Source organism: Sinanaerobacter sp. ZZT-01 (genome assembly GCF_035621135.1).
Taxonomy (GTDB): domain Bacteria; phylum Bacillota; class Clostridia; order Peptostreptococcales; family Anaerovoracaceae; genus IOR16.
The window spans coordinates 1,555,806-1,613,476 of record NZ_CP141728.1 but is presented as its reverse complement, the minus strand read 5'-3'; the positions used below and the strand labels follow the sequence as shown (position 1 = coordinate 1,613,476).

Below are 57,671 nucleotides of genomic sequence, written 5' to 3'. Positions count from 1 at the left end.
TCCTCTTCTATATTGCGATCGACAGAAGTGCTCTTCTTATTCTTACCTTCATTAAAAATATTGGTTAAATCAACACCCATCATGTAACTGAATCCAAGCAAGAGAATCCCTATTCCAACCAATACCGCAGCTATAATCATTAAAATCCGAAATGTTTTATTTCTATTCATTTTATATCCCTCCTTTTAATCTCCTATTTAATAATCGGCTTAAGGCTTTTGCCAAAGTGCCAAACACAGCTCTTGCGGCAAGCACTACCAAAATTCCAAAAAACAATGCACCTCCGATCAAGATACATCCAAATCCAACAGCCCCTATGCCAGCCAATGGCTGTACAATTATCCCTGTAACACCAATCCCAAAACAAGCGACTCCTGCAATAAAGGCAGCTACCGTACTAACCAGCAGAGCAAATATCACTGCCGCAATCGTTATGACAACCCCAAAGATACACAAAACGACTGCAATCGCCAGCGGTAAAGCAATTGGTGCGGCAAAAATAGATAACACAACCAGCCAGATTGCAGAAACGCCTTTTCTAACGGTGGGCATTGCATCGCTTCCAATTGTTTTTACAGCAGCATCTGCTATAATTTGAGATGCAATTTTTTGTGGAGAACCGAGCCTTTGTAATACCTCCTGTTCCTTTTCTTCCCCCGCTTCGTCAAAATATTCATTATAGTAAGCAATCGCACTCTCCCTCTCCTCTTTTGGTGCTTTGGACAAGGCAATGTGTAACTGTCTCAAAAATTCAGCTCTATTCATTCTGCAATCCTCCAAACATAACTTGCTCCACACGGCTCCTATATTCAATCCAGCCCTTTCGATATTCTTCAACCTTCTGCCTGCCTTCTTCTGTAATCGAATAATATCTTCGGTTTCTTCCTTGAAATGGCTGATCATATGTTGTCAAATACCCACTTTTCTGCAAACGTCTCAGAACTGGATATAAGGTTGATTCTGATATATCCGTTGCTTCCCGCATTCTTTGTGTTAATACATATCCATATGTATCTTCTTCTGATAAAACAGCCAGTACACAAGCATCTAGAAAAGCAGAAGCTACTTGAAATTCCATTTTTTACTCCTTTCATTTAAATGCTATTATTTTTTAATATTATATGCTGTATAATATTACATGTCAATAAATTATTTCTAAATAATTTATTAAATGATGTATCATTTTACTGCAACTAATAAGTCACGCTTACAGATTCGCCTAATATAATGATATAGGCAACGCTGCTGATTGAAACCGTATTACATATTTAAAGGAGGACTGTTCATGCCACATAATGTAAAAAATGAAATGAAAGTTCAAAATAACTTAACCGGTACCGAGCAACCTGAGATAAAAAAAACAGAAACAAGAGCGATTATTGATGAAGAAGGTATCATGCCACTGCTCGAAAATTATATTGAGGAAAATCCTAAAATTGGATACCTTATTTTTCAAGTATATCAAGATTCTCCTCTCGAAGGTGTTCTTCCTGTACCAAATGCAATGATTACTCTCTGTAAAGACATGGGCGACGGATATCATATTACAAAAACAATTCAAACAAATGAAGATGGAAAAACAGATCCCATCGCTATGCGCACAGTAAGTGCTGATCTTTCACAAAATCCTGAAAATCTTCAAGTTTATGCTACTTATGATGCCTATATTGAATCACCTAATTTTTTGCCCGCCAGCGTAGAGGATATTCCGGTCTTCGATGGGATCACCACTATTCAGCCAGTTAGTCTGATACCATATTACGGATTTAGTATTGCCCCTCCTAATGAAGGAGACATCGAAACCATATAAAATAGAGCAGAAAGGAGTATTACATGGCCATCATTAGTCGTCCAGATCAACCATTCATACCAGAACAAATCACCGTACACCTTGGCGAACCAGACACTTCTGCCGAAAATATCACCCTTTCCTTTCCCGATTACATCAAAAACGTCGCTTCTAGTGAGATTTATCCAACTTGGCCTGAAAGTGCAATCCGTGCCAATATCTACGCCCAGATTACGTTTGCACTGAATCGTATCTATACGGAATGGTACCGCAGCCGCGGATACGATTTCGATATTACGAATTCCACAAGATATGATCAAGCCTTTACCCCAAATCGAGATGTTTTTGAAAATATCTCCGTAATCGTCGATGAAGTCTTTAACAGCTATATCAGCAGAGAAGGACGTATTGATCCACTTTTTACTGCTTACTGCGATGGAAGACAAACAACGTGTGAAGGTTTATCTCAATGGGGAACGGTTCCGCTTGCACAAAGTGGCTATACTCCGTATCAAATATTGCAATATTACTACGGCAATGACATAAACATAGTAAGAGATGTTCCAATCAATGCCAATTTCGAATCCTACCCACTTTATCCGTTACGCTTAGGCAGCTTTGGCCAGGATGTCAGCATCATACAAAATGAATTGAATCGTATCAGCCAAAACTACCCTTCCATTCCCAAAATAAGAAATGATCAAGCCGGGATCTTTGGTGCAGAAACGGAAGCTGCTGTGAAACAATTTCAGCGAATTTTTAATTTGACAGCAGATGGAATTGTTGGAAGCTCCACTTGGTACAAAATTAAATATGTCTACAATGCTGTAAAAGGTCTGGGTGAACTTGTTTCAGAAGGCATTTCACTGGAAGATATCTCAAGCCCATTCGGTGAATCATCGCAGGAAGGCGATTCCGGTATTTGGATAAAATTACTGCAATATTATATCCGTGTGCTCGGCTGTTATTATCCCGATATTCCCACCATAGAAATCACGGGCATTTTTGATCCAGAAACCACAGCGGCAGTCATTGCTATACAGAAAAAATTCAATCTAATCGTTGATGGTGTTGTTGGAATTCAAACTTGGGGACTTCTTGAAAGTCAATATAAAAAAATCATCCCGAATATTCCGGAAGGCTGCATTGAAAATGTAACGATCTATCCCGGTTACATGCTATCAAAGGGGATGGGAGATAAAAATGTTACTCTAATACAAACTTACTTACAAAAAATTTCTGAATTTGATCCCGCAATTCCAAGAATTGACGTTACCGGTTATTTTGATGATGCCACAGAAGCTGCCGTACGTGCCTTTCAGCAAGAATATTTAGGAGAAAACACTGGATTGATCGGTCCTATAACTTGGAGCCAAATTGCAGTTGTTTATGAAAATTTATCATAGGAGGTATGCACATGGCCATAATCAGCCGGCCGAATGAACCCTTTATTCCAGAACAAATCACCGTGCATCTTGGGGAACCAGATGCCCCCGCTGAAAATATTACAGTATCCTTTCCTGATTATATCAAGAACGTAGCATCCAGTGAGATCTATCCAACCTGGCCCGAAAGCGCAATCCGTGCCAATATTTACGCTCAAATTACGTTTGCATTAAATCGCATTTATACAGAGTGGTACCGCAGCCGTGGATATGATTTTGATATAACAAATTCTACAAAATACGATCAGTCTTTTGTTCCAAATCGAGAGGTTTTTGAAAATATTACGCAAATTGTCGACGAAATATTTAACAGCTACATAGCTAGGCAAGGAAATATTGAACCCATTTTCTCCGCCTATTGCGATGGCAGGGAAACCACCTGTGAAGGGTTATCGCAGTGGGGAACAGTCCCACTTGCCCAACAAGGTATGACTCCCTACGAAATTCTACAAAACTATTATGGTGATGATATCAATATCATACGAGATGTTCCCGTAAATGCAAATTTTGAATCTTACCCGCTCTATCCACTGCGTTTAGGGAGCTTTGGCCAAGATGTCAGCATCATTCAAAATGAACTGAACCGCATCAGCCAAAACTATCCATCTATCCCCAAAATTGTCAATGATCAGCCGGGTGTTTTCGGTGCAGAAACGGAAGCTGCTGTAAAACAGTTCCAGCGAATCTTTAATCTGACCGTAGATGGAATTGTTGGAAGTTCCACTTGGTACAAAATAAAGTATATCTACAATGCGGTAAAAGGCCTAGGGGAACTTGTTTCAGAAGGAGTCTTTCCAGAAGAAATTGAAAGTCCGTTCCAAGTAGCTTGGCAGGAGGGTGACAGCGGTATATGGGTTGAGCTGATTCAATATTACATACGTGCTCTGGGCTGCTATTATCCTGATATTCCCGTGATTAATATCAACGGCATTTTTGATGCGGAAACCGCACAAGCCGTCATGGCACTTCAAAAACATTTTAATATATTTGTCGACGGAGTCGTCGGTATCGAAACCTGGTCAATTCTTGACAAGGAATACCGAAATATACAAAACAATTTACCCGCTGATTGTTTCGAAAATACAACTGTTTATCCTGGGTATATTCTTTCCAAAGGTATGGGTGATAAAAACGTTACCCTTATGCAAACTTATTTACAGAGAATATCGGAAGCTTATCCGGAAATACCAAGAGTAGAGGTCACTGGTATCTTCGATGATCAGACAGATGCTGCAGTAAGAGCTTTCCAAGAAAAATTTGTAGGAACCGTAACTGGATTAATCGGCCCTCCTAGCTGGAATGAAATATCCCGTATTTATGAATCCCTAACCGCAGGCGCCCCAGCTCCAGTAGCACCAGCAGTTCCAGAAGCTCCTGCAACACCGGAAGCTCCTGCAACACCGGAAGCTCCTGCAACACCGGAAGCTCCTGCGGGATGACAATTGAGTGAAGTATGATTTATTATAAAATAGGAATTCTATACTCTGCATGTCCCATTTTATCAGGCGAAAATATCAATTCTGCAGTTAAATTTCCACATTATAAAAAAGCACCCAATTTGAATCCATGTCTCGATTCTTGAGTGCTTTCTCTTTTCTTTTACAACTGATCTAAGCTTTGTTGAATATCTTCCAATATATCCTCTATGTTTTCAAGTCCTACAGAGAAACGAATCAATCCCGGATTTACACCGGCAGCAACCAGCTGCTCTTCCGTAAGCTGTCTGTGTGTTGCACTTGCCGGGTGCAATACACATGTACGAATATCTGCAACATGCACTTCGTTCGAAGCTAACTTTAATCCGTTCATAAATTTAACAGCAGCATCCTTCCCTCCTTTAATATCAATCGAAATGACGCCACAGGCACCTTTCGGAAGATATTTTTTCGCTCGTTCATAATATTGATCTCCCGGTAATGCTGCGTATCGAACCATTTCAATCTTATCTGAGTTCTTAAAAAATTCCGCAACTTTTATACCATTTTCGCAATATTGCTTCATCCGAATCGGCAGCGTTTCCAGTCCTAAGTTCAGAAGGAATGCAGAATGTGCTGCAGGGTATGCCCCAAAATCTCGCATAAGCTGCATCCGTGCTTTAATAATATAAGCCATTTTCCCGAAATCTCTCGTATATACCACACCATGATACGATTCGTCCGGCTGAGTGAATTCAGAAAATTTATCCGATGAGGTCCAATCGAAATTTCCACTGTCAACAATTACGCCGCCAATTTGTAGTGCATGTCCATCCATATATTTGGAGGTGGAATGGATCACAATATCCGCACCAAACGAAATTGGTTTGCATAGAATCGGTGTAGCAAATGTATTATCAATGATTAACGGTACTTGATTTTCATGAGCAATTTTAGCGAATTTCTCTATATCTAAAACCGCAAGTGCCGGATTCGCCAGAGTTTCTCCAAAGACTGCCTTTGTATTCGGTTTAAACGCTCTTTGTATTGTCTCATGATCCGCTTCCGGATCGACAAAGATGCATTCAATGCCCAGCTTTTTTAAAGTTACAGCAAAGAGATTTACTGTGCCTCCGTAAATGGTCGTTGTACTGATAAAGCTATCTCCGCTGCTGCATAAATTTAAAATAGAAAGCAGGGAAGCGGCTTGCCCGGAAGATGTACATAATGCGCCGACTCCACCCTCCAATTCTGCAATTTTTTTCTCTACTGCTTCCACTGTAGGGTTAGAAAAACGGGAATACATATGTGCGGTCGGCATATCAAACAAAGCACCTATCTCCTCAGTGCTGTCAAATACATAGGTTGTGCTCTGCACAATCGGCATTACTCTTGGTCCGCCGTTTTCCGGTTTATAACCAGAATGCAGGCATTTTGTTTCGTCTCTCATAGTCAACGCTCCCCTCATAGTCAAAATATTTTAGAGTCATTCTATCATAATGCCCTTTTTTTTTCCATGAAATCTCTATATTTTTTTGCACAAGTCTGTGCTAATTCAAATAAGTGGTCTGCTTTGGTATGTACACCTTTACTCAAACCACGATGATCCCACGTTTCCATATCGAGATTGTCTTCTGCATAAAAAAATTGCATTACCTTTACCTTCCGAAATTGAGAAATAGCTAAAAGAGAGGCACACTCCATGTCTACAGCAATACAGCCCTGCTGCTTCCTACGTGCCGTCTTTTCTAAAGTTTCACGGTAAATCGCATCCGTCGTCCAAACTTTTCCGCAAATATAGGGTTCATTATACTGCTCAAAAATACTTTTTAGTAGTTCCACGCAATCTTCATCTGCTTCAACAGCATCAGACGGCGGAAGATAATGGTAACTTACGCCTTCGTCTCTCATTGCTGAAGTTGGAATAATGATGTGCCATTTGCCCAAATTGCGATCCAGCACGCCGCAAGAACCAAATACTACAAAACTTTCCGTACCTCTTGCAATCATTTCTTCCATTTGCACTGCACAGGCCGGAGCACCGACTCGAGACATATAAACAGCCATTTCTACACCATCATAGAAAACACGATAAACTGGCGTTCCCCCATCCTCGGTATCTAGCATACATAAAAATTCTTTTTCCACTTTTCCTAAAACAGTTTTTAGTAAGTGATTTGAAAAGCATGTAACTGCAATTTTAGGAAACCCCTCTAAAGAAGGTGCTACCATTTCTGGTTCTATGATCGCATTACGGTTTCTATCGAATTCTTCTAACAATATTGCCATTTCTTCTCTCCTTTTCACTTAATATCTTTAGTATAGTTGATTTCGCTTTTAGATTCTACCTTTATAAAGAGAGTTTGCTTTTCATGTTTTGTAAAAATTACAATATTCATAATTTAACTTTGTTATTTTTATAAATAGCAACCACGTATAATAAAAACATAGGATTCTACTCGCAAAGGGATCAAAAATAGATAGTAAGATAAGATAACAAAAAATCACAGCCAGCTGTGATTTTTTGTTTTTTGAATTTAGTATTCATATATTCAAATGATTTTTACAGATAAAATACAATCTCTTTAGTTGTATTTATTCCAATAAAACAATATAATGTTAGTAAAAGTAACAAAGCTAAGGAAGGAGATCTTACATGTCCCTAACAGTTTCGGATGCCTATAAATTGAAAAGTTTGCAAAATGTTACTATTCTTACCGGGCAAAGTGGATTTCAAAATGTAATTAACCGTATGTCTATTCTTGATTATGAATTTATTTCCTATAAGATGCAGGGGGAATTTATAAAAAATGATTTTGTTCTTTCAAGCTTCTTATTTGCAAAGGATGACATAAACCTCTTAATTGCAGCAGTAAAAACATTGATCGACAGCGGTGTAGCCTGTTTAGGCATAAAAAATGTATATTACAAAGAGCTTCCGGAAGACCTGATTTCATATGCAAAACAAAAATCATTTTCTATTTTTCTATTTGGGTATGACATCTACTTTGAAGATATCATTACAGAGGTCACTGATACTTTAAGATTGATCGATAAAAATCAGCTGTTAGAAATGAAGGTTGATAACTTAATCGGAAATGAACTAAGCCGTTCACTCGTGAGAGAGCTTGCTTTAGATATTAATTCTCATTTTAAAGAACGTTTTATTGTAATCTATTGTAAAACCTTGAAGCATGCCGATGAAGGAACTCATTTTCGCACTCTAGATCGTTTAAAAAATTTAGACTATTTTAAAGAGGAGGATTCCATATTCAAGTATAAGCAGGGAATGCTGGTAATTTTAACATTTCATGATGAAGATGAAAAGAAGATAAATTTAAAAAAAGTTACTCAGGAATTTTATTTTCGTACTTCTTTGATCCCAGATGATTATCTATTAGGAGTCAGTGACTGCCTCCAAGCGCTTCATCAGCTTGATAAAGGAATACAGCAAAGTCTTTACGCATGCAAAGTATGTGAAATCCAGCAATCACATCAAAAACGCTTTGATGAAATTGGCTTGTATAAAGTCATTCTACCATTTCAAAACAGTTTTTGGCTTAATTATTATTACAAAAGTATCCTCAGTCCACTTGAACAATATGATAAAAAATACTCTGCAGATTTATTAAGAACGGCTACTTCTTACGTCAGCAACGATGGAAGCATCAAAAAAACAGCGGAAGCACTTTTTCAGCATGAGAATACCATCCGTTACCGCTTGGCTAAAATTAGGAGTCTGCTGTCTATGGAGGGGGACAATCATTCCTTTTATCCACAACTCAGCATTGCTGTTCAAATCTATCAATTAGAAACATTCGTGTAAAAATTACAAAATCATTGCTATATCTTTATAATTTTTACAATCCTAATTTTTGTATGATATATATTGAAATATTATACTTATTTATGCCATTTTTTACACCATGAATAAAGGAGAATTAGAAGCATATGAACAAGAAAACTCTAATCGGCAATATCATGCTGCTCACAACTGCGATTATTTGGGGTACCGCTTTTGTCGCCCAAAGAGTCGGTATGGATCACATTGAACCGTTTACCTTCGGAGCCTCTCGCTATATTTTAGCTACATTGGCACTTCTTCCAGTTATTTATTTTTTAAATTCTAAAAAGAATAAAACAGAAAAATCAGATCATTCCGAATCCGTCCCTACTCCAGAGCAGAAAAAAGCGGAACGCCTAGCTTACCTCAAAGGTGGTACAATATGCGGGTGTGTTTTATTTATCGCCTCTTCGCTCCAACAGGTTGGGTTGGTATATACAAGTGCCGGAAAAGCAGGCTTTATCACTGCGCTATATATCGTTCTCGTTCCTATATTCGGAATCTTCCTGAAAAAAAAGGTGCGTGCCCTCACTTGGCTTGGAGTTATCTTAGCTACTATCGGACTTTATCTTCTATGTATTAAAACAGGTTTTACCTATGAATTTGGAGATTTAATCATATTTATCGGTGCCTTTTTCTGGACGGGACACATTTTATGCTGTGACTATTTTACGAAAATATCAGACCCCGTAAAGCTGTCTTGTGTACAGTTCTTTGTCACTTTTGTCTTTTCGACCATTGTCGCTTTCATATTTGAAACACCTACCTGGGCAGGAATTGTGGAATGTACCATTCCGATTGTATACTGCGGTGTTTTTTCAGCAGGAATTGGATACACTCTGCAAATGGTTGCGCAAAAAGACACAGACCCAGCAATTGCTTCACTTATTCTAAGTTTAGAAGCTGTATTCGGTGCCTTAGGTGGCTATTTCCTTCTCGGAGAAATCTTATCTGTCCGTGAACTTTTGGGGTGTGCTATCATGTTCACAGCAATCATTATCGCACAACTTCCAAGCAAGGATGTAGAAACGACGATTTAAATAAAAATTCCAAAATAAAGCATTTAATTTATATTTAGCTTTTTTCAAAGAAAAAACCATAGCATTTATATAAAGCACTTAACATAAGTAAATGGAAATCTTTGGTTTCCATTTACTTTTTTATTTAAAGCCGCTCAATTGTAAACCATAATTATAATATAGTTGACATTATGGTTTTCTTTCACTATAATAATATTGTCTTGACCTTTTAAGCAGAAAGGGGTTGCCATGAACACAAAGGAACATGTTTTAAGACTTTTGGAGGAATGCAAAGGTAAAAGTATTTCAGGAAATCAAATTGCAAAGGAACTCAATCTATCACGTGCTGCGATATGGAAAGCGATTAAAGATTTACGGCAAAATGGCTATGATATAAAAGCCAGTACCAACAAAGGGTATTCTCTTTGTATAGAAAGCGACCTCCTCTCTAGGCAAGGAATCGTCTCTCATTTAAAAAACAAAGTCCTTGGAGAACATATACTAACGTATCAATCACTGGAATCCACCAACCAGACTTTAAAAAAGCTATCTGCAGACGGCGCCTGTCACAATACCGTCGTCGTTTCAGAAATGCAGACCAAAGGGCGCGGACGTTTGGGACGCAGTTTTTATTCACCAAAAGGAAGCGGAATTTATATGAGTCTACTGTTCAAGCCACCGCATAGTTCGCAATCAAATTTTCCTTCTGTCTTCATTACTACAGCAGCTTCTGTAGCGGTCTGTCGTGCTATTGAAGAAGTTACCGGAAAGCAGATCAAAATAAAGTGGGTAAATGATTTGTTTTACAACAATAAAAAAATCTGCGGTATTCTAACGGAAGGCATTACCAATTTTGAAACAGGTGCGATTGAATCTATTATTATAGGTATCGGAATTAATTTCTCATCACCATCTGATAAGTTCCCATCGGAATTAACAGAGATATTCGGTTCTCTATACCAAGACCAAGAAGAGGCTTCTCATTGCACCTTCTCGGAATCACACGCTATTCCTACAAAAAATCTGCTGATTGCCTCTATTTTAGATCATTTCTTTGACATTCAGGCAGAGTTAAAAAGCGGTTCTTTTTTAGAAGAATATAAACAGCGCTCCTGCGTCTTGGGTAAGCGCATTACCGTCCTTTCACCAACTGAAAGCATTCCGGCAATCGCTGTAGACATCAACGAAACTGGAGGACTTATTGTTGAACAATTGGATGGGACAAGAAAAACACTACAATCCGGTGAAATCAGTATACGCCCGGAGGATTTGTCGAGCGGGTGGAAATAAGCAAATACTCGCCTCCTCTCAGAAAGGAATTATAAATGTCATCGGTTCAGCTAAAAAAACAAATTTTATGTGCTTTATTTGCAACATTAACTTCTATTTTTTCACAGATATTACTTCCTTTACCTTTTACGCCTGTCCCGATTAACCTTGCGACTCTAGCTATCTTTTTGTCTGCTGGGCTTTTAGAAGTGAAATACAGCGTACTTAGTCAAATCCTATATTTAATCCTCGGTTTTATCGGGCTTCCTGTTTTTGCCCAATTTACAAGCGGTCCCTCTATTCTCTTAGGACCTACGGGTGGCTATCTCATTGGATATGTTTTGATTGCACTTATCTGCAGCTTTCTAATTCAGCAAAGAAAAAAGCAAACTGCCGTTGCCCTTCCGCTTCCTGTAATTTTCATGATCGGTATATTTTTCTGCTACACTGCTGGAACACTATGGTATATGTACTCAACACATACGCAACTTCTTCCCTCCCTCTTTTTATGCGTATTCCCTTTTCTCCCCGGGGATATTCTAAAAATAATTACAGCAACTATCCTCGTAAAAAAATTAGATAGAATTTCTATTTAATTTTGCGAATTTCTTAATCTATTCAACACGCGGAAGTAAAAAATTGAATCCATTCATTGATATTTCTTACCGTTTAGTAAATATGGACATTTTTTAAGTAACAGATAATTTATAAAATCATATGATAAATTAAGTAAAAATATCAGGAAAGGATTAAAGATGCAACATTATATTATAAAATCGAACGATACTTTATCTTCTATTGCAAAAAAATTTAAAATTTCATTGGCGCAACTAATTAGAATAAATCCTGAAGTTTCCAGGCAAAAGCCAATTTATATAGGCCAAATTATAAAAATTTTAGATTTACCGCCTGTTCCTGCTCAATTAGATACCATCATACAGAATGCAGAACTTATCGTCAATGATATCTATGGAATCAATTGGGCGGCTGCAAGCAATAAAGTAAATATAATAAAAACCAATATGGCTGCCGTAACACCACTGCTTCAGCAAGCTTCCGTCCCTGAAGAAATCATCGCTGGTATGAATGCTGCGATAGTCAGCCTGGAAGATCATGTGACACGTAAAAAACCTTATTCAGCCGTTGACGATGTCATCGATATTATTACGTATATGCCTGACATCCTAGATTATTTTAATGTCGGTTTCCCAACAGATGTCATTCGATTAAATTATCTAGTAAGGCAAATTGAAATGGATGTCGAAAGCAATAACTGGGAAGCGGCAAGTAATAACCTCGTAACCTTAAGAAACATTTGGGAAGGTCTCAAACCAAGTGTGTCAAATTTTGATATTGCCAATTTTGATTTAGTTTTAAACAATTTTTCTCAATCATTAGATAATAGAAATTATAGAAGCATTATACAAAATGCAAGAACATTATTAGAGAAGGTAGAAGCATTAGAAGAGAACTTAAAAGAAGCGAATGCATCATACTTTTAGAATTGTCTGCAATCAGCCGCTTATTCTATCCTTTTAAAACATAACGAACAAACCAATAAGCCCCTTCTATTGATTTACGTAAAGCTTATGCAAACTATAAAAGGGTTAAGAGCTTTTTATCGCCCTTAACCCTTCTGTTATCTTTCAATCTTTTAAATCAATTTCTAAAAATTTACGCAAAACTTGGGATTTTACCTTGCAAATGATCTCTACTTTTTTAATATTTCTTCAATTTTTTGAGTTAAGTTTTTTAGTTCAGCTTGCATTTCCATATTTTTCAGGATTAATTGATTAACTTGTTCTTGTATGTTTTGGTTATTTTTTTGAATGATTTGATCAATGGATTTATGGTTATTTTGATTATGACTACGTACTAGCTTCACAATCAAAACAGCTATACCTACCATTATAAAAATATTGAGAATCAGTGGAGTTAATAAAGTTAATACTTCCATTTATTCCTAAACCTTTCTTATCTTAAATCAAATAAGTTATTTTGGATTGATTACATAATAGTTTCAATTTTAACATATCAATAAAAAATAATATGAATTTATTAATAATATATACTTAACAATAGCAAAGAATCTTCCAAAGTGCAACTCTTTGGAAGATTCTTTGCTATAAGAGAAAAATAATTTTCATTTTGCTTAAAGTTGTTTAGATATATTTACCATTTCAATTGCAGATACTGCGCAATCAAACCCTTTATTTCCACTCTTCGTTCCGGCACGTTCGATCGCCTGTTCGATGGTATCTGTCGTCAACACTCCGAACAACACCGGGACCTGAGACTCGAGTCCAACTTGTGCAATTCCCTTTGAAACCTCTGCACAAACATAATCATAGTGCGAAGTTGCTCCCCGTATCACCGCTCCAAGGCAAATCACTGCATCATACTGCGCAGACTGTGCCATTTTTTTTGCCGCAAAGGGGATCTCGAATGCACCAGGCACCCACACTGCGGTAATATCCTCTTCTTGTACACCATGACGTACTAATCCATCTAGAGTTCCGCTTAAAAGTTTTCCAACAATAAATTCATTGAATCTTGCCGCTACAATTCCGATCTTAATCCCTTCGGCTACTACATTTCCCTGTATTACTTTCATTGTTTTTTTTTACATGGATTTTTTTTCCATGTATCTCCTTTCTTTTCTTTACTCTTTACAATTTATTTTCCGCAGCAGTGCAGCAAATGCCCCATTTTTTCCTTCTTTGTCTTTAAATAAAAAGCATCCTCTTTTTGTGCTTCCATCTCAATCGAAACGCGTTCAATAATTTCAATTCCAAATCCTTGAAGTCCATATATTTTGCTCGGGTTGTTCGTTAAAAGGCGCAGCTCTTTTACACCTAAATCTCGTAAAATTTGTGCTCCCGGCCAATATTCTCTCAGATCAGCTGCAAATCCCAGATCCAAATTTGCTTCCACCGTATCCCTTCCTTTATCCTGTAATTCATAGGCTCGTAGCTTATTGATCAATCCAATTCCACGTCCCTCCTGACGCATATAGAGAAGAATGCCTCGACCTTCCTTTGCAATCTGCTCCATTGCCGCCTCAAATTGCTGACCGCAATCACACCTCAAAGATCCAAATACATCACCGGTCAAGCATTCCGAATGAACACGGCAGAGGACGCCTTTTCCGTCTCCGATTTCTCCTTTTACCAATGCGACATGGTGTTCTCCATTTATCTTATTAACATATCCATAGACTGTAAATTCTCCATACTTTGTCGGCATTTTTGCACTGGCCTTCTTTTCAACCAGCTTTGTATAACGCTGCCGATATTCCTGCAGGTCTTTGATTGTAATAAACTTTAATCCGTGTTTTTCTGCCAACTCAATCAACTCAGGAGTCCGCATCATCGTCCCGTCCTCACGCATGATCTCACAGCAGAGTCCGCATTCCTTCAATCCAGCCAATTTTAGTAAATCAACCGTAGCTTCTGTATGTCCCTCTCGAACCAGAACGCCGCCTTCCCTCGCTGTCAGCGGAAACATATGGCCGGGCCGTCGAAAGTCCTGTGGTTTTGCCCCATCCTTTACACATTCCATTGCAGTCACCGAACGTTCCTGCGCAGAAATACCGGTTGTTGTAGAAATATGATCAATGGAAACAGTGAATGCTGTGCTGTGATTATCCGTATTTTCGCTCACCATTTGCGGAAAATCTAAATGCTCTGCCATTACTTGACTCATTGGCATACAAATCAATCCCTTTCCATAGGATGCCATGAAATTAACATTCTCCTGTGTTGCAAATTCTGCGGCGCAAATAAAATCTCCTTCATTCTCTCTTTCCGGATCATCAGTTACTAAAATAATTTTTCCGGCTTTCAAATCCTCAATCGCTTCTTCAATCGTATTAAATTGAAACATTTTTTCTTCCTATTTCCTTTCTATTTTGATGAGAAGCCTTCAATTCTCCATTTTTGAAGCTTCTCTTGCAGTTCCTCAGTGGATTGGTTTAAAATTTGTGATTGGTTTAAAATCCGTGACTCCTTAAAAACTCCGCCGTTAATTTCTTTTCTGCGTCATTCTTATGCGAATCTGCATTAAGATTTAAAAAACGTTCTACATACTTTCCAATTATGTCATTCTCCAAATTTACTTTTTCGCCGATTGCTCTTTCAAGCAGCGTTGTTTCTGAACCAGTGTGTGGAATAATGGAAACCCGAAACACATCTTCCTGTAAATCCGCTGCGGTCAAACTCACCCCATCAATGGCAACCGACCCTTTCTCTACGATGCATCGCATAATCTTCGGAGCTGCTTTTACCGTGATCCATACGGCATTTTCCTCCCGCTCTTTATGCGTGATTGTTCCTGTTCCATCAATGTGACCAGAAACAATATGCCCTCCAAATCGACCGTCTGCTGCCATCGCTCTTTCCAGATTAACTTTGTTGTTTACTTTAAGCTCTTCTAAGTTACTCCTACGGTAGGTTTCCGCCATGACATCCACAATAAATGTACTCCCGTTTAAGGCAGTCACCGTAAGGCAAACTCCGTTTACTGCAATGCTGTCTCCTATCTTCGTTCCTTCTAAAACCTTGCTCCCTCTTATCTTCATCTGTGCAGAATGGGCACCGGATTTTATTCCAAGGATCATACCAGTCTCTTCAACAATCCCAGTAAACATCTTGCTTTCCCTCCACTCTATATTCTAAGAATAAATCTTTTTCTATCCACTCGTTCTTTTCTAAGACAAAATTAAGACTTTCAGAAGGGAGAGCAACCCCTATACCTGTAATTGGTGTTTTTGCTTCCTTTCCTCCGAAAATTTTAGGTGCAATGTAAAGCATTACTTTTTGTGCAAGCTTCTCTTCTAGCACACTGCCATTTAAAAGAGCTCCACCCTCGATTAAAATGCTGTCTATCCCTTCCTCTGCCAGCTGTTTCCATAAAAATCGCAAATCTACTCTTCCGTGTCTGCAAGGTGTTTTTAGCAGTTGTACGCCGCGTACCTCCAGCTCTTTTTGCTGTTTTTCATCTTCACTGCAATGCGCTACAATAACAGGCGCCTCATCAATGGTTTTAATTAGCTGACAATCTAAAGGGAGCCGTAAATGGGAGTCACATACAACACGAATTGGATTTCTCCCATGCTCCATTCGACAGGTTAAAAGAGGATCGTCATTTAAGACGGTCTGTATCCCTACCATAATCGCGCGGTATTGGTGCCTCAAAGTATGCACATGTGCTCTTGCCTTCTCTCCCGTGATCCATTTGGATTCACCCGTTTTTGTTGCAATTTTACCGTCTAACGTCATTGCATACTTCAAAGCCGCATAGGGAAGTCCTGTTGTGATATATTGAAAAAAGATAGAATTCAAAGCATCACATTCTTCTCTAAGAAAGTCTTCTTCAATGGCAACTCCATGTTCTCTTAAGGTCTTAACTCCTTTTCCCGAAACCAATGCATTTGGATCTCTCGACCCAATTACAACACGACGTATTTTGGCTTCTAAAATGGCTTCTGTACAAGGCGGTGTCTTCCCATGATGGCAGCATGGTTCCAGCGTCACATAAAGATCTGCATTTTCAGGGTGTTCCTTGCAATTTAAAAGTGCATTTCGTTCTGCATGCAGTCCCCCATAAGATTCATGCCATCCTTCTCCGATGATTTTACCGTTTTTTACAACAACTGCTCCGACCAAAGGATTTGGATTGACATATCCCACGCCCTTCTTTGCCAATTCCATGGCTCTTCTCATGTAATCCGATTCATTCACAGTACCACTCCCTTACTCAAATGTACCTTGAATAAAAAAATCTCAGTATATCATCTTACTGTCCTATTTGTTGCTGCTCATTCAAATCTAGTAAAATGATTATGATCTAAATAAAAAAAGCCCTGAAATGAATTCATTTCAGAGCAAATCACACAAAAAACAATTGCAAAAATACCACAATCATTCTTACTCTTCTTTCATCCAGACTTTAACTGTCGGCTTCGGAATCTAACCGAATCTGCCTTGCGGCTCGTGGGCTGTACCACCGGTAGGGAATTGCACCCTGCCCTGAAGATTAATTTATCCAATATTTAATTTTCTATATGCCATTATATACTCACTGATTCAAAAAGAAAAGAGGATTTTTTTTAATTATATTTTACCTTTTATTTTGAAGAATGCATTGAAACAATACAATGAAGAAAAAACTATGGCAACGTGTATCCCAACATAAGCTAATCTTTTTTATTATTATTTCGTATGTAGACTTGAAGAGCCTTAATAAAATAAAGCAATGCGGTTATTTCCAGGACTCGCAAAATTATTATTGAACTCATGTTTAGTGCATACCCCAAAGTATTGATTATATTAATATCCAAAATAAGCCCTCCCTTTTTGACACTCTTTCTCCTTTTATTTCTATAGTGTATCATTTACCGTATGTTTTTAAAAGAGCTACTGCCTACATTAAAAAAATGTAAATATCAGTTTTAAAGTGTAATGTTTTTATCGCAGATTTTAGGGATTTCTAAATCGTGAGTAACAATAATAATCGTCTTCCCGTTTTCTCGCAGTTTTCTGAATAGCTTTAAAATCAAGTTTTTATTTTCCAAATCTAGAGAACCAGTTGGTTCATCAGCCAAAATCAACTCACATGGTTTAATAAAAACTCTGGCAACAGCAACTCTTTGCTGCTCTCCTCCGGAAAGCTCATAGATCTTTTTTCGTTCAAAATTTTCCAATCCCACTTCTGCTAATGCACCTTGAATGATGTCTTTCTTCGACTGTCCATTTTCAGGAGCGTATCTCAACGCAACTTTTAAATTTTCTTCTACTGTTTCGTCTTCAATCAACGCATAGTTTTGAAAAATATATCCCATATAATTTCTTCTTAATAAGAGGGCTTTCTTCCCACTGATATTAGAAATCACTTCATTATGAATCAGCAATTCACCCGAATCGTATTGATCTAATAACCCCAAAATGTTTAAAAGTGTACTTTTTCCTGAGCCGCTTTTTCCGGTAATCGATATAAATTCCTGCGGATCGGCAGAAAACGTAAAATTACTTAACACCGATTTTTCTCCGAAATTTTTATTCAGATTTCTTGTTTCAATAAGAGGCTGCATATTATTCTCCTTTCAAGACCTGTATCATATTAAATTTTTCTTTTCTTTGCAATATATAGCTTACAAGCAATATATGAAGAAGGATGAAAAGGAAATAAACGAGAAGCATCGGGGCAAAAAGATGCAAATTCATAATTCTCCTCTCAGCGATTTTCACAATGACCAAGCAAAGCACAGTCATTGCGAGATTTAAAACAGAGAACTTTACGAAAAAAGCACGGTGCCTTTCCCTAAAACTGAAACCCATAAATTTTAAAACTGCATTTTTACGCTTGTAGTTATCAAAGTAAATACTGACAAACGAAAAGAGCGCGAGAAATAGAAATACCAAATTCAAAAGCAGCGTAAAAATGCTGAATTGTGTTAAAAACAGCATATACTGTACATCCTCTTCATATCCCTCATATATAGATGCAAAATAATAGTCTACGTAATCATATCCATTTTCTTTAAAAAATTCATCGACATATGGCTTTAATTTTAAATAGTCCCGAATTTTTATTCCTTCGCCCCCCAAAATGGTAGGGATGTATGCATTTGAACCCATATTTCTGTCGTTTACCAGCATCAGAATCCCATTTTGAGGCGTATCGACATATCCGGCATAGGTAAATAGTTTTTGATCATTTTTTATGTATGTAACCGTTTCAACGATGTCAGGATTATTGAGATTCGCTTCATAGGAGTGATATTCCGTTCCTTCATCGGAAAGCCGTGAATTAATTATATCCTCCCCCAGATATTTACCATTCAGATGAAGCTCGTGAAGTTCTGGTTGAATTAAAGTAATATCACCTCTATACCGCTCCGGAACCAATACACTGATATTATTGTCATCCGATTCATCAAAATCTAAAATCCGCTTCCCGTTTACATCTAAAACCGCATTCTCTTTTAAGTAACTCTTGTTAATATAAATCAGGGGAATTTCCTGCTTATTCACTTCAATTATCTTTCGTTTATGGAACAAAATACCTCCTTCCTTATAAAAGTACTTCCAAAGCTCCGTAAGTTTTTTTTCAAACAAAGCACTTTCTTTTGTATCGTCAAGGATGTGTGAAGTTACGCTAGCATGCAGCGTCACTAAATCCTTGTTTTTCTCCCAGAGTTTTTGGGAGCTTCTTCGGTCTATGACATAGTCTGCACTTGTATACAGGACGCTCGATGAGAGCAGCACAAAGACCATAGATAAAGCTATAATACAAAAATTCAGCTTATTTGTTTCTTTTTTTGAGTGTTTCAGATACCGAATGATATCTTCTGCTTTAAATATCTGCAATAAAATTGCGGTAAATAAAGCCAGAAGCAGCATCAAAGCCACGCTGACGGCAAGGTTATAAAGTGTTAATTTTTTTAAAAACAGCAAAAGTGAATTTACGCTGTCAATATACCGACACACTATAAATACGCCGATTGAAAAAACATATGAGAAAAGAAGCGCAATGCCAATTGGCTTTAAGATGAACCGGCACCATAATTCTGAGAAAATCATTTGGTTGGAATAACCACATAGTTTTTTTATTGCAAAGCTGCGCTTCAGATGATTCATTCTATAAAGATAGGTAACCACAATGATGATGTTAAGTAATCCTACCAAGAAACCTAAATACCCTACTTGGAGGCTGCTGTAATTTTCCTCAACAACATTAAAAAGCCTCCTGTTTTCATATATTTCTACAGAATTACCGTATTTTAAATTAATATTGTCAATCTGCTCCGAAAAGAAGCTGATATCCTCCGTATAGATACTATACCGGCCCATTAGATGGACCTCATCCAGATCATCTAACGGATATACCTTGATTTTCTTATTGCTGAAAACATCAAAATGCGCATCGCTATCCGCTATTTCTTTTTTATTTGTATAAAGCATCCCCAAATGCAAGGGATTAAGCCCTAATATGCTTTTTTCAAAAGCACCGTCGGATGAATAGATATAGAGATCCGTACCTTCATCATACGGAGAGATCTTTGCAAGAGTCAGACCATATCCATCAGAAATTTCCTTCAGGCTTTTTAGCGTCTGCTCCGGATTGCTCTTCTGCTTTACCATAATCGTGCCGTTGAAAAAATCGTTGGCAATCCTGTTATTTTCTTTCAAAGAAAGATCCAGTCCGCAAAAAAGAGAAACGGTAAAATATAACGCAACGACTAAAAATACATATAATTTCTTCATATTACAACGCCTTTCTGATGATAATTAAAGTAAATAGGGTAGCCTTACTTTGTATATTTTAATTTATCTTATCGAATTTCACCACTTCCAACATTCGTTTTTCCTTTTTTATGTTCTTTATAGGAATAATTATTTCCTCCTGCAAGTTCCCAAGCACCATATGAATAATCATCAGTTTGTAAAACAACTCGATGCTCATAGTCATCATGTGCATATTTCGCCCAAGCATTAAACAGTCCCCAGCCATACTCACCATGACCGCCATAGGAGGTGATTGGTGTTGAGGAAGCCATAACCGAAATCTCCCCCCCTCTGGCTTCATTGTTCTTGATTGCATTTGCATCAAGAGGAGCAGACTGTGCAAAAGCCGCAGAACTGCTGAGAGCCACAACACAAGTTAAACAAAATAATTTTTTTGTAATTTTAGAAATAGACATAATTTATCCCCTTTCGTGGTTAAAAAGGCCACCCTACTTAACAACTGTCATCCTTTCCCATATGAAAGCCTGCCTCTAAATACGCAGATTGATTTGATTAATTTTAACTTTAATACATTAAAAATTATTTGTCAATGTTAAATATTATTTTGTAAAATATTACTGTTATTATCTATATTTTATTATTTTTTTACTGTATTAAATGTCTTTTACTATAATTCGACCTTATAAATTGAGGATTTCAAACGGCAAATTATGACCTATCTCTTTCATGCACTTGCACTTTTCCCCCATATAAAAAAACTTATATTAAAAAAGCTGCAGACAAAAATACATTTTATCTACAGCCTTATATCTTTTCCCTACAAGAAAAAAGATCGATCTTTCCATAATATTAAATTTTACATTCTATATTTATACCAATTCCAAAAGTTTTTTCTCATCAATCAATAAGACAATCTGCTCTTTTGATTTAGAGATTCCTGTCACGTAATTCATCTGATGGTAATCGTCAATTTTAATTGTATCTGGAACTGGTTCCAAAGTCTCTACACGAAGTACTTCATCTACAGCAAGTCCACATTTTTTTGTTCCGTCATCTAATACAAGCATCATCTCCCGTATACTATCTCTCATAACTCTTTTTGTGTCATCCAACAAATGAAGCATAATCGGTAAAATCTGATCCTTAAGCTGTTTTTGGATACGTTCCAAAGCTCTTTCCCGCTCCTGCGCATCTGTAATATTTAATACTTGCTGTGTTTCTACTGCCATGTTATGAAGCTCTTTATGTGGCTCATCAATTTTTTTTAACTGAAATTGTACCATCGGATTATTGCTTTTATAGTGGTCATACCATTTTCCGAATGCACATTGATGCGGATCAGAAGTCAGTGCAAATGGTATTTTTTCATTGATGGAGCGAATCAGCTCATCCACCCAATTTTGGTGATCCTTTTTACGTGCGTCCATCATATTTTCAAACATACAGATTTCTTCTGAAAGAATCTGCATATTTAATAAAATCCGCAAATCAAGGACAGGAATGCAAGAGTCTCGTAAATTTGCAAGTCCTCTCACATAATCCGGCGCATCCGGTATACCTGTCAACTCTTCCGGTAAAATAGAAATAGAAGTTACATCTGCGCTCAAAACCGCAAAATAGCTGTCTCCTGTTTTAAAAATAATCCATGGGATCTCGTTTACAGTAGTGGTATTTTCATTTGATTGTGCTTTATCTTGCATTTCCTGTTGCATATAGCTTCTCCTTTTTACTGCATATCAACCTTGATACTTTGAAACATTCAAGGCTCTCATCGCATTTAAAATAGCAAGCACCGATACTCCTACATCTGCAAATACAGCTTCCCACATTGTCGCCAATCCAAAGGCTCCCATCAACAATACAATTCCTTTTACTCCTAACGCTAAAACGATATTTTGCTTAACGATTTGAAGTGTTTTTCTCGAAATTTTAATTGCAGTTACAATCTTGGAAGGCCGATCGTCCATAATTACAATATCTGCTGCTTCAATCGCAGCATCTGACCCCAATCCTCCCATTGCAATACCGACATCCGCCTGTGCTAAAACCGGAGCATCATTGATACCATCTCCGACAAAAGCCAGATTTCCATATTGTTTTCTTTGTTTTAATAGTTCTTCTAGCTGGCTTACTTTTCCTGTTGGCAGAAGCTCCGTATAAACTTCATCTAATCCTAATTGCTTTCCAACCATCTGCCCAACATTTTTTGAATCTCCGGTCAGCATAATCGTACGCTTTATGCCAGAATTCTTTAACTTGATTATGGCATCCGCAGAATCTGCTTTGATTTCATCCGCAATGACAATACAACCAGCATAGCTCTCTTCTACCGCAACATATACAAGTGTTCCCACTACTGATTTTTTTTCATATTCCACAGAACACAGTTCCATGAGTTTTGCATTTCCAACGTATACTTTTTTCCCATTCACAATGGCTTTCACCCCATGACCGGGAATCTCTTCCACGTTTTCTAAAAGCTTCGGATCAATCTTTTTGCCATATGCTTCTTTTAAAGAAACAGAGATTGGATGATCCGAATAATTTTCTGCCGCAGCTGCAAAATGCAATACTTCATTTTCAGTAAATGCTGCTCCCTGTGATGGATAAATCTGTGCAACTTTAAAATTACCTTTTGTCAGAGTTCCGGTCTTATCAAAGACAATGATTCCTGTCTTCGCCAGCACCTCTAAATAATTGCTGCCCTTCACCAATACCCCGCATTTGGACGCACCTCCGATGCCGCCGAAGAATCCCAAAGGAATAGAGATGACCAATGCACAAGGGCAAGAGACAACAAGAAATATAAGCGCACGCTGAACCCAATCAGTAAATAATGCATCTTTTATCAATAAAGGCGGAACAATTGCTAATAATGCAGCACAAATAACGACAATAGGAGTATAGTACCGTGCAAACTTTGTAATGAAGTTTTCGGCTTTCGCTTTTTTACTGCTCGCATTTTCTACCAAATCCAAAATCTTAGATACAGTAGATTCACCGAATTCCTTTTCAACACGAATGGATAACACACCGTTTAAATTAATGCAGCCGCTTAATGCCTCACTGCCTACTTTTAAATCTCGCGGCATAGATTCTCCTGTCAATGCGGAAGTATCTACAGAAGAAACGCCGTCTTTTACAATACCATCTAACGGTATTCTTTCCCCAGGCTTTACAACTATGATATCTCCAACCGAAATTTCCTCCGGATCGACTTGCCTTAAAACTCCATCTACCTCTATATTAGCATAATCTGGGCGAATGTCCATTAAAGTTGAAATGGATTTTCTTGATGCATTGACAGCATAACCCTGAAAAAGTTCACCGATCTGATAAAACAACATTACGGCAACCCCTTCCGGGTATTCTCCAACCGCAAATGCGCCGACCGTCGCAACCACCATCAAAAAATTTTCATCGAAAATCTGTCCCCGTAATATATTTTTTACGGCTTCCAGAAGGATATCACCACCCACAATCAAATAAGGAATCAAAAAGAATGCAAACGCTCCCGCTTTTCCAAACGGATTCAAATCGATTGCCAAAAGTACCTCTCCTGCAGCAAATAAGATACCGCTTATCAATATTCTAATTAATACTCTTTTTTGTTTCTTTGACATATCCCACCTGTCTAAAGTCACTCTTTGACTTGTCGAATCCCTTTCTTTGCTTCTTTACTGTGTTACAATCATGCAATCCGGTTCTACCTTTTTGCAAACATTGATTGCTTCTTCCAATATGTTATCAAACATTTCATCCGGTGCTTCTAATGTCAGCTTCTGAGTCATAAAGCTGATCTGAGCATTCTGAACCCCTTTAATTTTTTTAATCGCATTTTCCATCTTCGCAGCACAGTTTGCGCAGTCTAATTCCTGCATTTTAAAAGTCTTTTTCATAATATCTTTTCCTTTCTTATTCTGAAATATGTTCAATTCCCTGATCAATAATCGTACGAACGTGATCGTCCGATAAAGAATAAATGACGGATTTTCCCTCTCTTCTGAATTTTACAAGTCTTGCCTGCTTCAATACTCGAAGCTGATGAGAAATAGCAGATTGCCCCATATTTAATAATTGTGCAATATCGCATACACACAAGTCAGCCTCAAATAACACATATAAAATTCGTATCCGTGTACTGTCACCGAAAACCTTATACAGCTCTGCTAAATCATAAAGAATTTCTTCATCAGGCATGGTTTCATTTACGGTTTCAATGATTTCATCATGAATATGAAGAGAATCACAGCATTCTATTTTTTTATTCTCTTCCAATTTTATACTCCTTTCTATTCTATTCCTAAATGTATTCATATGTTCATATCAACATATGAATACTTGTTCATATGTTATATTATATTCTTCATTTCCATTCTGTCAATCATTTGTTAAAAAAAATATCATCTTTCAAAAATTTGAAAGATGATATCTATAAGATTTATCTATTAATGATTCAAATATATTCATTATCTCTCTATTAACCCATTGCAAATCATAATTGCCGCATTCCCTCTCGTTGCTTCCATATTACCTTCTACTTCATTCGAAATTGATGCGAATAACCCCATTTCTTTTGCCTTTTCATAATACTTATCCGGCCACACCCCTTCTAAATCAGCAGCAGTATTTCCTTTAGCAGATACTAGCATAGTGACCAATTCATTATAGGTAATGTTCTTGTCCGGAGCAAAAACGCCATTACCATAACCACTAACAACCCTATTCTGAACAGCATAATTTACATAAGGTGAAGCCCAGCCGTATCCATTCATATCGGAAAAAGAGCTATTCTTCACTGACTGCAAAGGCTCCTTCGATGAATAAATGATTTTTACAATCATCACACACGCCTCGGCTCTCGTTATATACGCATCCGGTTTAAACACACCCTCTTGATAACCAGAAATTGCCCCTTCTTCCAATAAAGTCTGAACTGCCTGCTCATAAGCAGTTCCCTTAACATCTTTTAATACCTCATCCGTATTTTCCACTGCAAACGAAAAAGTCGTAAAAACAATCATTATTATCAATCCTATATATAAGAATAGTAATTTCCTTCTTATCATTTTTGCCCTCCAATTCTCGAACAACTACATAGCTCTCTCCACTACATTGAGCTATAAATTGCACATGATAATAGCGTGCATACGAACCCTATAACAGTTCTTCTTTTATAAGAAAATCCAAAAGCATCTCTTTTTCATTGACAACGCATCCCTTGATTACATTTTTTAATAAAAGATGTAAGGCGTATCCGATTTGCTCCCCACTTTGCATTCCATTTTCTATCAAATCATTTCCATCTATTCGCAAGTCTTTTAATTGATAGCACTGACCACGTTCTAAAATATCTCTTGTAACCGCGCAAAGTGCTTCCAATTTTCGATTCTTTTTTCCACCCAGTGGGTTTTGCCCTGCTAGATCTGCTTTTTTTAATAATAATAAATCCTCAAAATTCTCTTTTCCTAACTTACACAGCCATTCCTTTACAAGCTCGGTTTTAGCTTCTATGCGAAAATCATGATAACGAATTAAAAGCAGTATTTTGCTAATGCTTTCCCGATCCATTTTTAAACGCTTTAATATAATTTCCGCTATATTTTCACTTTCCTTTGCATGTCCGTAAAAATGTCCGATCCCATGCTTATCCACGGTATACCGCCACGGCTTTCCGATGTCATGAAGCAAAGCAGTCCACCTTAGATAAGGTTTCTCAGGTATTGAATCTACGACAGCTGCCGTGTGGCAAAGCACATCATACTTATGGTGGGGGTTTCTTTGTTGAAAGCCTTCCATGGGGAGAAGTTCAGGCAAAACCACTCCCAACACTTTAATCCATTTCACAAGCACTTGTCCCGCATGCTTGCCGCACAATAATTTTGAACATTCCTCACGTACACGCTCTTTTGACACTTTCTCCAAAAGCTCTTTTTTTTCATAAGCAGCAATTTCCGTTTTTTCTTCTGCATGGAAGCCCAACTCGGATGCAAAGCGCAAAAGACGTAAAAGGCGCAAAGCGTCCTCCTCAAAACGCAAGGCAGCATCACCAACACACCGTAAAATACCTTTTTCTAAGTCTTCTTTTCCATTATAAGGATCGACCAATCCCTCCGCTTCATTATATGCCATTGCATTAATGGTAAAGTCTCTGCGTGCCAAATCCTCTTGAAGCGATGCAGAAAAAGTGATTTGATCCGGTCTGCGATGATCGCTGTAAATGCCATCTGTACGATACGTTGTAATTTCAAATGGCTCATCCTCAAATATTACCGTGATGGTTCCATGTTTTATTCCAGTTCTCAAAGTGCGGTATCCAGAAAAAATTTCTTCAATACACTCCGGCAGTGCATTGGTTGTTATATCAAAGTCCTTTGGAATTTTATTTAATAATAAATCTCGAACACAGCCGCCGACTAAATAAGCTTCATAATCTGCCAGTGCCAATTTTTCTAAAACTCTCCTTGCTTTATCCAACTTCCTTCCCTCTCTCTTCTCTTTATACTTTTCTATGTAAGACTATATTACTTTTCCTAATTTTCACATATCTTATAAGTATAATATAAATTTTATTAAAATCACAAAACATATTGTAAAAATTTAAAATAAAATGTATACTATCTTCATGTAAAAAAACAATTCTTCTTCAGAAATACAATTTATGAGGTGAATAAAATGCGTTCCGAACTCCACACACCAAAAGATTACCTTCATTTTTTAATCATCAATCTTTTGGGTTCCTACTCTTACGCCATGGGCATTCAGATCTTTACTAAGCCATTTCAAATTGCACCGGGAGGCGTAACCGGAATTGCTACAATTCTCAATTACCTGTTTCATATTCCCATTGGAACGATGATTTTTATGATCAATGTTCCTCTTTTCATTTTATCATGGTTTTTTGTCTCAAAAGGTTTTACAATTCGAACCGCAGCTTCTCTTTCTATCTTTAGTTTTTGCATTGATGCACTGGTAGTCTGGATGCCTCCTTATCCTTCCACCTCCCCCATCGCTCCTCTGTTAGCATCTATTTTTGGCGGAATTTTAATGGGAGCTGGCAATGCCTTGATCTACATGAGTCATTCAACGACTGGAGGCACCGCTATTATCAGTGCCGTCGTTCAAAAGAGCTTCCCCCATTTTTCTATGGGAAAGCTTTTGACCGGAACGAATCTGATCGTCGTCATTGCATCTATTTTTGCTTACGGCAACATCGATGTTTCTATTTTTGCGGCAATCTGCATTTACATTTCCGGATTGGTCATGGATAACATGGTTTATGGACTTAATATAAACCGCCTTTTATTTATTATTTCCGATCACAGTCAAGAGATACAGGAGCGAATCTTACATGAACTGCATCGGGGCGTTACAGTCATAAAAGGAGAGGGCGGTTATGATCATAATCAAAAAAATATTATATTTTGTGTCGTCAGCAAACCACAGTTTTACAAAGTCCGAGATATCGCTCGTGAAGTAGATAAAAAAGCTTTTCTAGTAGGCTGTGAGGCTGGAGATGTCGTGGGAAAAGGTTTTAAGCATCTAGATTGAAGGTTTAAAAATGGCTTTGAACACAGGTTTGTTCAAAGCCATTTTTGTGGAAGTATATAAAATTGAATTTCGCTATAATTAGATATGATAAGTGTCTATCTGTATATTTATAAGCGTGATTTTCTCTTAAAACGGACCGTAGTGGATCAGTACGGATATCGCTACCAGCGAAATGCCTAGGATACACCAAATTAAAAACAATGGCCACATCCATTTTGCCCACTTATCCCATTTGATTCCACCAATTGCCAATGCTGCCATGAAATATCCGGAAGTTGGCGAAATGACATTAGAAAATCCATCTCCAAATTGGAATGCTAAAACGGAAGTCTGCCTTGTAATTCCTACAACATCTGCCATTGGTGCCATAATCGGCATGGAAACGGCGGCCTGCCCGCTTCCTGATGGAACAAATACATTAATAATACTTTGCACGAAGAACATGCCTATCGCACTTAAAGCAGGCGGCAACGTTTTAACCATATTTGCAAGATAGAAAATCAGTGTATCCATGATCTTGCCTTCACGCATGATTACCATAACAGTCGTTGCTAATCCAATAACTAATGCTCCGTATACCAGCTCTTTTGCACCTTCTACAAATGTCTCTGCGATACGGTTTACTGACAGCCCGCCTATCATACCTCCTACTATTCCAATAATCAGAAATACTGCCGTTAACTCTGTTACGTAAAAATCTAACTTAACAACACCGTAAGAAAGAATAATGAGCCCTAATGCGAAAGCTAAAAGTACGAGTTTCTGCCGTCCATTTAAGGTTACAATTTCTTCCATCTGTAGATTTATCTTTTTCTTATCCGCTTCATATACTAAGCTCAGCTCCGGATTTTTCTGAATTTTGCTGGCATAGCGATATACATAAAATACCGATACACTTAAAATAATACCGTAACAAATCAAGCGATACCACATGCCAGAGAATAACGGTAATCCTGCAATTCCCTGTGCAATTCCTACTGTAAACGGATTTAAAAAGGCACCTGCAAATCCAGCCCCGGCTCCTAACAGTACAATCGCAGTTCCCGTAATGGAGTCAAATCCTAATGCAATTGCCAAAGATATAATAATCGGATAAAACGGCAGCATTTCTTCTGCAGATCCTAAAATTGCGCCTGCTATGGAAAACACAAACATAAGAAGCGGAATGACTAATTTCTCTTTTCCTTTTGTCTTTTTCACCATACTTCCGATACCCGCATCAATCGCACCGGTTGCTTGAATGATTCCGAAGGAACCTCCTATAATTAAAACAAAGAAAATAATATATCCGACTTCATCCATTGCAATGTGTATGGATCGAAACATATCAAATGGGGAAACGGGTGTACTTTCTACTTGATGAAAGCTGTCTGCTACGACAAAAATACGCCCTGTCTGCTCGTCTTGTGCGCGGTCAAACTCTCCCGCAGGTACGATATAAGTTAGAATGGTAACCAGTATAATGATTGCAAAAATTAAGACATAGGTATGTGGTATATGCCACTTTCTTTTTTCTTTATTTTGAGATGTCATAAACAGAACCCCTTTCCTTTTATCCGCATATTTTTCCGATCAGGTTTAAATAAATTTCAGCAGCCTGATACACTTCCTTCAATTCACAAAATTCATCATTTGCGTGTGCTTGTGTAATATTTCCAGGACCTAAAATGACACATTTGGCATCTGTATGCACACCGAGAATTCCCGCATCGCTCCACGCCGGAAATGCTCCGACTTCTTTTCTGCAATTCAATACTTCTTCGGATGCATCGCAAACGCAATGAGCCCACTCGTCTTCTTTCGCAAGCGCATACGGTGCATTGATCATAGCTGCTGTCAATTCACGCATCGCACGAAATTGATACTTGCATTGATACGCTTGGGCAACCTCTTTTGCAATCTCCTCTATTTCTCCGTGAATCATTTCTAATGTCTCAGAAGGAAGCCAGCGCCGATCCATTGAAATAATGCATTCATCAGGAACAATATTCGGGTCTGTTCCACCAGCTATACTGCCCACATTGATCGTGCCTGTTCCCAGCATTGGAAATGTACGCCTCTCAATCTCATTTTGAAGTACACGCTCTACTTTACTGCAAAATTGTGCGCCTGCATAAACTGCATTAATGCCATCATGCGGTCGGCTTCCATGTGTAGCCCTTCCGATGAATTTTACTTCAATCCATTCCATTCCTTTGTGTGCAATACATGGCTGTAAAGATGTAGGTTCTGCAATCACAACATACTTGGCACGTTTTCCAGTCTTTATTAAATGCTCCGTGCCATTTGACCGTTCTTCCTCACCAGTGACACCTGCAAACATCACTGTCTTCTTTGCCTGAAAGCCTGAACGTTTTGCGGCAAGCAATGCTGCAATGTACGCCGCAATCCCACCTTTCATATCTGCCGTTCCTCTGCCATAAATGATTCCATCTTTTACAAACGGCTGAAACGGTTCATAGTCCATCTGAAATCCGGGTATTGTGTCAATATGCCCGTTAAACATAAGCTCCGCAACATCCCCTTCTTCCCCTAAAAAACCATAGACATTTGGCCTTTTCGGCTCTACGTAATCTAACTTAGTAGCAATTCCCTCTTCTTTTAGTTTCTGATGGATGTACTGTGCAACTTTCTCCTCTTTTTGTTCATTTTCACGATGACTTTCAATTGCAACCAAGTCCATTAAAATTTTTAAAATTTCTTCCTTTGATACATAAGAAAACAGTTTCATTTTTTCCCTCCTTTGACCATAAGTTGATCCATCCAATAAAACAAATTGTTTTTCCTCCTTTCTTTATATGATTATATGTTTACACACATCAACATGTATAGCAAAAAAATTAGAATTAGAATTTACCTGTATTTACAAATCCAAGTATCACTCTTGCCAATGAAGTAAACGCTGTCATGTTCACACTATAGTAAATTTCTTTTCCTTCTCGTCTTGAAAATACAACCCCTGCTCGCTTTAAGATCTGCATATGATGCGAGACAGTCGGACGAGAAATTTTCACTTTATCCGCAATCTCACTTACATTTAATTCTTGTTTTCCAAGTATATTTAAAATATCAATTCTAGCCTCTTCCCCTAATACCTTGAAAATTTCAGAATCAAAATAATCACTATTCATTCCTGACATCTTTTTATTCCCTCAACCACATTATTGTTAATATACATATATTGAAATTACCAGCATTACACACCCTATCATACACCAAATGGCAAACAATGGAAACATAAATTTTGCCCACTCCCGCCAATTGACGCCTGCGATTCCCAGTGCTGCCATAAAATAGCCCGACGTCGGGCTGATTACATTGGAAAACCCATCTCCAAACTGAAATGCTAAAATTGCGGACTGTCTGGGTATACTGGTCAAATCTGCAATGTTTTTCATAATTGGCATCGTTACGGCAGCCTGACCACTTCCTGAGGTAATAAATAAATTTATAATACTTTGAACTAAAAACATTGAAATTACATTAACTGACCTTGAAAACTTTTCTATAAACTGCACCAGATAATAAATAACCGTATCTAATATCCCCGCAGATTGCATGACAACAAAGATAGATTTTGCCATACCGATAATCAATGCACCGTATAATAGGCTGGCAGCACCTTTCATAAATTCTGACACAATCTTACCGGAGTCCAATCCTCCGATAATTCCCGAAAAAATACCCATAAAGAAAAAGCACGCAGCAATTTCTAAGATATAAAACCTCCACCATAAAACCCCACACATTAATAAAATTGTAAAAAAGCAAAGAACAAATACAACTCCAATTTGACGTTTCGTTAATTGAAAGACTGTGCTGAAATCATATTCTGCAAGATAAGAATCAGCCATTACTTCTTCATTTAAACTTGTTTTAAAACGATTTTTCTTTGCGTAATTCAGTACATATAAAATAGTGATGGTAAAGAATACTAGATAAACTAACAAACGATAGACCATCCCGGAAAACAGGGGTAAACCCGAAACCTGCTGTGCAATTCCAACCGTAAATGGATTCAAAAATCCGGCTACAAAACCGACTCCAGTCCCCAAAAGCACAATGGACACTCCCGTTATTTTATCATATCCCAATGAGAGTGCAAGCACCATGACAATCGGATACAGAGGCAATGCTTCCTCCGCTGTTCCAAGTAATGCTCCGGATAAGGAAAAACAAAGCATTAGCAGTAAGATGGCAAGACTCCCATGCGTCTTAAATTTAGATGAAACTGTACTGATAAAGCCATTGATGGTTCCAGTTGCATTTATAATTCCTAAGCTTCCTCCGGCAATTAAAACAAATATGATAATTTCACTCGCCTGCATCATCCCATCCGGAATCACTCTCATAAAATCGAGCAAGGACAAGTTTGTTTTTTCTGTAAATGTAAAACTATCCGGTATCACATACTCAATACCGTTTGTCACATCCACAGATCGCTGATAGGAGCCTGACGGTATCAAAAAAGATGCGAGTGCCATGAAAAATATTATTAATGTCAAAACCACATAGGTATCCAGGTGCCTCCGCTTCATACCAACCTCCTAAATGCGATTACATGTTTAAGTATATCAACATATTAGCACTATTATACTTTTACGTCAAGATCAAGCGCCTAGTAAATATTAACTTTTAAAAGACTAATCTGTTGACCCCCTTTCAAGTAGTACAAACAAACTAAAATAAAACAAATATCGACGTATGGGGTAATTAATAAGATAAATAGGAATGAGATTAATAGATAAACTTTTAATCTTATCAAATAAATTAAAGAACAAATTCATTATTGACTTTAATAATATTAAACTATATACTTAATATTATTGAGGAGATGATATTATGTCAATTGAAATTGTACCTGAATGGATGAGTAATCTTGATGATGAAGATCTTGTTTTCATAAAGAAATTTCTTCTTTCATCCGGATCTTTAAAAGAAATAGCCAGACAATATAATGTAACTTATCCTACTGTTCGCTTACGTCTGGATAAGCTGATTCAAAAAATACAAATCAATGAGGACTCTAATAATGAACCCTATATCGCATTAATCAAAAGACTAGCTGTTAGTGAAAAAATCGATTTCGATGCAGCAAAAATCTTGATGGCAGAGTACAAAAAAGGAAAACGGGAGGTAGAGTAATATGCAAAATACATTTATTATACTTATCTTATTCATAATCATAGTAGGGAGCATCATTGCTTTACAGATATTCTTATCGAGAAAGAAAAATAAATGGCTGGGATTAATCTTACCTCTTATTTGCCTAATTTTTTCGCTCATCGCTGCTATGGGTATACCAATTTTCTCAACGTTTACCGTAACGGAACAATCTATTTCACAAGGCGGAGAAATTATAAATAGTGCTGTAGAAAGCTCTACCGATCAAGCCAATCTTTCTTCAACGATTTTCATGGTAATTATCGTATTTTTGCTTTATAACATCCCAACGGTCATTCTTCTATCCATCTACTTTGCTTGCCGTGAAACACTAAAAAGAAAAAAAGAGCTAGAAAAAATGAATATACAAGATTTAGAATAATTAAAAGTTCTCCCATTATATCACAGGGCTTAAAGTGTCGACTCAAAAATCGGGGTAATTATAATCCGTTTTATTTGGTTAGAATTTCAACCAATTCCGGCCAAATCCAATTATTCTTACTACGATCCAGCAACGCATAGTCACCGCCATCATCCCACCAAACATAAGGAATTCCATGTTTCTTTGCTTCTTTCACAAAAAAATCGGTCCATTCTTTTCTTGCTTTTAAATTGTCTTTATTCTTACATCCAAATTCCGTGAAAGATACCGGAACTCCTCTTTGCAGAAAATACCGATCAATGTTCTCTAAGACCGTTAGGATTTTTTGTCGGCTTTCTGCATCTTCTTTATTCCATTCTTTCGTCCCCTCCTCATTTTGGCAAAAGTCATAAGGAATATAGGTATGTACGGAAACGATTATATGCGAACCCGGAATTTCTAAATCCTGCAATGCTTTTTCCTCATGATTGCTTGCATAGGGAGAAATCATGAGATATCTTTTCTTATTCTTTCCCCTGCTTCCACGAACTGTATCTACAAAAATACGGTTCAAATGGTTTACCATATCTCTAAGCTCGGCAGTCCCTTCATCCCATTCATGGATACTATCTCTTAACCTTGGTTCATTCATGGATTCAAAAATTAAGTGTTCCTCATAAGAAGCAAATCGTTCTGCGACCTGCATCCATACTGTTTGAAACAATCGAGAAATTTCCTCTTCTTTTCCCGCTTTTAAATCCAGCCACATTTCATGGTGGAGATTAATAATAACATACAAGCCTTCATCCAAGGCATATTGTACAACCGTTTCCACGCGATTCATCCACTCTTCTGCAATCATTCCCTCTGCATCTAGGTGATCCTCCCAGGTTATGGGAATACGAACCGTTTGAAATCCCGCAGCAGCAATGGTTCGTAACATTTGCCTCGTAATCGGTTCATCATTCCAAAACGTCTCATAGTCTAACTCAGAAGCGTTTGGATTATAGTTTCTTAAACCGGTTGCATCCAGAGAATTTCCTATATTAATCCCTGCTCCTAATTTTTTTGCAAATCTCAAATCCTCGCCCCATTTCCAGTAATACCAAATACCCCCTGCAATACAAAATATAAGGATCAGCAGAATTATTATTTTTGATTTTTTCATTTACGTCTCCTTTTCTTAAATCATACTAAATCCATTTCATTAAATTCATCTGCTGTTTTTTTCTGTTCTTGATCCATTGAAAGATAGAAGGTATCTGCCGCATTTTTTGCAGACCTCAGCCAATCTAAAAGCAAAACTCGATTATCTCCATCTCCCCAAATTTCCTGTATATTCTCAATACTGTATAGCTTATATATATTTCGTACCGTACTCACAAATTTACATTTTAATTGCAGGCTCTCAGAAATTTCTAATGTGATAGAATTTGGAATGCTCTCTTCTCTTAAAGTCAGATACGCATAATTAAAATCATATATTTGAACCAGTCGGTTCTCTAATTCTAAGCATACAGCGGGAGCATATACCTCGACTCTGGGATACTGACGTTTCTGATAAGATAGAGGAAGTATTCTTGTTTTAGAATTTAGTTTTAAATCCTCAAAGCTTCCGCTATCTTTTTTGATTTCTTTCGGTAAAGTTGGAATTCGATCATATAAAATTCCTAATAAATCATCATAATATCCGCAGTGATCTATGATTTTCATCGAATAGCTCCAATGCTCCGAATCTACACTTGATACATACACGACTTTCGTTTTTAACTTTGCACAGTAGTCCTCCGTTTTTATTTCAACGCTTAACAAAGTTTCTTCTTGAAAATAATATGGTTCTTTTAAAATAATAGCCACACCGTTTTCTGAAATATCTTTTGTTACTCCCTCTACTGTTTCTAACTCGTCACTTATCGTACACGGAAGTTTTACGCTCACTCGCTCTGCTTTTCGATAAGGAACTCTTCCAAATACAAAGAATAGCGCCATAATCAAGAAAAACAGATTGTTCAACAACCAAAATAAGACAACAATCGGTCCAAAGGAACCGCTGTCAAACATGATTGTAATACAACGAAAAATACCAAATATTGATAAAGTAATTAAAATAGAAAAAGGGATCCCATAGATAAGATTTTCATTTGTTCTGCTCTTGTAGCGTTCTTTTTTTGTCACCTTAAACTTTTTCAATGTAATCCCAAAGGATTCTGCAAGTACAGGTAGAAGTAAAAAAGGAAACATCACGGTCTCATAAATCCCAGTCCATTTTGTATTACGTATATTGTTACTGAACATGCGCAGATTAATGTTGCTGGATAGGTACATCGGTAACCAGAACATGAGAATCTGGGGTAAAGTGCATTTAAATACCATAAATCCAAAAACGGCATATAGTATCGGTGACATAATATAAATCAGTCTTTTTACAGGTGCATACCAATACCAAATCGACGCCCAATAATTCATCTTTTGAGAAAAGGACAAATCTGGGGTTGTAAAAATATGCATCTTTCTTCCCGTCGCAATAACACCACGCGCCCACCTCACTCTTTGCTGCACCAATCCTTGTAAATCATTTGCGGATAGGCCCGATGCCATCGGTTCACCAATTCCGAGGCTGACATACTGTTTTCTCTGTATTAAAATACCAGTAGCAAAATCTTCTGTAATTGCTTCCGTATAAAATCCGCCAACCGCTTCTAACGCCTCTCTGCGGATTAAAGTATTGGATCCTCCGTAAATGACACTGTTCGTCTTCGTACGGGCCACCTGAATGTCTCTGTAAAAATAATCCTGTTCATTTGGAATTCGTCCCTCAGAAAAAAGATTAAACTGAAATAAGTCCGGATTATAGAAACTCTGCGGTGTTTGAATAAATCCCAATTTTATTTTTTCCTCTTCCGGCCGTCCCTCATTCTTTCGATCGCAGTCAACCATATAAGGCACTGTTTTTAACAAGAAGTCACTCTTCAATATCATGTCAGCATCAATGGTTACAATATAAGGTGATTTCGAATGCTTCAAAGCATTGTTGAGGTTCCCTGCCTTTGCACCTTGATTATCCGGACGATCCAAATAGTTGACTCCCATTTTTTCTGCAAGCTTTCGCATCTCAGGTCTTCGGTTATCATCACACAAGTAAATGTGTACTTTACTTCTATCGGGATATTTCAAGTAATTGCATGCATTCAATGTTTTATAAAGAAGTTCTGTTCCCTCGCTGTACGTAGGTACGAAAATATCGATATGAGGAAAGCTCTCATACGGTACGGTAGGAAGCGGATAAACTTCATCGGAGCACATATTTACATAATGGATAAAAGCTTCTACCATACCTAATACTTCTACAGTTAAAAGAGCAAATCCTGCCGCGACAGACACGGCCCCATAACCAAACGGAATCGTAAAAAAAACTCTCCAGAAAAGGTACATAATATTAAAAAATATAGTCGCAACGAACCAAATATTCCTTTTCCAATGATTTAAAAATCTATTAAACATTGTTGTCTCCCGGCTTTTTATTGCATTTGAGGTCATCTTTTCACCTCTCTTTAAAAAAGTTAAACGCCTGCTCGCTGATATTGTATGGGTAAATTTCCATTATAATATAATCAAAAGAATTTTCTTTTACATACGTTTCAATGTCAAGCTCTCCCATGTCTTCCAAAGACCATATCGCATCAATGGACTTGCACATCGGTATCAAAAAAGACATGACCGGAGAAAAATAAGAGTCTCTTATCATAAATATCTTGCTTCCTTCTTTGCGATCTAAATTTTCCAAATAATCGTACGGACTCAGTCCATTTAAATAGACCGAATACTGCGAATCAGAGTAAATATCTTTATTATCCTTTAAGATATCAACATCCATCACAGTTTCTGAAAAGTCACCCCTGAGCTTTACGGTGTAACCCTTCTCTCGAAGTGATTCGCGGTAATAACGCCCTTTAAAATTAGGCCATAAGGCTTCAAAGTCTTCTAGTCCGCAAAAATTTGCACCGGTTCTTCTTCCCATTGAGCCCAGCATACCATTTCGATAGATCACACTTGTATAATTGTTAATATCCGTATAAAATCCGGTCGGATCCAAGTCTTCACCAAATCGTTCTTTTAATGTTTCCACAAGTGTTTTTGTTGCATAAAAAGCTGCCGGAATGGTCCAGTGATGGTCTGTATGGAAAAAAGTTGCCTCGTAAGAAAGGTCTTTGTTTGGAAGAACCTCCCTTAGATCTAACGTTTCTACCCCCAGACGATTCATATAAAGCAAGGTCTCATCTACAACTCCATTCGGATCATTAATCGGCATGCCAGTTCTCAACTTTGTACTTCCTTCAATATATTTGCCGGGTGCCACCACAAAGAGAACTTTTGTTCCATTCTTAGAAACATAATCTTGTAATCGCTTCATTCGAAATGCATATTCAAAAAAATCATCCTCTTCTTCTCGAAAGAAGGAAGCATAATGAAGAAACCCTTCTTCATCTTTAATATAGCTGAAATTATTGAACTCTCTTTTATCAAGTAAAGTTTGAACGTATGCATATCCTTCAATAAAATTCATGCGTTTATAAAGACTTTCTGTCATTGCGATATCAAGAGCATCCGGTACATTTAAGACAGCCTCATAATCAGACCACTTCACCGGTTCAAGTATATCTCTTAGCTCCTCCATACTATTGACAAAATTTAATAGCGAAAAAGTTAGTATCACAACTAAAAATACCACTGCGAAAATCCGTTTTTTTATCATGTATAATCTCATAACAGCACCTTTTCATCAAAAGTTAAAATATATAAAAGGATTATAAGTTCCGCTGGCAAGATAACATACGCTGACAATTAAAATGCTAAGCAGCACAAGCGGATAAAAAAAGGTAAATATAATGTGAACTTTTCTACTGTTCTCATCTTGATACAATATTTGGTTCATGTTTCTTGCAATCGGCATACAAAAAATGACCGCCATCAATAGAAATACCCAATTTTCATGAATAAGCATCACTGCAAGCTCACTGTAAAATCCATTATGATTTAATCCCAGCATATTCATAAAGAAACGCCCTGCTTGATATAAATCATCTGCTCGAAACACCACCCAGCCTACACTTACTACCATTAAAGTATAGAAATGCTTTAAAAAATTATTTTTTATTTTGCTTGGATATTCAAAAAAACGCTCCGCCAGCTGAAAAATAAAATAATATAAACCCCAGAAGATAAACGTCCAATTTGCACCATGCCAAATTCCAGTCAAAAGCCATACAATAAAAATGTTGCGAACCATTTTATCTTGATTTCTTACTTTATTTCCCCCCAATGGAAAGTAAACGTATTCTCGAAACCACGAGGTCAACGAAATGTGCCACCGCCTCCAAAAATCAGAAACAGAAACAGCAATATACGGATAATTAAAATTTTCTTTAAACTTAAAACCAAAGCATAAACCTAATCCAATCGCCATATCAGAGTAGGCAGAAAAATCAAAATAAATCTGTAAAGTATAAGCAATGCTGCCAAGCCAAGCTAACATGACAGGAACTGTCATCTTATCCGTTCCAATTGCTGACCATTGAAATACGTTATCTGCAATGCTTGCAACGCAATTCGATAAGAGCACTTTTTTTCCAAGTCCTGTAGTAAATCGGCAAATACCTAAAGAAATTTTATCGATGGATGATTTACGGTTTCTTATCTGTTCTGCAATTGAATTATACTGAATAATCGGACCGGCAATCAGTTGCGGGAAAAAAGAAATATATAGTCCTACATAAAAAGGGTTCTCTGAGCGGGTTGTGCCTCGGTATACATCAACGACGTAAGACAATGCTTGAAAAGTAAAAAAAGAAATGCCAATCGGCAACGGAAGGTCAAATGAGAAGCCTTTGAAGGATGCAGGCATTATCATATCAAGTATAAATTGAAGATATTTAAAAACAAAAAGTACAGATAAATTTCCCGTCACCGCAACTACAAGTAATAAGTGTTTCAGCCAGGCTTTTGTCCGCCGTTCTACAAGATATCCCATAAGCGAATTAAATAAGATCGACGCGAGCATCAAAAAGACATAAACCGGCTCACCCCAAGCATAAAATACCAGGCTGCTGATTAATAGCCAAATATTTTGTAATCTTCTTGAAAAAGAAAAAACATAATATAGGACAAAGACAACAGGAAAAAAGTAAAATAAAAATACAATACTTGAAAAAAGCACTTTGATTCTCCATTTCTTTTATTTTTTTCGAGAATACTTTATATAAATCATAACGGCTGTGATTGCAATAATAATGAGTGCAATTCGAATTCCCCAAATAGCATGTATATGATACAGCGATTCCAAAAAATAATGCCGTTCCGCGACTTCCTCAGGCCTTACAATCGTTTCCAATCTTTTGCCTCCTTTATTTTTTCCTATTAATCAGAATAGCCGGTACAAAAAACAGCAGCAGAACCACTACTAAAATCAGTTCTTTCTCATCCTTGATCGAGCTGTCTGTCTCCGTCAACCTGTAAAGCTTGCTTAATTCCACCTGCATAATTTTTCCGTGCTTTCTGAGATATGTTTTTATATTATAAATTTCTTGATTATAGGAGTCATTAAAGCGATTAATAATCACATTGTCTTTTATAAAATCCTGAAGATAATAATTATGCGGATTGAGAAAAGAATCATCTTCATAATCAGCAGCCCACCGATACCATTCTCGCCGTCTTGCTGAAGATAAATAAGAAGTCGTCTCATCGATAACACTGATTACGTGAGCTTCACTAAAACTACTCTTACGTAGTTTTGCATATCTTTTTTTCAGCAAATTGATAAATCTTTTATCTTTGCACAAGTGGTCAAATAGTGGTTTTTCATAAAATGCTAATGTCTCAGGATCCATTTCCGTTTGATAATAGTTATTCATCGCTTGGTCAAAATCCCATACTGGACCAATTTGGAGACGTTCCCCCGAATTTTTATACATATAGGTAGAATGTTCTCCCGCATCGTAATTTCCAAAAAATTCATTTACTAGAAAATAATCTACGAATGAATCTATGTCAATGTATCTGCTGTAAGTTTTAAAGATTGGCTTCTTATCTGAATAAATAATTTTTTCTATTTTAGAAAAATCATTTTCAATGAATTTTTTTGTCTCATCTGTTATTTTTTCATCCGATGGATATTTTAAACCAATCCACTGCGGGGATATTTGGTTCACACGACCATATGTCTCAAGCATGATATCAAAATTAGTAAAGCGGTCTCTCCGAATGATATAACTGCTATATACATTTTTAGGTTTGTACGAATCAATATTGACTCGATCCGGACTGCGGGAAACGGACTCCTGCAAAAGATAAAGCCCCTGATAACGGTAGGTTCCATCTTCTTTAAAAATAACCTCACAATATTGGCTATCCGGACTGGATTCCATGATCTCCGAAGCAATCCGATAGCCCAAATAATTCCGCAGCATGCTCTTATCTGCCATACTTCCATTTAAAATCCAGCTGTTTTCACTTCCCATACCTAGTATATCCAATGAGTTTTCCGTGCCATCAGTATGAATCAGGTTAATCCTATATTGTGATTTATCAAATGAAAAGGAGGTATGTCCGCGCTTTTTAATCTCAATTTTACTCTGGTTCTGTGGTGTATCACTCAAATGCGTATAGCCTGTCTCTGCCTTGAGTATTTGAATCGATCCGGTTGTCCATTCTTCCACCGATTCATCTACAATCTCCTCTTCATTCCTAAAAGATTTATAATTTGTAATTTCTCCGTCCAGATTTAAAATAACTATGGGCAAATTAGAATAGAAACCGTCTTCTACTGTAAAATCTTCTGAAATATATTGCAAGGGGTCACTTTCATCTTCGTTCGCCGGAAGTGTAAAATAAGTATGTGTACTAACTGCATCTGATGCTAAGTTCAGCAGATTCTGTCCCGTGCGCAGAAAGAACAGCAGCAACAGACATAAAATATTGATTCCCAATATAATATAGAGTCGTTTTTTTCGAGTCATTTGCTTTTCTCCTACTGCCCTTATAAGCGATATAAAAATTATTGGCTGATCTCATCATCTTGGCGCACCAGGCTGATCGATTTCACACCTGCAATATTGGATAGATTCTTGATGACAGAACCATATTTTTTTTCAGCATCACTCAATAATTTATCAGAGAGTTCATAGATGCTCTCACTTGACTGCTCCTGTACAAGCGTATTTTGTACTCGTAAAACAGCCCTTCCTCCAAACAATAGATTTATTTTCTTTTCCACCTCATCCATTGCTTGGTTATCTAATTTAATAATAGCCATGATTCTTTCATTGTTATGAATATGCCCAAACACCACTAGGAACATAAAGATAATAACAGAACCAATTCCAGCTACTAAATAATCTGACACACCACAGCAGATCCCGACTGCAACTCCCCAAAAAAGATATGCCGTATCTCTTGTATCTTTTATCGCTGTACGAAACCGAACAATCGAAAGTGCACCCACCATCCCTAAAGATAATGCAATATTATTTCCAATTACATTCATCACCAGTGTCGTAACTAACGTGATCATAATAATGGATACATTAAACCTTCCGCTGTATACCGGCCCGGAATGTGACATCTTATAAGAAATATAAATCAAAACACAGATGACACAAGCAGCCAAAAAGTTGATGATTACATCTGGTATTGTCAGGTTACCCGAGTTTGCAATTAAATTATTGTATAAGAATTCTTTCAAAATTACCACCTCCCTTTCTTCATAACCATACGTGCCCTGCAATATTTACTATTTGAAATCTGCGTACGCCCGATATGCCCGAGTATAATTTTAATATAAGTAAATAAAAAGTTATTATACTTTACTTCTAATGTGATCTCTCCTGGTTTATTTACAGGATAGGTGATCAAATTGGGTTGAAAAAGTGCAAAGCTGGCCTCCGTCGCTCTTAAATTAGCATCAATCGTCACTCTTATATCATTTTGCTCTACATAATATGCTTGCCGATTATACTCAACAACACATTTGGGCTTGTAATTTCTGCTTAGCATAAATGCATATAGCCATTTTGCAAAAGGTTCTGCTCGATTACCTAGGAATGAATAATCACTGCGTGACATCTGCTCCGCTTCAGTTCTTGATACGGTAAGGGAACGTTTTCTTTGATGAATCCCACTTTTTTCTTTTAGCTCCAGTTTTGCAAAATCAGCGTTTACGTTATAAATTCTCAATCTAATTTTCTGTCGGTTGTCATAACCCTGCACCTTATCTTCAAAATCCGAATCATATAAAGTATCAAAATACAAAGAACGCACTAAGTACCCATCTTCTTTATTATTGGGGTCCGGTTTCATCAGCTGTCCTAGTTTTGCTTTCAAATTTGCAGCTTCCGTTAAGGAAATCAGATATTTTAGTTCTCTTCTATGAACTTCCAACATAAATCATCAATCCTCCTTACCGCTCGTCTGGGTATTTCATCTGTCTCAGCTGGTCATAAGTCTTAAAATGGATTTGCGTGTTTTTACGTTTTCTTTGATGTACAATTCCTATGCCGCAAAATGTGGCAAATAGGAGGCATGCAGTTAAGACATCTTTAAAAATATGATAATAGACAACACTCCCGATCACAGTTGCTCCGATCACGGTAGAAAAAAGATATAAGTTTTTTCTCAAAAATATTATAAGCCCTAATTTTTCAAACAATCGTATCAGGATTTTAAATGCAAAGAAGCTTATACATATTCCTAAAAAGACAACACTCACAAAAAAAAACATTTTTAAAATCATATTATCAGGCAGTTTGTTAAATACTCCAATAGCAAGATACCCAAACCCACTAGCGGCAAGCATTAGACATAAGGTTTGGAAATATTTATACCCCCACAAGCAAATGAATACCCCGACTGTCATAGATGCAAGCAAGATCAATAAAGAAACTGCATCATAGGTAAATAAAATTTTTCCTTCCCATTGCGGTAGCTTAAAAATAAAAGCATCCATCCATTTACTTTACCTTTCTTATTAATTTTTTGTATTATAGCCTATCGTATATTTTATTTTTTCATTATACCATGTAATCAGCGTAAATGAAAAGAACTGTATATTATAACAAAAAAACTATAAAAATGAAAAAATAGCTGTACTAGGTAGTCATTCTCTTTTTTTATATTATTCTAAAAAAGTTCATTAATTATCATGAAATCTTTTTTCTGATTCATTGAAATTAGAAATGTATACAGGGAAGCCGTTTAATTTGACAATATAAAAAAAGGATGCTACCATAAAGAAAATATTATAATCATGAGCAGAGTAGGATTTTGTGCGTAAATCAAAAGATTTTCAGTGCCTTCTGAACGGGGAGTTGTCAGAAGGACGAAAAGCCGATTATAGGCTTACGGTACAAAGTTCGCATCCCGCTGCTGCATAAGAAGAAGCAGTGTCATTATTTATTTTGCCTCCTGTTATGCAGCCTCGCTGCATAACAGGAGGTGTTTTTATGTTCACAACTTAATACATCAATTTAAAATCACGCTTTTTATCATGTTTCCATTAAGAAGGGAGAATTTAAATTGAAGAAATCATCTTTATATATACACCGCATCACAATATCTGCAGTTTTTCTGAGTCTTTCACTTATTTTAAAAACAACATCTTCTTTTTACATACCTATATTTGGACAAAACGGAATAAGTATTGGGATCTCAGGGATATTTTCTATTATGCCCTCTATCCTATTCGGTCCTGTATATGGCGCTGTTGTCTCTGGACTTTCTGATTTTTTAGGCTATCTTTTAAAACCAAACGGGACCTATATTCCCCTTATGACTCTGGTCGTGGCTGCAGGTGGGTTTATCAGAGGTGCATTATGGATGGTACTAAGAGATAAAGACAGCAAAAAGATGAGAATTGCAGTTGCCGCATGCTCGATTCTCTTACTTATTATCGCTCTTTGCAACATTACATTTTTATCTGCTGACGGTATCGGGCATGATTTTTACAATCATGTACAAAAGGAGCAGATTGACACAGATAAAATGCACCTGATCAGCAAGCTTCTCATTACAAGAACAATGAACACAAAAGACCCCTCAGCCAATTTGGATACTTATATCAATTTTGTAACAGTTGGACTAATCAGCAGTGCTGCTTTAGGTATTCTTTTGTTAATCTCTGATTTTTTTATAACGAAAAAACTTCTTGGCGATAATAAAAAAGGGCAGATTCCACAACTACTGATTGCTATGATTGGCAGCGGTTTGCTTGTGACTACTCTTAACACAATCGTATTACGCGAAACCATCTTTACTGCATGGAAGGCATTCCCATTCGCGGCTGTATGGATCCCTCGTATCATTGAAGAAATTCTAAGCAATATGGTTAAGGTTTACTTTGTAGTTATGCTGCTTGCTATTATTCAAAAGCATCATAGCTTAAATGAATTCCTTCCTCAATCTTCAAAAGTCCAAAAAAATAGAATCTCAAAATAATTACAATGGATAAAAAAAGAGGGGGTCAAGTCCCCCTTTTTCATAGTATTTCAGCAATTAAATTGCAGGTGCAAAAAATTTCGAAATATATATCTCGTTCTGTTCGTTCCAGCCCCCGCTCCAAGCGATCTGCCCATTATCAATAAACATGAAGTAATTACAACATTGAGCAAGCAATTCCGGATCATGGGTAATAATAAGCAAGGTTTTTCCCAATGCACTCAGCTGTTCTAGATTATGCGCGACTTCCAGCATATTTTTATAATCAAGGCCGCTTGTGGGTTCATCAAACACTATAATCTCTTTATTAGAAACAATCGCACTGCCAATTGCAACGCGCTGTTTTTGCCCGCCTGAAAGTGACATAGGGTGCAGCTTTGTATATTGGGACAGATTCAAGCTTTCCAACAGTTTCTCTGCAATCTTCTTTTCCTCTAATTCATTCTCGCCTGGCATGCTCAGTAAAATTTCATCCAATACACTCTCTGTAAAAAGCTGATGATTTACATCCTGCATAACCATATAGCCGGCTCGAATACGTTGTTTGGATGAATAAATTTTCCCTTCCATCTCCAAAATACCCCGTGCCGACTTCTCAAGACCGCATAAGCATTTAGCAAACGTACTTTTACCGGCTCCATTATTGCCCAGCACACCAACAATTGCGCCCCTTGGAATTTCAAGAAGAGGAATGTTTGTAGCCAGTGTCTTCCCGTAGTAAAAAGAGAAATTCTTCAAGGTAAGCCTGTCTTTTCCAAAGCTTGCTTTTTCAACTTTTGTGAAATCAACGGGATGCAAAGAACGCAATCCCATAGAGCGTAGTTTATCCAGCGGAAGTGCCTTAAATTCTGCTGTAGTCATATCCCTCTCAATCTTTCCACCCTTCATATAAATGATGCGATCCGCTAGCTCCATTAAATAGTACAGTCTGTGTTCTGCAATAATTATAGTCCTGCCCTGTTTCTTCCATTGCGCAATCATATATTTTAAATCCCCAATTGTTGAAACATCTAGATTGGAGGATGGTTCATCCAATACTAGAATTTCCGGAAGCATAGCTGATACGGATGCGCAGGCTATCTTTTGCTTTTCACCGCCCGATAAAGCAAACAAACTCCTTCCTAAGAGATCCCATATATTTAATTCTGTTGCAACTTTTCCAATGCGCTGATAAATTTCTTTTTTGGAAATGCCTGTATTTTCACACCCAAAAGCAATTTCTCCCGTCGTATCTACATTAAAAAACTGTGAGCTTGGGTTTTGAAAGACTGACCCAACCCATCTAGAAAGCTGATAAATTGGTGTCTTGGAAATACTTCTTCGGTCTAGTAGAACTTCTCCCTGCAATGTTCCCTCATAATATTCCGGTACAAGACCATTGATTAAACGCGTAACTGTTGTTTTCCCACAGCCGGATTGACCGCACAATACAACAACTTGTCCAGAGGGAATCGAAAAATTCAAATGGTGTACGCCATCCTCACGCTCTGTACTGTGATAAATAAAAGAAACATCTTTGAATTGTATCATACTCTTCCTCCTTCACAATAAAGACCAAGCGACCAAGCCAATGGAAACAGCACCTATTAATGCATCATATCCAGTAAATCCAATTACTGCTATATTGCTTCTTTTTTCCGGATTGCCTAATCCACGTGTTAGAGCCGCCGCAGACAATTCATCACCAATCTTCACAATAGACATCATCAGAGGTATCACTCGATATTCCAAAAAAGCAGCAGGATTTCGCCAAAATTTTTTCGTTCCAAATTGAATTTCCCTCATATGCATCGCGTTGGTAATGGCCGATGATTCTTCCTTAAGCGTCGGGACAAATCGGAATACTACTGCAATGGGAATGACAAAGCTTTGCGGTATATGCCAAATTTCCATCGCAGCTACAAATTCACTGACTTTGGTTGATTCAATAATGTAATATCCTAACATAAAAGTTGGAAACAAGCGCAATACCAACGCAATAAGTAACACGAAAACAGCATTGATAATCTGTGGCAACGCCACTGTATTTTTTAAATAAAGTGAAAAAATACCGAGGACAAATAACCCCCCATAAATAAATGCTGTTTTCTTCTGTTCGTTGATGATTAAAAAAAGAAATGGAATGGCTGCAAGCGCCGATACAATCGCTATATTTTCATGCACAAAAAACAGTAGTGTTGTTACAAATGCCATAAATATAATTTTCGTTCGAGGATCAAGCCAAAATCCTTTTCTTTTTTCAGGTTGATAAATGAGATAGCTTCCCATTAAGCAATACCCGCCCTTTCAAAGTGTTTTTTGAGCATTTTTCTTCCAAGCAGCGCTCCCAACAGAGAGCCGACAAAAATAATGGCAATTGAAGCAAATCCCATCCACTGCGGCATATAATACGCCAGCTGTTGTGCATACTGATCTCCCATATAAGCTCGCACATCCGCCATATAGCGATCCGCCATAAACCACATCGGTGCCTGAAGACCAATCATTCCGCAGCTGAAGATCCAGTATCCTATGACGGATTTTTTAAAGCTTTTAAAATCTCCTGACTTTAATACAAAATCAGCAATTAATCCACACACGAGGTAACTTAAAATTGGTATCCAAGTATACCCCGTAAGAAACCAAAACACTCCCAAAATTACAGACATAATGCTGAGCATTCCAAATTTTTGGGTTTTCGTTAAAAACAACATGAACGGAATGCCACAAACGATCGGCCATATCACATATAATAATGGATAAAATACCGGTATCGCATTGAGCATGCCTACTACAAAAAATATAACTAAATAAATTGCTGTGTAAATGCCTACATTTATTAGGTCTTTTACCTTAAGCCTTCCTGTGTTCTCCATTTTAGAAACCCTCCTTGTACCTAATTCGTATTTTTTATTTAAAGCACAACTGTGCTATCAATGAAATGAAAGCTGCCATCCTATCGACTGTTCACGGACCATCAGAAATCTTTTATAAATTCCCTCCTGTGAAACCAGCTGGCTGTGTGTTCCCTTTTGAACAATTCTCCCATCATCCATGACAAGTATCTGATCGGCATTTCTAACCGTTGTCATCCTATGTGCAATGGATATAAGCGTCTTATTTTTAGTCAGCTCCCCGATTGCTTGTAGCAGCACTTGCTCATTTTCCGGATCGACGCTTGAGGTTGCCTCATCTAGTATCACAACCGGTGCATCCTTCAAAATGGCCCTTGCAATTGAAATACGCTGTTTTTCGCCTCCTGAGAGAGTCGAACCGCCTTCGCCGATTATGGTATCAAATCCGTCTGGAAAACCCATGATAAAATCGTAACAGCAAGCTTTTTTTGCTGCATTTTCTATTTCATCCATAGATGCATCTGCTTTTCCAAATCGAATGTTATTTGCCACCGTATCATTAAAAAGATACACATTCTGAAAAACCATACTAATATGTGAAAGAAATTCATCACAAGGATACTCCTTCACATTGCGTCCGCCAAACAAGACTTCGCCCGAGTCCACATCCCAAAACCGTGCAATTAAATTGCATAGCGTCGTTTTCCCTGAACCTGAATACCCCACAATGGCAATTGACGAATTGTGCGGAATCCTAAAACTTACATCCTTAATAACATCACGCTTCTCATAGCCAAAACTTACATTTCGAAGTTCAATGCTCCAATCCTCACTCTCCGCCACATTGCCTTCAGACATAACCGGAATGTTCATTATCTCATCCATATGATTCAATGCATGATCAATTAAACGCAGCAGGAATGCACCGTTTCCCATATATTCCATCTGAGAATATACCATAAATGCAGATATTAAAAACATAATACCGACAGAAAATGTCAGCTCGTGAACAAGCATGAAATAGGATGCTCCAAACACAATCAATCCACTAGACACCTCTAATATCCCCTTATAAAGGTTTACCGGAATCATCACCTTTTTTTCCATAGAAATATAGGCATCTCTACTCTCACTAAACACATTCTTCATATCATCAACAGGCTGCCCGCCGAATGCTTTGACAACCGTAATACCTCTTATGTATTCAATGGTTCTTGAAATCATATTTTCTCGTGCAGCTTCACGCCTGGGCGCTTGCTCTGCTGTTCTTTTCTTTACAAGGTTCAAAGCAAGCATAGAGAAAACCAAACCACATAGAGTAATGACTCCGATTTCCCACTTGAAGAAAAACATGAACACCATGACACACACTGCCTGAACAATACCAGAAATCATATTATCAACCGCCATCATCGCGAACCCCTCCAGCTCGGCAAAAGACGTACTTAAGGCCGTGCTGATCCGCCCTAAATTTTGTTCTGAAAAATATCCCATCGGCGCATACTTTAATTTATCTCCAATTTCCAGACGTTTTTCACAGAATACATTGTAGCCATTTGCACTCATCGTCATGTTAATAAGATATTTGAAAAAGCTTCTACCGACGACGCTGGCAAAAAGAATCCAGACACTTCTCCAAATGATTTCCGGCGTTAATCCATCAATGTTCATTAATATATTTAAAATAGCAAGAATTGTAAGAGAGTGAAAAACGGCATGAAATACGCTGCAAATAACCCCACCCACCAGCCTGGACTTGTAGCTGCCGCATAAATTATAAATCTGCCGTATCGTTTTAAACATAACGCTTCCCCCTATGCTACTTCGACGGAGGCCATATGCTCACGCCACATGCGTTGATATAACGGACAAGTATGTAACAGTTCTGTTTGTGTTCCTTCGGCTATCACAGCTCCATTTTCTACTACGACAATTTTATGTGTATTTTTAATAGTGGAAAGACGATGTGCAATTACAATCAAGGTTTTTCCATTTATCAGCCGATTGATCGCCTTCTGTACAATCGCCTCATTTTCCGGGTCGGCATATGCAGTCGCCTCATCAAGAATAATGACATCTGCTTTTTTCAGCATCGCACGGGCAATCGTAATTCGCTGACGTTCCCCTCCTGAAAGCTTTTTCCCCGCTTCTCCGGCGTTGGTATCGTATCCATGCTCAAGCTTCATAATAAAGTCATGGCAATTGGCAGCCTTTGCCGCAGCAAACACTTCCTCATCTGTGGAACCAGGAAAACCCAAACGAATGTTCTCCTTGATTGAGATATTAAATAGAAAATTATCCTGCGATACATAGCTAATCTGCTCCATTAATTGCTCAAACGGAATCTCTCGTATTTCCTTGCCGCCAAATAAAAGTCGCCCTTCTGTAACGTCCCAGAAGCCAGCCATTAATTTAGCTAATGTCGATTTTCCGCTTCCGGAGGGACCAACAATCGCAGTAACTCCTTGAGGTACGGTCCGCAAATTGATGCGATGAAGAATCTCCGTATCTCTATATCCAAACCTGACATCTTTAAATTCAAATGCAGAATCATTAAGAACAACTCTTTGAGAAGGTCTTTCTAGCTCATCTTCTTCTAAAAATTCACTAATCTGTTTCAGACTTTGAGATACAAGGGAAAAGTTCTCTACAAACTGTGACGCTTCTAAAATAGGTCCCGCAATACCTAGCGATAAAATAATACAGGTAATAAAAGTAGCGAAGGTAAGGTTTTCATTCATAAAAAGAAAAGCGCCTATCGGTAAGGTGATAAGCAAAGTCGAAGAAATTACCGTATTGCCTATCGATGAAAAGAACCAGCATTTTCTCCACCATCCGAGAGTGAAATCCCGAAAATAACGTACTGCTTTCGTAAATTTCCCATAAGACGACGCAGACTGATTAAAGGCCTTGATGACTTCGATGCCGTTCACATAATCATTTGCCTTGGCATACTGTTCAGCCTTTTCTTTATAACCAATCATTTGCCCCATAAAAATGAAAAAACCTATTGGGATGGTTGCAAGGGAAGCCAGCGCCATTCTCCAGTCAAGAATAAACAGAAAAATCAAAGTAAATGCCGGAACCAAAATATTAGAAGTCATTTCCGGTAAAATATGTGCAAGCGGCTTCTCTAATTTTTCTACAACATCTATCACCATTGCTTTAAATGTCCCTGTCGGCGTGTCAATCATGACCCCCATTGGAACACGTTCCATCTTTTGAATCAATTTCAGACGAATATTTCTCATGATAGAGAAAGCAGCTTCGTGTGATTTCATAGATGAAATCGTAGTCAGCAGCATTTTAAGCACTAATCCGCAAATAGCAACAGTAGACCAAAATAAAATAAGGGAAAAAGACTGTGTTTTGTAATAAAATGAGGCTGTGATCTCAGCCACACAAAGATAAGGCAGCATTCCAAAAAGAACACCAGCTGTCGCCAAAAAAATAGAAAGAAATAATTTTCGTTTCCCACTCCCGCTAAAGATAAGCAACTTTTTTATGCTGCTTTTCGATTGCATGTCTTCATTTAACATTATAAGTCCTCCTTCATTCAGTTAGATTAATCTAACTGAATGTTCTTATTTTGCGCCTAGAATAACCAATGATGCTAACTTAGTTATCATAGGCGCAAAACGAATTCACTTTAAAATAGAAATTAAATACCTAGAACTGCCCTCCACCCCGCATTGTAAAATGTCACCAGCGTATGGACATATTCCAAAGCTTCCTTTCTTGTAAAATCATGCATGACAACTTCAAAGACAGAAGCGTAATAGGAGTGTGTCAAAAGATGAAACTTTTCACTGTGCAGTTCATGAAATTTAACCTTATTTTGTTTTAAAAGCTTAAAAAATTTCTCAGCCTCTCTTACCTCAATCTGTACAATCTCTTCTACAAAATTGCTGTATTTTGTGCCATCAGAACACATCAAAAGCAATTTGAAGCAATCAAAATAGTCATAGATGTAATGAACAAAATCTTCAATTACCTTATAAGAAACCTGAAATGCCTGTGTCAGCGCATTTTTATCGACGAACTCAAAGCACTCCTCTTCGGAAGCCGCATAAATATTTTTAATCCCTTGTACGGTAGGCTCCACAAGTTCTGTAAACAGAGCTTCTTTATCAGAAAAATGCCGATAAAATGCCCCGGTCGTGATACCGGCATCCTTACAGAGTTTTCTTAAATTCGTCCGTTCATACCCATAGGCTAAAAAGTTCTGCTTTCCGCTATTCAGAATGTTTTCATGTGTCTGTTCAAAATCTCCTGGCAAAATAAGAGCCTCCCATTCAAGATAACTTAGTTATCGCTATATTATCACCGGACACCCTATTTGTCAATCCTCTGCCTTACTCTTGTTTTATACTCAATGCAGCTGCGCAGATTACAGAAGCAGGAATCTCGATGAAAAGAAATTGCTGCTTACCCTCTATCCAGCATTTGAACAATATCATTTATTGTAACGAGGCTGATCCGTTCGAAAGCAGCACTTTTGCAGCTGCTGCATATACTCATGCTGTAGCCGTGAAAGCCGTTATAAAAAAACAGTTTATGCGACATAGGAAGGCCATCATGCACCACGGAATCTTCGAAAATACAAAAATGATTCAGCGGTTCAAACAGACCTTTTCCAGTGCATTTTATGTAACTTTCCTTTGCTGTCCAAAAATGAAAAAACAACTCATACTTATCCTCTGTCTCTGTATTGATTGAACCTATTTCCTTTTTATGAAAACAGTGTTCTGCTAAATTCAAATCAATAGATGTGTCTATTTTTTCGATGTCAATTCCGATTTCGCATCCAGATACTGCACACACCACCCATCTGCCGGAATGTGAGATATTAAAGAAAAGCTTGTTGCTTCCGGAAATATAGGGCTTTCCATAATCCGTAAACTGAAAATGTAATGCTTCAACGGAAATATATTTTTTATATTTTTGAGATATTCCATACCTTAGCAGAAGTTCGCCGCATACGGTTCGAACCGAATCCGTAAGATTCTTATATTTCAAAGCTTTCTCTCTGCGACAAAGACTGACATTCTGCAGCAATCTTTCATAACCCTTCCTATCAATTTCATCAATGGAAAGAGCAAAAACATGTATACCTGCTTCTATGCAGACGCTTTGTGATTCTTTATAAAACAAATCGTTCATTTTTATATTGCACCCGTTTTCTCTTATTCTTCCTTTAAACATCTCATCCGTTCTAAAAAATTCCGTTAAAAACGAATCAATTTCTACGGCCGCTTTTTTCCAATCAGGGTCGAGCATCAAATTATGGCACAAATGTATATACGCTTACCGCATACACATTATACCCGCGCTGATAGAAATACGGCAGAAAATGTACGTCCCAATACTATGTGCTGTGATCTGCGCCATGGATGAATACCATTGTGTTATCATAATTATTCGTATACTTAATTACTTCTAAATGCATATTTTCTCCTTTTTACCGACCACAAACAATTTCTGACCCAGCAGATTCAACGGATGTCCATCCTTAGGATATTCACCAATGAGTTTGCCCTGTTCATTTAGAATTTTTCTCCACACTTCAGCCGAAAGAAATGTTTTATTCTCCCCTTTTCTAACATCCTCTGGCTTTTCCATCATAAATGCTTGCGATACAAGAATATCTAAGACCTCTGCTACCGTTTCCGCAATCAGAAGAATTCCTCCCTTTCTTAATATTTTTAATAAGGCGGCGACGGCATGGTTCGTTTCTCTCGCATTATTTAATACGCCGACGGCAACTATGACCTCCATACTATCCTTTTCGAGCCCCTGTCCATCAAGGTCACTATTAATATCAATTATTTGGTAGGTAACTGGCAGATTCACTTCATACCGTTTCTGTGCCGCCTGAAGAAAGAAGGACGAAACATCACTAAAAAGATATTCAACCCGGTCAATATAAGGTGTTTGTGAGAGGTGAGACAAAATGGTATCTGTAGTTGCTCCGGTTCCCGCACCAATCTCAAGCACTTTAAGACGGTTGTGTTTTCCTTCCCTTTTATCTTCTTCCTTCTTCTTTATATAATCCGTAACTGTCCTTGCAATCATATGATTGCAATACTGTAGAATAACGGTTTCCTTATAAAGGCTGTCTGCAAAATCCAACCGTCCTTCCGGAAACAGCAAAAGTGTCGCCTTTTGACTTCCATCCATTAAAGAAGATAAGGAACGCACATTATTTTGCAGATACTCAGTCGATTTCGGAGAACTCAATCGATAATCCCATAAGTAAGCCATTTCTTTCCATCCCCTTTTCACTTGCTCTTCCGTGACTTTAGCCGTATACGAATATTTCCCGTTTATAAAAGTAAGAAAACCCTTTTGTGATAAAACATCAATCCAACGAAGCAATACATGCTCATGCTCCGAAGCAACACCCACCTTTTGAATAATCTCTTCTGCTCTATAGCTGGTATCAGCTGACAGAAATAAGCCTTTTTCCTGTAGAAAATGTAGCATTGTAACTAAAAGAGTTTGCGCTCGTTGTTCAACACAAAGAGACAAAAAATCAAATTCCAAGGATTCACAATAAGAGATCAGCTCCTCACCCGTTAAATCTGTCTTTTTATTAATTGAATATTTCAAAACAGCCGGGTTCCACAAATCATGCTTTACCGCTTCTCTTCGTCCTTCAAAGTGCTCTGAATATGTATTTCCTAAAATCGCTTCCCAATTACCTGCGCATAAAATTTCTTTCTGCGCCAAAACTGCATCCTGTCTCTTCATCTGCATTGCTAATTCCATTTGAAGCAACTCCTCTCTGATGGCAGAGGGCCATTCCTGCAAAACGAATTTCCCAATACTGTGTGCTTGATTTTGCCATATCAGCTGACAGGAGGGCACAAATGAAGAAATATACTGCCTGCTCTCCCGAAAAGAAAGGTTCTCCAGCGGCACTTTCACCGCCTCTTCCCAAAAAATAGGTCCCTGTGATCCATTCAAGGAAAGGCTTCCCCTGTCAGTATTCACTATGATACGGTGCAAGACAGGAAAAGGAGAGTGCCTTAAAGCATTTGTCTGAAACTGAAACGGAATATCTCCCATTTCCCCAAATACTACATATCTGCCAGAGGATACTTCCTTGAAGTTTAACGAAGTCAGGCTTCTTGCCTTTGGCAGTATGTTCATCAATAAATAGATAATAGAATAACAGATTCCTAAGTCTGCATCAATTCCAATCTCGTAAACTGCTCTATCCTCTAAAACTTTTTTCATACAGGAGCAAAAAGCCTGCATTGCCGGTAATCTCAGATATGGTTTTCCGACTCTATAACAAAGGCTATTCTTTTTTGCTTTTTTCATTAAGTGAATCAAAATATCCTTTTGTACCGGCTCCTCCTGGTAAACGTGTATCCCTCTCTCTATAAACTGCTCCGCTACCGTGCTGCACCCTCCTAAGGAGAATGGCACGGCACGGGCAATAATCCCAAGATCAATCTTGTCTGGAAGTGCATCTATATCAGTGTATAACTGTGTTTGGCAGCGTTCAGCAAATTTTCTATTTGCGTCTGTATTCTCTGCCATCAAGCCTGCAATCTCAAAGGTATGATTCAACCCCTTTAACGCAGAGAAATAAGCCTCTGCATATGCATCTGCGCATACTATTACTCTCATCGCTTCTCTTACCCTCCTGATTCTATGCTTTTGTTCCTTCTATGAGATCTGCAACCTCCCGCACCGTGACGTTTTCTAAAATTTCATCAATGGATACAAGGATTCCAAGCTTCATTTGCAGTTCGTCAATGAGCTTCATTAACGTAATGGAATCCCCACCTAAAGAGTAAAAATCATCCTCTATTCCTATATGTTTCATTTCAAAAATGTTCTCCCAAATATCCACCAGCTGCTTTTGAAGGTTCGTTTCCGGTGCCGTAAAAACGGTATTCTCTTCAAGATTTTCTGTTTCGGAAGGCTTCGGTAACTTGCTTTTGTCCACCTTCCCGTTTGCAGACAGAGGAAATGCCGGAAGCTGTATGAGCTGTGACGGAATCATGTATTCCGGCAAAAAAGACGACAATGACTTTTTTATCTTCAAAGAATCGCCTGAAGTGTGATTCCTACAAACAAAATATCCAATAATTTGCTTTGTGCTTCCCCGCTCATAAAGGGTTGCCGCTGCTTCATCCACCTCAGGCAAGCGCTCCAGCGCAGATTCAATCTCCCCTAATTCAACGCGAAAACCGCGGATTTTCACTTGCGTATCTTCTCTTCCCAAAAACTCGATCCATCCTTCTTTATGGTAGGTTCCAATGTCCCCCGTTTTATAGATGCGCCCCCAATGCGGATGAACAAGAAACGCCTTTTCTGTTTTCACGCTGTCTCCCTGATATCCCAACGCAAGGCCGACACCGCCGATATAAATGTCTCCTTTGACACCAGGTGCGCAAAGCTCTAAATCACGGTCCAAAACATACATAGTCTGATTCATAAGCGGCATGCCGTACGGAATACTATTCCATGTTTTCTTCACTTCGGTCACATTATAATAAATGGACCAGATAGATGCCTCTGTCGCTCCACCCAAGCTCATAAACTTTGAATCCGAAAACAAGCACTTAGAGCGCAGCGGCAAATCAAGTGGAATCCAGTCTCCGCTCAGCAAAATTTCTCTGAGAGGAATCTCTTGATGCAGATTTTTATTTTGCATATGATCCACAGCCATTCCATAGATTACCGGTACGGAATTCCAAATCGATACTCTGTTTTTCTTCAACAAAGAAACAACCGCTGGAATATCTCTCGGCTCCGGTACAATAGCAAGGCGTGCACCCTTACTAAAGGCTCCGAACATGTCATAAACAGACAAGTCAAAGCAAATGGATGAAATTCCAATTAAGCAGTCCGATTCTGACAAACTAATTTTTTGATTGATATCTATAATTGTATTGCAGGCTGCCTGATGAGATATCTTGACTCCCTTCGGTACTCCGGTGCTGCCTGAGGTATATATGATGTAAGCCAAGGAGTATGGGTCCATTTGGGTATTAACCGGAATGCCTTCAAACCCTTCTAAGACGCCGGAGGAATAAATAGAAGGCTCAAGCAAAAGGCTGCATCTGCTGTCATCTAAGATATACTTCCGACGTTCATTCGGAAAATCGGCATCAATCGGAACATAAGCAGCTCCGGCTTTCAGCGCTCCGAGGATGGATATCACCGTCTCCGCACACCGGATGGATAAAATTCCTATACGTTCCGAATGAGCCCTTACACCCTTATGAATCAAATACTGTGCAATTTGATTGGATTTTCTTTCAATTTCTCCATAACAAATACCTCGTTCGCCGTCAATCAGCGCAATGGCATCCGGAGTTTTCTGTGCCTGTTTTTCAAACAGGCTGTGTAGAGTAACCGGACTCACCGACTGAATGCTGTGGTTATAGCCCCTCCAAGCAGCTTCTATGCTCTCGTTCACATCATATTTCAACATATCTGTCTCATAAGCGTGCCGTATTGCCGTAACAAAATCAGAAAAAATACTATGAAGGATGTCCTCATCAAAGAGCTCTTCGACATAATCCCAGGATATGTGGAGCGCTCCACGCATTTCAATGATCTGATTATCCAAGAACACCTGTGGTGTCTGAGAAATCGCATACCGCAGCTTACCCAGCTGCTCAAACCAATCCTCCGGTGAATCAAAGAGGATACACGTAAAGACAACAGGCAGAAGCGCTTTTCCTAAGGCACCGGATCGCTTAGAAAGTTCACGTACAATTTCAGTACCGTCAAATGCAATATGCTCTAGATCTGTCAGAATTTGATTTTGCGTTTTTTTAGCCGCTTCCCACAGATTTTTCGTGTCTGCTTTCAGATTAAGAGGGACTAATTTTGTAAAATCTCCGATGATGTGGCTTACATCCGGATGCACCGGCACTCTTTGAAAAACAGTCATATTAATCATTAAATCTGTTTGATTGCTCCACTTTGATAGCACCATTGCATAAATTGCACACAATAACGCAGAAGGAGAAACCCGGTGAGCCTTTGCTGCCTCTTTTGTTTTCTTCCAAATAGCAGCGGGTATGTATTCTTTTACGCGCTTAATCCGATATTCTCTGCAATCTGATACCTTTTGCACCATTGGCAGTCTTGGAAACTCTGCGAAATCCGGTATCCGATTCATCCAATATTCCTTCGCATCGCTATATTCCTGCGTTCCGATATTCTTTCCTATGTCCGCCAAGTAATTTCTATAGGTATAAGGAAGAGTATCCGT

The 57,671-nt window shown here is 37.9% G+C and carries 53 protein-coding genes and 2 riboswitches (2 of these 55 cut by a window edge); of the genes, 12 read left to right on the top strand and 41 right to left on the bottom strand.

What is annotated here, in order from left to right:
• The 3 genes in view from U5921_RS07685 to U5921_RS07675 are tightly spaced (at most 1 nt apart) and all read right to left on the bottom strand, a layout consistent with a single transcriptional unit that may run on beyond the window.
• Window positions 1-170, bottom strand: partial view of a DUF4097 family beta strand repeat-containing protein gene (locus tag U5921_RS07685; protein ID WP_324825887.1) — the beginning only. The gene continues 754 nt to the left of window position 1, outside the view; 170 of the gene's 924 nt are visible here — the first part of the coding sequence; its start codon is at window positions 168-170; its stop codon lies off the left edge, out of view.
• Between the two features lies 1 nt (window position 171).
• Complete coding sequence (locus tag U5921_RS07680) at window positions 172-765, bottom strand: DUF1700 domain-containing protein (RefSeq protein ID WP_324825886.1); 594 nt, start codon at window positions 763-765, stop codon at window positions 172-174.
• The gene (locus U5921_RS07675) at window positions 758-1,078 is read right to left on the bottom strand and encodes a PadR family transcriptional regulator (RefSeq protein WP_324825885.1); all 321 of its coding nucleotides are present in this window, start codon (window positions 1,076-1,078) and stop codon (window positions 758-760) included. The genes U5921_RS07680 and U5921_RS07675 overlap by 8 nt, the downstream gene beginning before the upstream one ends.
• Before the next feature lie 207 nt (window positions 1,079-1,285).
• Between U5921_RS07675 and U5921_RS07670 the strand changes: the two genes are divergently transcribed.
• Genes U5921_RS07670 through U5921_RS07660 form a run of 3 tightly spaced genes read left to right on the top strand, consistent with a single transcriptional unit; the run spans window position 1,286 to window position 4,673 of the window.
• A complete protein-coding gene (locus U5921_RS07670) occupies window positions 1,286-1,810 on the top strand; it encodes a hypothetical protein (protein WP_324825884.1) in 525 nt (174 codons plus the stop codon).
• A gap of 23 nt (window positions 1,811-1,833) precedes the next feature.
• On the top strand, window positions 1,834-3,195 hold the full coding sequence (locus U5921_RS07665) for a peptidoglycan-binding protein (RefSeq protein WP_324825883.1): 1,362 nt from the start codon (window positions 1,834-1,836) through the stop codon (window positions 3,193-3,195).
• A gap of 11 nt (window positions 3,196-3,206) precedes the next feature.
• Window positions 3,207-4,673 carry a peptidoglycan-binding protein gene (locus U5921_RS07660; protein ID WP_324825882.1) on the top strand — a complete coding sequence of 489 codons (1,467 nt, stop codon included), beginning with the start codon at window positions 3,207-3,209 and terminating at the stop codon, window positions 4,671-4,673.
• A 160-nt stretch (window positions 4,674-4,833) separates the two neighbouring features.
• Here the strand turns inward: U5921_RS07660 and U5921_RS07655 are convergent, their stop codons facing one another.
• Complete coding sequence (locus tag U5921_RS07655) at window positions 4,834-6,099, bottom strand: O-acetylhomoserine aminocarboxypropyltransferase/cysteine synthase family protein (RefSeq protein ID WP_324825881.1); 1,266 nt, start codon at window positions 6,097-6,099, stop codon at window positions 4,834-4,836.
• Between the two features lie 44 nt (window positions 6,100-6,143).
• Complete coding sequence (locus U5921_RS07650; protein WP_324825880.1) at window positions 6,144-6,938, bottom strand: nucleoside phosphorylase; 795 nt, start codon at window positions 6,936-6,938, stop codon at window positions 6,144-6,146.
• Window positions 6,939-7,305: 367 nt separating this feature from the next.
• On the opposite strand from U5921_RS07650, the gene U5921_RS07645 reads away from it, so the two are divergent.
• From U5921_RS07645 to U5921_RS07625, 5 genes are all read left to right on the top strand, one after another.
• Window positions 7,306-8,475, top strand: coding sequence for a PucR family transcriptional regulator (locus U5921_RS07645; RefSeq protein WP_324825879.1), 1,170 nt, complete (start codon window positions 7,306-7,308; stop codon window positions 8,473-8,475).
• A 125-nt stretch (window positions 8,476-8,600) separates the two neighbouring features.
• A complete protein-coding gene (locus U5921_RS07640) occupies window positions 8,601-9,533 on the top strand; it encodes a DMT family transporter (RefSeq protein ID WP_324825878.1) in 933 nt (310 codons plus the stop codon).
• Between the two features lie 228 nt (window positions 9,534-9,761).
• Window positions 9,762-10,802 (top strand): biotin--[acetyl-CoA-carboxylase] ligase, encoded by a 1,041-nt coding sequence (locus tag U5921_RS07635; RefSeq protein WP_324825877.1) that lies wholly within the window; start codon window positions 9,762-9,764, stop codon window positions 10,800-10,802.
• Window positions 10,803-10,837: 35 nt separating this feature from the next.
• Window positions 10,838-11,377, top strand: a complete 540-nt coding sequence (locus U5921_RS07630) for a biotin transporter BioY (protein ID WP_324825875.1) — start codon at window positions 10,838-10,840, stop codon at window positions 11,375-11,377.
• Window positions 11,378-11,536: 159 nt separating this feature from the next.
• Complete coding sequence (locus tag U5921_RS07625) at window positions 11,537-12,283, top strand: LysM peptidoglycan-binding domain-containing protein (RefSeq protein WP_324825874.1); 747 nt, start codon at window positions 11,537-11,539, stop codon at window positions 12,281-12,283.
• A gap of 209 nt (window positions 12,284-12,492) precedes the next feature.
• Here U5921_RS07625 and U5921_RS07620 read toward each other — a convergent pair whose 3' ends face one another.
• From U5921_RS07620 to U5921_RS07555, 14 genes are all read right to left on the bottom strand, one after another.
• A complete protein-coding gene (locus U5921_RS07620; RefSeq protein WP_324825873.1) occupies window positions 12,493-12,738 on the bottom strand; it encodes a hypothetical protein in 246 nt (81 codons plus the stop codon).
• Between the two features lie 195 nt (window positions 12,739-12,933).
• Window positions 12,934-13,395, bottom strand: a complete 462-nt coding sequence (gene ribE, locus U5921_RS07615; RefSeq protein ID WP_324825872.1) for a 6,7-dimethyl-8-ribityllumazine synthase — start codon at window positions 13,393-13,395, stop codon at window positions 12,934-12,936.
• Between the two features lie 62 nt (window positions 13,396-13,457).
• A complete protein-coding gene (locus U5921_RS07610; RefSeq protein ID WP_324825871.1) occupies window positions 13,458-14,666 on the bottom strand; it encodes a bifunctional 3,4-dihydroxy-2-butanone-4-phosphate synthase/GTP cyclohydrolase II in 1,209 nt (402 codons plus the stop codon).
• 106 nt (window positions 14,667-14,772) lie between these two features.
• A complete protein-coding gene (gene ribE, locus U5921_RS07605; RefSeq protein WP_324825870.1) occupies window positions 14,773-15,429 on the bottom strand; it encodes a riboflavin synthase in 657 nt (218 codons plus the stop codon).
• On the bottom strand, window positions 15,410-16,522 hold the full coding sequence (ribD, locus tag U5921_RS07600) for a bifunctional diaminohydroxyphosphoribosylaminopyrimidine deaminase/5-amino-6-(5-phosphoribosylamino)uracil reductase RibD (protein WP_324825869.1): 1,113 nt from the start codon (window positions 16,520-16,522) through the stop codon (window positions 15,410-15,412). Before ribD ends, ribE (U5921_RS07605) begins: the two co-directional genes overlap by 20 nt.
• A gap of 185 nt (window positions 16,523-16,707) precedes the next feature.
• A riboswitch (FMN riboswitch) is annotated at window positions 16,708-16,822 on the bottom strand.
• A 410-nt stretch (window positions 16,823-17,232) separates the two neighbouring features.
• Entirely contained in the window at window positions 17,233-17,871 is a 639-nt protein-coding gene (locus U5921_RS07595) for a putative bacteriocin export ABC transporter (protein WP_324825868.1), read from the bottom strand.
• A gap of 1 nt (window position 17,872) precedes the next feature.
• A complete protein-coding gene (locus U5921_RS07590) occupies window positions 17,873-20,047 on the bottom strand; it encodes a hypothetical protein (protein WP_324825867.1) in 2,175 nt (724 codons plus the stop codon).
• 68 nt (window positions 20,048-20,115) lie between these two features.
• Window positions 20,116-20,484, bottom strand: a complete 369-nt coding sequence (locus U5921_RS07585) for a hypothetical protein (protein WP_324825866.1) — start codon at window positions 20,482-20,484, stop codon at window positions 20,116-20,118.
• 414 nt (window positions 20,485-20,898) lie between these two features.
• Window positions 20,899-21,741, bottom strand: a complete 843-nt coding sequence (locus tag U5921_RS07580) for a chemotaxis protein CheW (protein ID WP_324825865.1) — start codon at window positions 21,739-21,741, stop codon at window positions 20,899-20,901.
• A gap of 24 nt (window positions 21,742-21,765) precedes the next feature.
• Entirely contained in the window at window positions 21,766-23,652 is a 1,887-nt protein-coding gene (locus tag U5921_RS07575; protein WP_324825864.1) for a heavy metal translocating P-type ATPase, read from the bottom strand.
• A gap of 54 nt (window positions 23,653-23,706) precedes the next feature.
• Window positions 23,707-23,928: a cation transporter gene (locus U5921_RS07570; protein ID WP_324825863.1), complete on the bottom strand. Its 222-nt coding sequence runs from the start codon at window positions 23,926-23,928 to the stop codon at window positions 23,707-23,709.
• 16 nt (window positions 23,929-23,944) lie between these two features.
• Complete coding sequence (locus tag U5921_RS07565; protein WP_324825862.1) at window positions 23,945-24,346, bottom strand: metalloregulator ArsR/SmtB family transcription factor; 402 nt, start codon at window positions 24,344-24,346, stop codon at window positions 23,945-23,947.
• 152 nt (window positions 24,347-24,498) lie between these two features.
• Window positions 24,499-25,098 carry an S-layer homology domain-containing protein gene (locus tag U5921_RS07560; RefSeq protein WP_324825861.1) on the bottom strand — a complete coding sequence of 200 codons (600 nt, stop codon included), beginning with the start codon at window positions 25,096-25,098 and terminating at the stop codon, window positions 24,499-24,501.
• An 88-nt stretch (window positions 25,099-25,186) separates the two neighbouring features.
• Window positions 25,187-26,506: a CCA tRNA nucleotidyltransferase gene (locus U5921_RS07555; protein ID WP_324825860.1), complete on the bottom strand. Its 1,320-nt coding sequence runs from the start codon at window positions 26,504-26,506 to the stop codon at window positions 25,187-25,189.
• 198 nt (window positions 26,507-26,704) lie between these two features.
• On the opposite strand from U5921_RS07555, the gene U5921_RS07550 reads away from it, so the two are divergent.
• Window positions 26,705-27,580, top strand: coding sequence for a YitT family protein (locus U5921_RS07550; protein ID WP_324825859.1), 876 nt, complete (start codon window positions 26,705-26,707; stop codon window positions 27,578-27,580).
• Window positions 27,581-27,706: 126 nt separating this feature from the next.
• Here U5921_RS07550 and U5921_RS07545 read toward each other — a convergent pair whose 3' ends face one another.
• From U5921_RS07545 to U5921_RS07530, 4 genes are all read right to left on the bottom strand, one after another.
• Window positions 27,707-29,113 (bottom strand): YfcC family protein, encoded by a 1,407-nt coding sequence (locus tag U5921_RS07545; protein WP_324825858.1) that lies wholly within the window; start codon window positions 29,111-29,113, stop codon window positions 27,707-27,709.
• Window positions 29,114-29,132: 19 nt separating this feature from the next.
• Window positions 29,133-30,311 carry a M20 family metallopeptidase gene (locus tag U5921_RS07540; RefSeq protein WP_324825857.1) on the bottom strand — a complete coding sequence of 393 codons (1,179 nt, stop codon included), beginning with the start codon at window positions 30,309-30,311 and terminating at the stop codon, window positions 29,133-29,135.
• Between the two features lie 115 nt (window positions 30,312-30,426).
• Entirely contained in the window at window positions 30,427-30,720 is a 294-nt protein-coding gene (locus U5921_RS07535) for a metalloregulator ArsR/SmtB family transcription factor (RefSeq protein ID WP_324825856.1), read from the bottom strand.
• Window positions 30,721-30,747: 27 nt separating this feature from the next.
• A complete protein-coding gene (locus tag U5921_RS07530) occupies window positions 30,748-32,118 on the bottom strand; it encodes a C4-dicarboxylate ABC transporter permease (RefSeq protein WP_324825855.1) in 1,371 nt (456 codons plus the stop codon).
• A gap of 304 nt (window positions 32,119-32,422) precedes the next feature.
• Here U5921_RS07530 and U5921_RS07525 point away from each other — a divergent pair, with 304 nt between their 5' ends.
• Both U5921_RS07525 and U5921_RS07520 read left to right on the top strand, forming a co-directional pair.
• On the top strand, window positions 32,423-32,725 hold the full coding sequence (locus tag U5921_RS07525) for a DUF2089 family protein (RefSeq protein WP_324825854.1): 303 nt from the start codon (window positions 32,423-32,425) through the stop codon (window positions 32,723-32,725).
• A gap of 1 nt (window position 32,726) precedes the next feature.
• On the top strand, window positions 32,727-33,125 hold the full coding sequence (locus U5921_RS07520) for a hypothetical protein (RefSeq protein ID WP_324825853.1): 399 nt from the start codon (window positions 32,727-32,729) through the stop codon (window positions 33,123-33,125).
• A gap of 70 nt (window positions 33,126-33,195) precedes the next feature.
• On the opposite strand, the gene U5921_RS07515 is transcribed toward U5921_RS07520, so the two are convergent.
• The 9 genes from U5921_RS07515 to U5921_RS07475 are packed head-to-tail and all read right to left on the bottom strand — an operon-like array spanning window position 33,196 to window position 43,104.
• The gene (locus U5921_RS07515) at window positions 33,196-34,272 is read right to left on the bottom strand and encodes a glycoside hydrolase family 5 protein (RefSeq protein ID WP_324825852.1); all 1,077 of its coding nucleotides are present in this window, start codon (window positions 34,270-34,272) and stop codon (window positions 33,196-33,198) included.
• 20 nt (window positions 34,273-34,292) lie between these two features.
• On the bottom strand, window positions 34,293-36,605 hold the full coding sequence (locus U5921_RS07510) for a glycosyltransferase (protein ID WP_324825851.1): 2,313 nt from the start codon (window positions 36,603-36,605) through the stop codon (window positions 34,293-34,295).
• 40 nt (window positions 36,606-36,645) lie between these two features.
• Window positions 36,646-37,857, bottom strand: coding sequence for an alginate O-acetyltransferase AlgX-related protein (locus U5921_RS07505; RefSeq protein ID WP_324825850.1), 1,212 nt, complete (start codon window positions 37,855-37,857; stop codon window positions 36,646-36,648).
• A 27-nt stretch (window positions 37,858-37,884) separates the two neighbouring features.
• Complete coding sequence (locus U5921_RS07500; RefSeq protein WP_324825849.1) at window positions 37,885-39,318, bottom strand: MBOAT family protein; 1,434 nt, start codon at window positions 39,316-39,318, stop codon at window positions 37,885-37,887.
• Window positions 39,319-39,336: 18 nt separating this feature from the next.
• Complete coding sequence (locus U5921_RS07495; RefSeq protein ID WP_324825848.1) at window positions 39,337-39,492, bottom strand: hypothetical protein; 156 nt, start codon at window positions 39,490-39,492, stop codon at window positions 39,337-39,339.
• Window positions 39,493-39,505: 13 nt separating this feature from the next.
• The gene (locus U5921_RS07490) at window positions 39,506-41,119 is read right to left on the bottom strand and encodes a CotH kinase family protein (protein ID WP_324825847.1); all 1,614 of its coding nucleotides are present in this window, start codon (window positions 41,117-41,119) and stop codon (window positions 39,506-39,508) included.
• A 38-nt stretch (window positions 41,120-41,157) separates the two neighbouring features.
• Entirely contained in the window at window positions 41,158-41,853 is a 696-nt protein-coding gene (locus U5921_RS07485) for a DUF4956 domain-containing protein (RefSeq protein WP_324825846.1), read from the bottom strand.
• Complete coding sequence (locus U5921_RS07480; protein ID WP_324825845.1) at window positions 41,847-42,542, bottom strand: polyphosphate polymerase domain-containing protein; 696 nt, start codon at window positions 42,540-42,542, stop codon at window positions 41,847-41,849. The genes U5921_RS07485 and U5921_RS07480 overlap by 7 nt, the downstream gene beginning before the upstream one ends.
• A gap of 16 nt (window positions 42,543-42,558) precedes the next feature.
• Window positions 42,559-43,104: a hypothetical protein gene (locus U5921_RS07475; protein ID WP_324825844.1), complete on the bottom strand. Its 546-nt coding sequence runs from the start codon at window positions 43,102-43,104 to the stop codon at window positions 42,559-42,561.
• Between the two features lie 303 nt (window positions 43,105-43,407).
• Window positions 43,408-43,525, top strand: a riboswitch (THF riboswitch).
• A 148-nt stretch (window positions 43,526-43,673) separates the two neighbouring features.
• On the opposite strand from U5921_RS07475, the gene U5921_RS07470 reads away from it, so the two are divergent.
• Window positions 43,674-44,591: an ECF transporter S component gene (locus U5921_RS07470; RefSeq protein WP_324825843.1), complete on the top strand. Its 918-nt coding sequence runs from the start codon at window positions 43,674-43,676 to the stop codon at window positions 44,589-44,591.
• A 57-nt stretch (window positions 44,592-44,648) separates the two neighbouring features.
• On the opposite strand, the gene U5921_RS07465 is transcribed toward U5921_RS07470, so the two are convergent.
• The 9 genes from U5921_RS07465 to U5921_RS07425 all read right to left on the bottom strand — a co-directional run.
• The gene (locus U5921_RS07465; RefSeq protein ID WP_324825842.1) at window positions 44,649-46,121 is read right to left on the bottom strand and encodes an energy-coupling factor ABC transporter ATP-binding protein; all 1,473 of its coding nucleotides are present in this window, start codon (window positions 46,119-46,121) and stop codon (window positions 44,649-44,651) included.
• 12 nt (window positions 46,122-46,133) lie between these two features.
• A complete protein-coding gene (locus U5921_RS07460) occupies window positions 46,134-46,859 on the bottom strand; it encodes an energy-coupling factor transporter transmembrane component T (protein ID WP_324825841.1) in 726 nt (241 codons plus the stop codon).
• Window positions 46,859-47,446 carry an MptD family putative ECF transporter S component gene (locus tag U5921_RS07455; protein ID WP_324825840.1) on the bottom strand — a complete coding sequence of 196 codons (588 nt, stop codon included), beginning with the start codon at window positions 47,444-47,446 and terminating at the stop codon, window positions 46,859-46,861. The genes U5921_RS07460 and U5921_RS07455 overlap by 1 nt, the downstream gene beginning before the upstream one ends.
• A 57-nt stretch (window positions 47,447-47,503) precedes the next feature.
• On the bottom strand, window positions 47,504-49,228 hold the full coding sequence (locus tag U5921_RS07450; protein WP_324825839.1) for an ABC transporter ATP-binding protein: 1,725 nt from the start codon (window positions 49,226-49,228) through the stop codon (window positions 47,504-47,506).
• An 11-nt stretch (window positions 49,229-49,239) separates the two neighbouring features.
• A complete protein-coding gene (locus U5921_RS07445; RefSeq protein ID WP_324825967.1) occupies window positions 49,240-50,949 on the bottom strand; it encodes an ABC transporter ATP-binding protein in 1,710 nt (569 codons plus the stop codon).
• 137 nt (window positions 50,950-51,086) lie between these two features.
• Window positions 51,087-51,704 carry a TetR/AcrR family transcriptional regulator gene (locus U5921_RS07440; RefSeq protein WP_324825838.1) on the bottom strand — a complete coding sequence of 206 codons (618 nt, stop codon included), beginning with the start codon at window positions 51,702-51,704 and terminating at the stop codon, window positions 51,087-51,089.
• Window positions 51,705-51,853: 149 nt separating this feature from the next.
• Window positions 51,854-52,720, bottom strand: coding sequence for a 4'-phosphopantetheinyl transferase family protein (locus U5921_RS07435; RefSeq protein ID WP_324825837.1), 867 nt, complete (start codon window positions 52,718-52,720; stop codon window positions 51,854-51,856).
• 144 nt (window positions 52,721-52,864) lie between these two features.
• Entirely contained in the window at window positions 52,865-55,066 is a 2,202-nt protein-coding gene (locus tag U5921_RS07430) for a bifunctional Gfo/Idh/MocA family oxidoreductase/class I SAM-dependent methyltransferase (protein ID WP_324825836.1), read from the bottom strand.
• Window positions 55,067-55,088: 22 nt separating this feature from the next.
• Window positions 55,089-57,671: the end of a non-ribosomal peptide synthetase gene (locus U5921_RS07425; RefSeq protein WP_324825835.1), read on the bottom strand. Its footprint extends 5,442 nt past the window's final position; the window shows 2,583 of its 8,025 coding nt (coding positions 5,443-8,025); the start codon falls outside the window, past its right edge; it ends in the stop codon at window positions 55,089-55,091.

Excerpts from the sequence above, each read along its gene's own strand:
- U5921_RS07540 (WP_324825857.1), bottom strand. The coding sequence starts at position 30,311 with ATGAAACTGTTTTCTTATGTATCAAAGGAAGAAATTTTAAAAATTTTA.
- U5921_RS07505 (WP_324825850.1), bottom strand. The coding sequence starts at position 37,857 with ATGATAAAAAAACGGATTTTCGCAGTGGTATTTTTAGTTGTGATACTA.
- U5921_RS07520 (WP_324825853.1), top strand. The coding sequence starts at position 32,727 with ATGCAAAATACATTTATTATACTTATCTTATTCATAATCATAGTAGGG.
- U5921_RS07560 (WP_324825861.1), bottom strand. The coding sequence starts at position 25,098 with ATGATAAGAAGGAAATTACTATTCTTATATATAGGATTGATAATAATG.
- U5921_RS07565 (WP_324825862.1), bottom strand. The coding sequence starts at position 24,346 with ATGAATACATTTAGGAATAGAATAGAAAGGAGTATAAAATTGGAAGAG.
- U5921_RS07640 (WP_324825878.1), top strand. The coding sequence starts at position 8,601 with ATGAACAAGAAAACTCTAATCGGCAATATCATGCTGCTCACAACTGCG.
- U5921_RS07580 (WP_324825865.1), bottom strand. The coding sequence starts at position 21,741 with ATGCAACAGGAAATGCAAGATAAAGCACAATCAAATGAAAATACCACT.
- U5921_RS07445 (WP_324825967.1), bottom strand. The coding sequence starts at position 50,949 with ATGCAATCGAAAAGCAGCATAAAAAAGTTGCTTATCTTTAGCGGGAGT.
- U5921_RS07675 (WP_324825885.1), bottom strand. The coding sequence starts at position 1,078 with ATGGAATTTCAAGTAGCTTCTGCTTTTCTAGATGCTTGTGTACTGGCT.
- U5921_RS07515 (WP_324825852.1), bottom strand. The coding sequence starts at position 34,272 with ATGAAAAAATCAAAAATAATAATTCTGCTGATCCTTATATTTTGTATT.
- U5921_RS07460 (WP_324825841.1), bottom strand. The coding sequence starts at position 46,859 with ATGGGAAGCTATCTCATTTATCAACCTGAAAAAAGAAAAGGATTTTGG.
- U5921_RS07450 (WP_324825839.1), bottom strand. The coding sequence starts at position 49,228 with ATGTTTAAAACGATACGGCAGATTTATAATTTATGCGGCAGCTACAAG.
- U5921_RS07655 (WP_324825881.1), bottom strand. The coding sequence starts at position 6,099 with ATGAGAGACGAAACAAAATGCCTGCATTCTGGTTATAAACCGGAAAAC.
- U5921_RS07585 (WP_324825866.1), bottom strand. The coding sequence starts at position 20,484 with ATGTCTATTTCTAAAATTACAAAAAAATTATTTTGTTTAACTTGTGTT.
- U5921_RS07575 (WP_324825864.1), bottom strand. The coding sequence starts at position 23,652 with ATGTCAAAGAAACAAAAAAGAGTATTAATTAGAATATTGATAAGCGGT.
- ribE (WP_324825872.1), bottom strand. The coding sequence starts at position 13,395 with ATGAAAGTAATACAGGGAAATGTAGTAGCCGAAGGGATTAAGATCGGA.
- U5921_RS07530 (WP_324825855.1), bottom strand. The coding sequence starts at position 32,118 with ATGAAGCGGAGGCACCTGGATACCTATGTGGTTTTGACATTAATAATA.
- U5921_RS07545 (WP_324825858.1), bottom strand. The coding sequence starts at position 29,113 with ATGACATCTCAAAATAAAGAAAAAAGAAAGTGGCATATACCACATACC.
- U5921_RS07510 (WP_324825851.1), bottom strand. The coding sequence starts at position 36,605 with ATGTTTAATAGATTTTTAAATCATTGGAAAAGGAATATTTGGTTCGTT.
- U5921_RS07525 (WP_324825854.1), top strand. The coding sequence starts at position 32,423 with ATGTCAATTGAAATTGTACCTGAATGGATGAGTAATCTTGATGATGAA.
- U5921_RS07680 (WP_324825886.1), bottom strand. The coding sequence starts at position 765 with ATGAATAGAGCTGAATTTTTGAGACAGTTACACATTGCCTTGTCCAAA.
- U5921_RS07465 (WP_324825842.1), bottom strand. The coding sequence starts at position 46,121 with ATGATACAATTCAAAGATGTTTCTTTTATTTATCACAGTACAGAGCGT.
- U5921_RS07670 (WP_324825884.1), top strand. The coding sequence starts at position 1,286 with ATGCCACATAATGTAAAAAATGAAATGAAAGTTCAAAATAACTTAACC.
- U5921_RS07650 (WP_324825880.1), bottom strand. The coding sequence starts at position 6,938 with ATGGCAATATTGTTAGAAGAATTCGATAGAAACCGTAATGCGATCATA.
- U5921_RS07535 (WP_324825856.1), bottom strand. The coding sequence starts at position 30,720 with ATGTCAGGAATGAATAGTGATTATTTTGATTCTGAAATTTTCAAGGTA.
- U5921_RS07635 (WP_324825877.1), top strand. The coding sequence starts at position 9,762 with ATGAACACAAAGGAACATGTTTTAAGACTTTTGGAGGAATGCAAAGGT.
- U5921_RS07645 (WP_324825879.1), top strand. The coding sequence starts at position 7,306 with ATGTCCCTAACAGTTTCGGATGCCTATAAATTGAAAAGTTTGCAAAAT.
- U5921_RS07595 (WP_324825868.1), bottom strand. The coding sequence starts at position 17,871 with ATGCAGCCTCTTATTGAAACAAGAAATCTGAATAAAAATTTCGGAGAA.
- U5921_RS07550 (WP_324825859.1), top strand. The coding sequence starts at position 26,705 with ATGCGTTCCGAACTCCACACACCAAAAGATTACCTTCATTTTTTAATC.
- U5921_RS07570 (WP_324825863.1), bottom strand. The coding sequence starts at position 23,928 with ATGAAAAAGACTTTTAAAATGCAGGAATTAGACTGCGCAAACTGTGCT.
- U5921_RS07610 (WP_324825871.1), bottom strand. The coding sequence starts at position 14,666 with ATGTTTCAATTTAATACGATTGAAGAAGCGATTGAGGATTTGAAAGCC.
- U5921_RS07455 (WP_324825840.1), bottom strand. The coding sequence starts at position 47,446 with ATGGAGAACACAGGAAGGCTTAAGGTAAAAGACCTAATAAATGTAGGC.
- U5921_RS07660 (WP_324825882.1), top strand. The coding sequence starts at position 3,207 with ATGGCCATAATCAGCCGGCCGAATGAACCCTTTATTCCAGAACAAATC.
- U5921_RS07665 (WP_324825883.1), top strand. The coding sequence starts at position 1,834 with ATGGCCATCATTAGTCGTCCAGATCAACCATTCATACCAGAACAAATC.
- ribE (WP_324825870.1), bottom strand. The coding sequence starts at position 15,429 with ATGTTTACTGGGATTGTTGAAGAGACTGGTATGATCCTTGGAATAAAA.
- U5921_RS07490 (WP_324825847.1), bottom strand. The coding sequence starts at position 41,119 with ATGACTCGAAAAAAACGACTCTATATTATATTGGGAATCAATATTTTA.
- U5921_RS07590 (WP_324825867.1), bottom strand. The coding sequence starts at position 20,047 with ATGAAGAAATTATATGTATTTTTAGTCGTTGCGTTATATTTTACCGTT.
- U5921_RS07625 (WP_324825874.1), top strand. The coding sequence starts at position 11,537 with ATGCAACATTATATTATAAAATCGAACGATACTTTATCTTCTATTGCA.
- U5921_RS07430 (WP_324825836.1), bottom strand. The coding sequence starts at position 55,066 with ATGAGAGTAATAGTATGCGCAGATGCATATGCAGAGGCTTATTTCTCT.
- U5921_RS07475 (WP_324825844.1), bottom strand. The coding sequence starts at position 43,104 with ATGGATGCTTTTATTTTTAAGCTACCGCAATGGGAAGGAAAAATTTTA.
- U5921_RS07630 (WP_324825875.1), top strand. The coding sequence starts at position 10,838 with ATGTCATCGGTTCAGCTAAAAAAACAAATTTTATGTGCTTTATTTGCA.
- U5921_RS07620 (WP_324825873.1), bottom strand. The coding sequence starts at position 12,738 with ATGGAAGTATTAACTTTATTAACTCCACTGATTCTCAATATTTTTATA.
- U5921_RS07480 (WP_324825845.1), bottom strand. The coding sequence starts at position 42,542 with ATGTTGGAAGTTCATAGAAGAGAACTAAAATATCTGATTTCCTTAACG.